Consider the following 54,258-nt stretch of genomic DNA (forward strand, 5'->3'; position numbering starts at 1 on the left):
GACGGTCTGACCTGCAAGGAGGCAGCCCAGGTACTTCATCTGCCGGAAGGGACCGTCAAGAGCCGGATGCGGCGCGCCAAACAAGTGCTTCGGGAGGAGCTGGCATGAACCCCCACCCAGTCGGGCCCCCTCCGGGCTGGCACGTGTCCCGGGAACTGCTGGAGACCTACGCGAACTCGACCCTCGACATGTCGGCGGCGCTGTCCGTGGAGACACATGTGGAGCGCTGCGCCGCCTGCCGCGCCCTTCTTCCGCCGCCCGCCGTCGACCCGCCGGACAGCTGGCTGCTCATCGAGCGGCGGGTACTGGCCCCCCGCCGTACCCGCACCGAGCGGGTCCTCGCGTCGGCGGGCGTGCCGGCCCCGCTCGCCCGGCTGGTCGTCGGCACCCCTTCCCTCAGCCGGGCCTGGGTGCTGGGGCTCGTCACCGTGCTCGCCCTCTCGCTCGCCGCCGCCCGGCTGCTGCACACCGGGCACATCGGGGTCTGGCTGTTCCTGGCCGTCGCACCGGTCCTTCCGGTGGCGGCCGTCGCGGGCACGTACGGGCCCCGGGTGGATCCGGCCTGCGAGGTGCTCGCGGCGACCCCACGTGCCGACGGGCGTCTGCAACTGGTGCGCGCCATCGCGGTCCTCGGCTGCGCCGCGGTGCCCACCGCCCTGGTGGGTCTGGCCCTGCCGGGGCCGTGGCTGCCGGCGGCCACGTGGCTGCTCCCGGGTCTCGGACTCAGCAGCCTGTGCCTGTGGCTGTCCGTACGCCTGACGCCGCTCTTCTCCGCCGCCTGGACGACAGCGGCGTGGGTCTTCGTCCTGACGCTGTGCGCCCTGTGGCCGCACGCCGGAGCGCTGGCCCCGTTCGGCGCGGCGGCGCAGGGCTGCTGGGCCGTCCTGGCCGTCACCGCGCTGGCGGCCTGGACCCGCACGATGCGGGCCACCCGCTGACCCGGACCCTGTGCCCCACCGTCCTCCCCCTCTCCCCTCCTTTTCGTTCCTCGATCCCTTGTCTGGAGCAGACATGTCCACCATCCGCGCAGAATGCCGCGAACTCGGCATCCGCTACGGCAGCCGCCGTGTCATCGACCGGGTCGATCTGGCACTGCGGGCCGGCGTCACCGGGCTGCTCGGCCCCAACGGCGCGGGCAAGACCAGCCTGTTGCGCTGCCTCGCCACCACCCAGGCACCGACCAGCGGATCCGTGCGCCTCTTCGGCCTGGACACCGCCGTAGCGCCGCAGCGCACACAGGCCAGACGACAGCTGGGCTACCTGCCCCAGGACCCCGGCTTCTACCCGCAGTTCACCGTCTACGAGCAGCTCGACTACATCGCCGTGCTCAAGGAGATCGACGAACCCGCAGCCCGCCACCGGCAGATCACGGACGTGCTGGACCAGGTCGGGCTGCGGGACCGGGCGGCCGACAAGGTCCGCAAGCTCTCCGGCGGCATGCGCCAGCGCCTGGGCCTGGCGCAGGCACTGCTCGGCGCGCCCGGTCTGCTCGTGCTGGACGAGCCCACCGTCGGCCTCGACCCGGAACAACGCATGCGGTTTCGTACCGTGGTCTCCCGCCACGGAGCGGCCGGTACGACGGTGCTGCTCTCCACCCACCAGACCGAGGACGTCGCGGCCCTGTGCGACCGGGTGCTGGTGCTCGTCCTCGGCAGCCTCGTCTTCGACGGCACGCCCCAGGAGCTCGCCGACCACGCCCGGGGCCGGGTCTGGCTGACCGAGGACCCGCCCGCAGGGTCGGAGATGGGCTGGCGCGGCCCCGACGGCCGGTACCGCCTGCTGGGCGAACGTCCACCGGTCGCCGCTGCCGAGGAGAGCGCCCCCACCATCGAGGACGGCTATCTGCTCCTGCTGCACACCCACGGCCGGCGGGCGGCCACGGCATGAGCACCGCCACCGCCCTCGCCCCCGCCGGTCCCGCCCGCAGGGCCGCCGCCCACCGCGCCCTCTCCACCACACGCACCCTGGCCCGGCTGGAGGTCCGGCACCTCCTCACCAATGCCTGGCTGTGGTGCGCACTCGCCGTGGGAGTGGCCGTCCCCGCTCTCATCACCTTGCGCACACCACAGCGCGCGGAATGGGCGTACGACACCCAACTCGCCGGCACCGGACTGCTGCTGCCCGCGCTCGCCCTCATGGCCACGGCCGGTCTGGCCGCGCAGCGCGAACGCCGCAACCACCTGCCCGAGACCCTTGCCGCGCTGCCCGCATCCGTCTCCGCACGCACTCTCGCGACCGCGTTCGCCCACATGGCCGTGGCCCTGGTCACCACACTGGTACCGCTGGCGGCCTTCCTGCTCTGGCGCCATCTGGTCGCGGCCCCGCAGGCCGGTGTGCCCGACGTGGCCGCCCTGTGGTGCGTACCGGCGGGGGCGCTCCTGCTGGTCGCCCTCGGCATCGCCCTCGGCTGCTTCTTCACCAGTCCGCTGGTCTTCCCGGCGAGCGTCTTCGTGCTGCTCGTCCTGCTGGCCAACCAGGCCACTCCTTTGTGGCCGCTGCCCCTCACCTCGCTGCTGAGCGGCACCACCGCCCTGTGGCCGGGCCTCTCCCGCCTCCTCTACCTGCTGGTGGCCGTGCTCCTCCTGCTCGTGCTCGCCCTTTCGCGGCACCGTCGCAGCGGTCCCCGTACCGCCACCGCGGCACTCGCGCTCCTCGGGCTGGTTCCCCTGGCGCTCACCGGCTCCGCCGCGGCACGCCGCCAGGCGGACGACCCGCATCGCACGTGCACCGCCCACCACGGCGTGACCTACTGCCACTTCGACGGCTTCGCCCCGTGGATCCCGCTGTGGGCTGCCGCCGCGGAACCCGTTCGCGGGGCGGTCCCCGGCCCGTTCCGCGCCGCCTTCCCCACGCTGACCCAGTACCGCACCACCCTCAACGGCACAGCGCCCGGAGCCATGGGCACCCAGTGGGCGACCGCCGACCGGCAGGTGTCGGACCGCGGGACACTCGCGGGGCGCCTCGCCGCCACCACCGTCGGCCTCGCGCCGGACTCCGCCTGCGATGCCACCGGTCAGGCCCGCACCGTACTCGCCCTCTACCTGACAGGCCACGCCGTACCGCTGCCCGAACGAGTCGTATGGGACCCGGACGAGGACCTCACGCTGCTGGGCCGTCTCACCTACACCCAAACCGAACTCGCCCTCGCCCGACAGGCCCTCGCCGCTCCGGGCACACCGGCCAGGGTCGCCGATCACTGGGCGGCGCTCGTCCGGCCGGACGCCACCACCGACGACGCGGCCAAGCTCCTCGGGCTCAACCCCACGGCCCCGCAACCGCCTTCCGGAAAGGCATGCGCATGATCGGCCCCCGCACCCGGACGGCAGCGCTGACCCGGCACATCGTCCGGGCCACCGCCTGGCGGCCGATGACCGCCACCGCCCTGCTCATTCCCGTGGTCGCCGCAGTGCTGCTCCTGATGTACGACGAACATCTGATGCCGCCTCAGATCACCGCGAACCTGCTCCGCGCCACGGCCGTCCTTCTCGCCACCGCGGCCGGCACTCTGCTCGCCGACCCCACGGTCGCCACCACAGCGGCCGTACCCAGCCCCCGCTTCCTGCGACAGACGATGCGCCTCGCCCTCGCGGTAACGCTGGTCGCGCTCGTCTGGGCACTCACCTCGTGGTTGCTGATCACCTTCACCCCTCCGCTGGATCCCGGGACCCTGTCCGGGCTTGCTCAGGAAGCACTCGCTCTCACCCTGATCACCCTCACCGGCACCGCTTGGCGGACCCGCCACCACAACGACCCCACGGCACCCCTCGTGGGTCTGGGCCTCACCCTGGTGTTCCTCACCGCGACCGCCCCACTGCGCGGGGACTGGTCCCTCTGGGCCACCCCGGGTACCGGGCACTGGGACGCGGTCCACGCCGGCTGGACCGTGCTCGCCGTGGCCGCGGCCCTGGTGCTCGCGCCCGCGCTCGGAGACACGTACGGCCGGGGGTTCCGGGGAGGCCGAGGCGGGAAGACGCCGCCGCGGGAGGGACTCGGCGGCGCTTGACGGTACTTCGGTGGCTTCGGTGCCCGGGTTTCGCAGGCGTGACGGTGTCTCGGTTGGAGTGAATGCTCGTTGAGGGCGTTTTCCCGACCGTGGGGAGCTTGGTTCTCACCGTCCCAGGGGCGATGCGGCGTGCGGTGGTGCGTCTACGCCGATGGAATGCAGGTGGTGGGCTTCGAACCGGAGCCGGGGGCCGGGGGCCGGGATCCGCGACCGAGAGGATCGACACCGCAGGTCGGGTCTCAGGGCCAACGTTCGTTGTCGGGGCGGCCGTTGCTACTCCAGATCCGGATCCTGGACCGACCTCCCCTGCTCCGCCTTCCGCGCACCCCAGCACGTTCACCCACCCCCACTTCACCTGAACTCGCCCACCACCTGGATCTCGCCGACGATGTGGGCGTTGAAGTCGTCCAGCTCCTCAGCCGGGACCCAGAGTTCAAGGATCGTCCGCCCACCGGCCTGCTGGACGGGATAGCGGCTCAGGAACTCCGTCTCGACCTCGAATCGGGTGACGAAGCCGGCACCGTCGTGCTTCACGTTCCAGTCGCGGGCGATCCTGATCGCGTAGTCCTCGTTGAGGACCGGATAGAAGATGGGCTGCTCGGGCAGCCGGGGCGGCCACGCACGCCAGTTCAGCGCGCGGACCAGGTCCAGCTCCTTGGGACCGGTGGGGCGCCAAAGGGTCGTCGTGGCTTGCTGGCTGGTCATGTGAAGGGCCCTCTGAACCTGGGAAGCCGCTGGTACGGCCGGACGGAAGACCGGACCCTACCGGCAAGGGGAACGCAGCAGCTACCCGGTTTCCGGATGGGGCAGCGCCTCGCGGGCTCGGCGAACCCCCGGTCGAGCGGCGGAGAGTCTCACCACGCCTTTGTTCAACGCTCTTCAATGAGGGTCCTTGGTCCCTGGCAACAGGACTTTCGCTCCGCGTTCGGGAAATGGTGCGAAATATAGGATCCGCATAAGTAGCGATCACTCACCATGCCCTGTCGGGAGACCCTTCCATGCCTCGGTTCAGCATCGTCGTACCCGCGTTCCGCGTGCAAGGCTACTTGCGCGACTGCTTGGACTCCGTTCTCTCCCAGGTCTTCACGGACTTCGAAGTCATCGCGGTCAATGACTGCTCGCCCGACGCCTGCGGACCCATTCTGGACGAATACGCCCTGCTGGACCCCCGGGTGCGGCCGGTGCACATGCCGCTGAACGTCGGACTGGGGCGAGCCCGGAACGCCGGCATGGCAGTGGCTCAGGGTGATTATCTACTCTTTCTGGACAGTGACGACACCCTGGGAACGGGTGCCCTGGCCGCCATTGACGAGCGTCTCCGTACAACAGAGGATCCCGAAATCCTCATCTTCGACTACGAACGCACCTACTGGTGGGGGGCCGCACACCGCAACGTCCTGGCCGAACTCCTCGAAGAGACGGGGCCAGAGGTATTCGAGCTCAGGGACCGGCCCGAACTCCTGGACCTGCTTCAGGTGGTGTGGAACAAGGCATACCGGCGGGACTTCGTCGAGACGCACGGGTTCCAGTTCCCCATCGGCTACTACGAGGACGCACCCTGGACGTACTGCTCATTGGCTACCGCCGGGAGCATCGCGGTGCTGGACCGAGTATGTCTGCAATACCGCCAGCGACGCCAGGGCGGCAATATTCTTCGTACAACGAGCCGCAGACACTTCGAAGTCTTCGACCAGTACCGGCGCATCTTCACCTATTTCGACGAGCGACCCGAACTGGACGAGTGGCGGCCGTACTTGTTCCGGAAGATGGTCGACCACTATCTGACCGTCCTCGCCAAGCGTGACCGGCTGCCCGAGGGCACACGCCGAGAGTTCTTCGGACGCGCGGCAGCCGACTACCGTGAGCGCTTGCCGGAGAACTTCGTCCTGCCCGACGGAACAAGAGCACTCCGCTACAAGGCTCTTGCCCGCAAGTCCTACACAGCGCTCACCGCGATCGACGACTCGGGGTCCGGCCGCCGGCGCACGCGAGTAGGGCTGCGGAAGGCCCGGCGGAAGGTCGGCCGGCGAACCCTGGCCACGTACTACCGCCTCCAGCGTGGACGCCCCCTCGACAATGACCTCGCTGTTTACGCCTGTTACTGGAACCGGCTCCCTGCCTGCAACCCTCTGGCCATTTATCAAAAGGCAAAAGAACTGGCCCCCAACGTGCATGGGGTGTGGGTGATCAAACCCCAGCAGGCCGAGCAGATGCCGGACGGTATCGATTACGTCGTGCTGAACTCCCCGCGCTACTGGGAAGTCATGGCCCGAGCCAAGTACTTCGTCAACAACGTCAATTTCCCCGACCACTACGTCAAGCGCCCCGGCCAGGTGCATCTGCAGACGCACCACGGAACACCGCTCAAACGAATGGGCATCGACCAGGCACGCTACCCCGCGGCCAACAAGGGAACGAGCATCAAGAAGCTCCTCTCCCGCGCCGATCGCTGGGACTACAGCCTCTCGGCGAACCAGCACAGCACGGAACAATGGGAACGTGTCTACCCCGCCAACTTCGAGCACCTGAACACCGGCTACCCCCGCAATGACATCTACTACACCGCCACCGCAAAGGACATCGCGGCCGCCCGCACTCGCCTGGGAATACCCCCCGGCAAGAAGGCCCTGCTCTACGCCCCGACGATGCGCGACTACCAAACCGGGTTCGTCCCACACGTCGATCTGGAGCGGCTGTCGCGCGAGTTGGGCAATGACTTCGTCGTGCTGGTACGCACCCATTACTTCTACCAGCAGAACTCCGCTCTGCAGGCGCTTCAGGACAACGGAACGCTGATCGACGTATCGGCCCATTCTTCGGTGGAAGAGCTGTGTCTGGCAGCCGACGCCCTGATCACCGACTATTCGTCGATCATGTTCGACTACGCCAATCTCGACCGACCGATCATCATCTACGCCGACGACTGGCACGTCTATGTGGAAACACGCGGTGTCACCTTCGACCTGCTGTCCGGACACCTGGGGGACTCCCCCGGCGCCCTCGCCACGACGCCGGACGAACTGATCTCCATCCTCCGCGAGGACTGCGGCGACAACCAGGAAACCGCGCGCCTCCGAGCGGCTTTCCGCCAACGCTTCTGCCAGTTCGACGACGGCAACGCCGCTGAGCGCGCGGTCCGCCGGCTCTTCCTCGGCCAGGACCGCGTACCGGAGATCGTCCCCTTGCCCGAACGCATTCCCGCGCCTGCTCCGCAGCCTCCGATGGAGGAGGAGCGGAACCGTGCCACGGCGGTCGGCTGAGGGCTGTATTTCGCGGCCCCAGGGAATTCGTCGGTGACGTTGGCGATGCTGATGGTTTTGCCGCGCGTGCGGACGGTTTCGTGGCCTTTCGGGGGGGCGGTCGCGGACCTCGCGCGCGCGTCGGGACGTTGCCGCAAGCGCGGCGGACACCACGACGTGGCCATCACTGTGCCGGGCGGCCTTGGCGCGCCACGCGAGAACCAGCGCCCGTACAGGGGTTGATGGCCGTGGCGGCGGCAGTGACCGAGTCGGGACCGGGGTCGGTTGCGCGGCGGCAGTGCCAGCAGTGACGGCACCCTGCGCTGCTACCCCTTCCCTCAGCACCGCTACCCACACAAGCGCAACAACGGGTCGCCGCCGACCCCGCACCGGGCCGACGGCGACCTGCGGAGTTGGGACCACCGCCCGCCCCGTGCAAATCCGATGGCACCGTTTGCCTTCCAGCGGCAAGACTGCACTGGTGAACACCCGGCCGCCCTCGCCCGATCCTCTGCCTCTGCCGTCTCCGGACCCGCGTGCCCGCACCCTTGTCGTCGACTATGCGGGCATGCACGCTCTGGTATCCGATCTGGCCCTGCCCAGTGGCGCACCGATGTACGTCATGAGCGCGTTGGAAACCTCCCGCGAGCTCATCCGGCACTCCTACTACCGGTACGAGTTCGCCACCGTCGCCGTCACGCATTCCCTCTTCGCCCTGGAGCACGTCCTCACCGAGCGACTTGCCACCAACGAACCGCTTCATGGCCTGATCGCGCGGGCAGCGAACGCCGAACTCATCCCGGCCGCAGTCGCCGCCGAACTCGACCGCGGCCGACTGCTGCGCGAGGGACTTGCGCAGGGCTCCAGGTCAAGTGCCGCCCTCTCCCCGCTCAGGGCCCTCGACCTGGTGCGGGCCGTCTTCGACGCCGTCTCCCTGCTCCTTCGCCCACCTTCCGCAGCAGAGACGACAGCCACCCACGCGAGTGGCCCACGCCCCGCAGGTGGACTCGTCCGGCTGTGGGAGGAACACCGACGCGCACCGTTCCCCGACGACTTTCGCGGCGTGGACCTCGACGGCGTGGACCTGGTCCTCCTGGACAGCGACACCGCCGGCCTCGTGCACAGGGAGTTGAACGGCGGACTCGACGACAGCGGCGTTGCCGGCCTCTGGGATTGCGTCACCGACCTCGAAAGGATCGAGCCCCTGATCAACGAAGAGTACTGCGCCTCCTACTTCACAAGCCTGCGGACCATGGCCCGTGCCGTGGCAGCGCGCCACACCCCCGCAGCCACCTGAGCCTGCCTCTGTCCTAACCGGCGAAAACTCGGGCTCACGGCTTCACTTCTCCTGGCCAAGGCCGGCTGCCAGGCCAAGGGGACGAATACCCAGTGAGTACGGCTGTCAAGGTCTCCCCTCCCAGCATGCCCCTATGCAGGGACCGCACAGGCTCGGAAACTCGTGGACATGTCAAAAGAAGAGCGTCCATGGAACCGGCGGCAGCCCGAGCAAGGTCCATTACCGAGGCCGCCGGAGACCAACCGCCTCGGACCACGTCCTGCCAGCAGCGTGGCAGGCTTCACCTTCTTGATCGTCATCACCGTCTGGACCTTGCTGGCCTGGCAGTGGACGGACAGAGGTTGTCACTTCCCGAAGGTCTACGTACTCGTTCTTTCCCACGGAACTCCGGATGACTTCCATCAGGAGGGCTGCAACGACGAGTTCGACGACACGTACCCCATCGATCTCAGCTGACCCAAGGGCGGTTCATGACAACCCTTCAGCCTACGGATGCACCATTCCGGGCGATGTCCCGCGCCTGCTCAGCGGGCAAATGATCTCGCAACCCGATTGTTTCCCTCTCGCCCGCAGTTCCACTACGCGCACGCTGACGGGCGCACGCCGCTGCACGACGGGGCTACGTCCCACCCTGGTCTGCAGGCCCGGTTCGGAGATTGGCTGGCTATTGGGCGGCCCCGGCCGTGTGGCGGCCGGTCGGCTCCCGGCGCTGACAAGTCGCTCCTCAGGGGAGAGTGCACGACGAACCCAGAACGCACCACACAAAGCAGATAGCAGGCACACCATGACAGTTCAGGACCATCGACCCTGGTGCGGGTGGTCAGTTTGGCGGTCTCCTGACGGTATGTCTCTTGTGCTGCATGCAATGACGATCAATGCTCTGCACCCAGCCGCGCTGGCCCAGTTCTGGTCCAACGCCCTCCCCCTTGCCGGGGAGCCGGAGGATTCAGGTGGCGGCACTGTGCGCGTTCCGCTGCCGGGGGCGCGGCCGGATCTGCTCTTCGCTCCAGCCGATACCGACAAGGCGGCTGCGGGCCGGATCCACTTCGACCTCACCTGGATCGGCGACCCCGTCGGCAGGCAGGCCGAAATGGTCCGGCTCATGGCCCTGGGAGCGGGTTTCGTGGAGGACTGCAAGGACGAGTCCTACACCTGGAGCGTGATGACGGACCCGGAAGGCAACCCCTTCTACCTGTGAACCTCTGATGCGCTGCGGGCACGGCACCGCAAGGCGTGACCGGCAGGGGCGAGAGGGGAACGAGGCGCCGCGCCAGAGCGGTTGAGCTGAAGGGCCCTGTCGGCCGCCCCCGCAACGTCGAGGCGAATCCTGGTGCCTGAGCGCCTACTTGTGGTTGCTGAGGAAGGCCGGGATGTCGGCTCGGGTCGGGTAGTCGGGCAGCGGTGCGGGCTTGTCCTGGAGGAATGCGCCGATGACGGCTGCTGCTCGTTGGTCGTTGCCATCCAGGCCGTTCCACATGTGGTGGCCGACGCCGGGCATGTACTGGGTTCGCCGGATGGCGGGATTGTCCGCGAGGACGGCTGTCTGCCACTGCCGGACCTGGGAGGAGCACTCGGCGATCATCAGCATCGCGGGTGTCCTGGAGCGCCGCAGTTGGGGAGCGAGGGAGGGTGCGTCCTTGATCGTTTGCTGGATACGGAGGCTGGCGGCGGCGCTGAAGGAGAAGTTGCGCGCCGTGTCCTCGACCGGGATGCGGTGTGCGTCGCGTGCGCAGTAGGCGGATGCGGTGTCGCTGCCGAGATCGGCGGCGGTGAAGGCGTTGTCGCCCTCCGCCTGTCCGACCAGCCCGTTGTCAGGGTCGAGCAGCCCGAGCCGCATGAGGCCGAACGCGACCGCATAGCGCGGGACGCGCGTGGAGCGGGGTCCGGTCATGGCCGGTGCGATGCCGCGGGCCGACGGCCGGCCATTTTGCCCCACGATCCGGGCGGCGGGCCCGTCCATCGGGCCTGGTTCGGCGATGACCGCCCGGCGCAGGTGGGCAGTCATGGCGGGGTCGGCCAGCGCGCGGGTGAGCACGACGGCGCCCGAGGAGAATCCCAGTACGTCGGCGCGGCCCTTGCCGAGCCTGCCGACGAAGGCACCGAGGTCGCGGACGGACCGGGTGATCGAGTACTGGTCCATGGGCAGCAGGTCACTGCGTCCGCCGCCCGCCTGCTCGTAGGCGTAGACGTCGTACCCCTGTCCCGCGAGTCGCCGCAGGAAGCGGTGGTCGAGGACCGAGATGCCGCGCACCGGGCCGCCGTTGAGGTAGACGAGCGGAACGCGATGGCGCGGGGTGTTGCCAGTGGGCGGGTAGTGGTAGACCGCGACCCGGCTGCCCGTGGACAGGCGCCAGTGTTCTGTGGCGACGAACGAAAGGGCGGGCGGGTAGCGGCGCGTGGTCGGGACGGTGGGAACGCACACCGTCAGCGTCAGGGCTGCTGCGACGGCCACCGGCAGGAATGCCACCAGCCGTCGCCTCCCGGAGTGGCGGCTCCCGGAGTGGCGGCTCCCCCGCCACAACGCCACGAGAACCGCGGCCCCCACAGTCGTGGACCATGCGACGAATCCCGATCCCGCACCGTCTGTGGCGACGATCAGCGCCAGGGATAAGGCGATGGATCCCACCACCGCGGCGATGGACACCAGAATGCGGCCCGCAAGGCGCGAGGGACGTATGGCGGATGGTGACATGGCGAGTTCTCCCTGTTTTGAAACACCGTTTTGAAACGATGTTATCAGCATGGGTAAACTGCTCCCCATGGGAAGGCCGAGAACGAACGACGCCGCCGTCAGAGAACGGCTCGTGGCATGCGCGACCGAGATGTTCGCGACCCGCCCCCAGGAGTCGGTCACCGTCCGCGCGCTTGCCGCCGCCGCGGAAACGTCGACGGCGGCGGTGTACACGTTGTTCCAGGGGAAGGAGGGGCTGATCCGCGAGGTGCGCGACCAGGCGGTCGCCGGGCTCTTCCAGGACCTGAAGGCCGTTCCTCGCTCGGAGGCCGCCCTGGGCGAGCTGTATGCGTTGGCCGCGGCGTACCGCCGCTGGGGACGCGAACACCGCCACCTGTACACGGTGTTGTTCGGAGGAGCACAGTCCTTCGTCCCGTCGGACCGGATCGGCGACCGGGACCCGGTACGACCGCTTGTCGCGGCGATCGACCGCGCCGTGGCGGACCGTACCCTCGCGGGCGACACCACGCTGATCGCCGTCTCGCTGTGGGTCGCCCTGCACGGGCTCGTGTCCCTCGAACTCACCGGGAGCCTCGACGGCACCGCGGCCGACACCGCGTTCCGCTCAACGATCGATGCCGTACTGCGTGGTTGGGCATCCCCCGCCGCCTTCCCCGGCCTTCGGCTCGAAGGCCCCACCCTGTGAAGCGGTTGCGGCGCAACCACATGAGCACAGGCGGCGCGGGGACGACCAGTCGATACGTACGCGCCACGGCAGGTCGCTGCGCGGCGCCGCGCGCGCCTCTTCCTGCCCCTCCCCCGACTGTCCCTCCGCCGACTTGAGCTTCAGAGCTTGCGTCGCGAGGAAACGGTCATGCTTCGATGCGCAGCCAGGTATCGCCCGTACGAAGCCAGATCGAGCCGTCGCGTCCCTGCCCGCAACGCAGCACAACCCGGCCCGGCACCCGAAGCCTGCGGTGGCTGGTGACAGTCCATTCGCTGCCGTGACACTCGGCGCGTGTGAGCTCGACGGTCCGCTTGTGGTGCTGCCGACGGGTGAAGACGGCGCGGTTGCCTCGGACGGCGAATCCGTCGGGTTGCGGGACCGGGCTGGCAAAGGTCGACACCTCCCCGGTGGCCGGGGTGATACGCGTCAGGTAGGTACCGGACGGGCCGGTAGAGCCGTACCACACGAGCCACACGTGTTCCTGCTCCGTCGCGGCGGTGCACCCTTCCAACGGTTGGCCGGGGAGCCGTCCGTCAGGGGACCACACAGCTTGGCCCTCCAGATTCCAGCCTGCGAGACCGCCTACCGACTCGGGGTGTCCGCCGTAGATGCCCTCGTCTCCGTAGGCCGTCCAGATGCCCCCGTGGATGTCGGTGACCAGGGCGGGGATGTCATCGCCGACGCAGAAATCCGCTTCAGGGGTGCCGGAGGAGGAGAACACCACCGCGTTGGACAGCCAGAGCTTCTCGGCCTCGCTCCGGAACGCACGGCCACTCACCAGGAGGAACCGGGAATCCGGGAGCAGGGCCAGGTGACTGGGCCGCATGCGGATGTCCTCCACCGGCAGCCGCCGCTCCTCCTGACCGATGACCGTGACCAGTTCACCCGTGAACGGGACCTCCGCCCGCCACCCGACCCACCCCCTCGGGTACCGGCCGCGATCGAGGTACCGCCGGTGCACCAGCATCACTGCGAGTTCACCAGCAGGTCCAACGGTCCACCACAAGGCGCGGAGCCCGCGTGCGGCGTCAGCGGCAGGAAGCCGCCACACCCGGTTCACCGCAGCATCGGAACGAGCGCTCAAGGGAGGGAGATTCACCGGCAGTCGCCTCTCGTACTCCGGGAGCCGAGCTGCCCGAAGAGCGCCACCCTACCGGCCTTGATCCAGTGCGCTCCGACGGGCAGGACGATCCACCGTCGATCCACCTTCGACGACGGGACAGAGCATCGGGCGCCCGCGAGCAGCGCCAGGTGCCGGGAGACGGGCCGGGCGACCACCCATCCCACCGGGTCCCTGACACACGTCAGTAAGCCCGAGCCCGGCATTAACCTGTAGAGGTCTTCGCCGCCCGTCTCACATACTGGCACGATGAGTCCGATCTCCGCACACCATCGGTTCCGGGACCCCCGGAGCACGCGGTACGACTTCCTCGCATCCGTCCTCGTGCGCTGCCCCACCTGCGACAAGGTCGCGCGCATCGTGGCCGGACCGGAGCCGGCCGGGGCGCACGGTCCGGGCCTCTCTGCGTCAAGGCGTCTCGTCTGCCGGAACTGCGGGACGTCGAGGGAGTCGAACCGCGGAAACACGATGTCGTACCGGGGTCCGTACGAGCCGGCCGTAGACCCGTACTTCGGCCTGCGGCTGTGGCTGCGGACCGAGACCCGGCACGGGTGGGTATGGGCCTACGACCTGGAACACCTGGACCTGATCAAACGATTCGTGCAGGCAACGCTGCGTGAAGGGATCCCCTGGCACGACAGCGGCCGGAGGATGACCGTGGTGGCCCGCCTGCCCGCATGGATGCAGCAGGCCAAGAACCGCGACGAGGTGCTGCGGGCCATCGCCCGCATCCATGCCTCACTGCTCCACAGCTGACCCAGGAACACCAGCAAGCGGCCCCCGACCGCAGCGCGGACACCGGTCGAACACGGCGTGGCAAGGCTGGCGCCGTGCCAGAGACCCGGGCTCCGCGCATGCTCTCTCCCAGGTCCAGGGCGTCTGTCGAAAGTGGATCTTGAGCTCTAGATGATCAAGTTCCTGTGGTTCTGGGTCCGGTTCGGCGTGCCGGGGTGGGACGCACTCGTTGACGACGGGCCCTGGAGCCTGGTCTACGACCTGGCCCGCCGATGCCAGGCAGCGCCGGAACCACCTTGACGTACGCCCTGCGAGTTCCGACGGGCGTGGGCTGTTTCGGCTAGCTATGGTCGTAAAAGCCCAAGACCGCCGATGCCACGGAAGGACGCCATGACCGAACACCTTCCCGTCAGCGGCGGGACGATTGCTTACGAGGTGAGCGGCTCAGGCCCGCTGGTGGTCCTCGCGCACGGTCTTGGTGACAGCCGTGCCGCCTATCGTGCGGTGACCGGGCCCCTGGTGGCTGCGGGGTATCGGGTCGCGGCAGTCGATCTGCGCGGCTGCGGCGAGTCCAGCGCCGACTGGGCGGACTGGAGCCGCACGGCCATCGCCGGTGACCTGCTCGCCACGATCCGTCGCCTGGGCGGCCCCGCCGTACTCGTCGGACACTCAATCGCGGGCGGTGCCGCGACCATCGCTGCCGCTCAGGAGCCCTCGCTCATCACCGCGCTGGTCGAGCTCGGCCCTTTCACTCGCAAACAGGAGGTCGGCCTCGGTGCCCTGCGCGTCACACGCGTACGACGGGGCATGCTGCGCCTCCTCGGCGCGGGCCTGCTCGGCAGCGAACGGCTGTGGCGCTCCTACCTCGATGTCGCCTACCCCGGTACGAAGCCCACCGACTGGGCCGAGCGGCTCGACCGCATCGACGCGATGCTGCGCGAGCCGGGCCGGATGAAGGCCATGCAAGGCATGATCCGCAGCGCACCGACCGACGCCGGCGAACAGCTCGCCGAGGTCCGCTGCCCGGTTCTGGTCGTGATGGGCTCCCTCGACCCCGACTGGGTCGACCCGCACGCCGAAGGCTTGGGGATCGTGGAGGCCCTGCCGCCGGGGCTGGGCCGCCTCGAAATGATCGAGGGCGCCGGACACTACCCGCACGACCAGTACCCCGAGCGGACGCTCTCGCTGATGCTCCCCTTCCTCCGGGAAAGCGCCGCTCCCGCTTAGCCGAAGGTTAAGCCTTGTCGGCACGGACTCGGCTGGGGCGGGTCCGTGGCCGCCCGGCACCCGGGCGGACGACGCGGACCCTTTCCAGGACAGGTTCAAACTGCGGGGAGTCACCGCGATGTCCGGCCGTGATCACGACGGACATCGGCTTCTGGCCCTGCTCGACGGCCAGGTGCAGCTTGGTGGTCAGACCGCCGCGCGAGCGCCCGAGACCGTGGCCGTCCGGTTCGACGGTGATCCCACCGGGCGGCTCGGCCTGGAGATCCCCCTTCTCCGCGCTCCGGCGGCGTACTGGTGGGCCCCGCAAACGGTGGAGTCAACGCTGAGGTCCCAGGTGAAGAGGTCCCTGGCGTCGGCCTGGACTTGCAGATCGCTGAAGAGTCGCTGCCGGGTGCCGTCCCGCTGCCAGCGCCGGAGCAGGTCGTACGACCTCGCCCAAGGCTGGCATCGCTCCGGCAAATCCCGCCCTGGGACACCGGTGCGGGTACGGAACCGTACGCCGTCGATCAGCTGCCGCACGGTCCGTATCGGCGGGCGCCCCTGCTTCTTACCTTGAGGCAGTAGCGGCACCCTAGTAGCCGGTTGTGCCGTCGAGCAGCTCGCGCAGGATGTCCAGGTGGCCGTTGTGGCGGGCCGTCTCCTCGGTGAGGTGGTGCAGGATCCAGCGCAGGTCGACGTGGAGGCCGTTGCGGATGGTTCCTTCGGCCCGCTTGTCCAGGTCGTTCTCGGCGACCAGTTCGCGGTAGCGGGCGCTCTGTTCGGCGTACTCGTCGAGCAGCTGCGAGAGCGGGAAGTCGACGGCGATCCGCATCTCGCCGTCGGGGTCCTCATCCGTCATGGGGGCCAGGTCCTCCTCACCGAGGAAGACCACCTGGAACCAGTAGTACTCGACCCAGCGGAGGTGGTTGATCACTCCGCTCATCGTCATCAGCGGCGAGCCCGGCAGGATCGCCTTGCGGGCGTTCTCCGCAGAGACGCCTTCGCACTTGGCGCGAGCGGTGCCACGTGCGTAGTCGAGAAACGTGGTGAGCTGGGTGCGCTCGTCCCACGCGGGCGGTGTGTCATCGATTCTTGTCATCGCGCGAAGCTTCCCTGATCACTGCCACCCTTGTCGAGGAATTTCAGGTCGGCCCCCCACCTGCGCCACCCAGTTCCCTGTCCGGCGGGTCGATACAGCGGTCCGTCTCCGGTGGTCCGCCCCGGCATGATCCGCCGGACAGATCTAGGGGGTGTCTGACAATTCCGGTCTGATTCAGCGAGATTCGGCTGAGCTGGCAATCAGGAGGTGCGCCGATCGGCTGGGGGGACTGGGCAGTGGCTACGAACGGCGGGCCAGTAGATGGGCGTCGAGGAAGCCCCGATCAGAGGCTGGATCGTGGAGCAGCCGGGCAAAGGAATCGAGCCCGGCATCGCCCAGCAGTTCGGCGAGGCGATCCACCGGCCAGCTGTAGGCGGGCGCCACCTTGTGGTCGAACCGGACCGGTTCTTGTCCGTCGGTCCCGAAGAAGGAGACCAGGAGCAGACCGTCCGGTGCCAGGACGCGTACCTGTTCGGCGAGCAGCTCCGGTAGCTCCCCCGGAGGGGTGTGAATCATTGAGTAGTGGGCCAGTACGCCGCCGAGCGCGCCATCCTCGATCGGCAGGGATTCCATCCGCGCCTCTTGGAAGCGCAGCGCCGGATGGGCCTGCCGGGCGTGGTCGACCATGCCGGGGGCAAGGTCTAGTCCGAAGGCGTCCAGGCCGAGTTCGTGCAGCATGGCTGTCAGATGTCCGGGCCCGCACCCGACGTCCGCTGTCCGCAGGTTGCCCGTCGCGCGCACCAGTTCGGCGAAGGTGCCGATCATGGCCCGGGAGAAAGGCTGTGTCTCCAGCCGGTTTGCGAACAGCGATGCGTACAGCTCGACGACACCGTCGTAGGCCGTCCTGGTCTCGTCCTGATGATTCGCCACGGGCAGGACTCTATAGCCGGTCTGATAATTGATCTTGTGGCAGGTCGAGGTGAGTTGACGGATGCGGCATGGAGGCGGATAGAGCCCCTTTTGCCTCAGGTGGACGGACGGGGCCGCCCGTGGCGTGATCACCGGCAGGTGGTCAACGGGGTGCTGTGGCGGCTGCGGACCGGGGCTCCGTGGCGGGATCCTCCCGACCGGTTCGGGCCGTGGCAGACCGTCTACGAGCGGTTCGCCCGCTCCGCTCGCAGGCGCGCCAGGCCCTCGGCCGCTCCCGAGGCGGACTGACCACCAAAGTCCATCTCGCCGTCGATGGCCGGGGCCTGCCCCTGTCGATTGTGCTCACGCCCGGCAACGTCAACGACGCGACGGCGTTCGGCCAGGTCCTCGACAGCATCCGCACCCCGCGCCTCGGCACCGGCCGCCCGCGCACGACACCGGACCGTGTGCTGGGTGACAAGGCGTATTCCAGCAGGGCCATCCGCCATCTGCTGAGGCGCCGGGGCATCGCTGCCACGATCCCCGAGCGCCGCGACCAGGCGGCGAACCGCCACCGACGCGGAGCCCTCGGCGGCCGGCCGCCGGCCTTCGACAAGGTCACCTACCGCGACCGCAACGTCGTCGAACGATGCTTCGCCCGCCTCAAGCAGTTCCGCGCGATCGCGACCCGGTTCGACAAGCTCGGCGACCGCTACCGTGCCGGAGTTGTCCTGGCTTCCTTGATCCTCTGGCTCCGCGAGTCCACGGGGTAATCATTTGTCAGACAGGCCATAGGACCTGTCGCTCCGGTCACGGGAGTCGGACCGGGCTGGGGCCGGCCGTCCCATGGCGGACCTTCGATGGCGGACCTTTCGATGGCTGATGCCGATTGCCGAGGTACGGGTGTGTCGGGTCCGTCCAAGAGTGGCCGCGAAACTGACCCACAGGGACGCAAGAGTCAGACGCCCAACCAGGGGCTCCCCGGCCGCACGGCCCTCCTCCGCAGCAGCTCATCCGCCCCGGCCCCGAAGGACATGGGGATTCGGAACATACGAGTTCGTAGGACTCTGCAATTGTCCGCGGCGGGACGTACCGTACGCAGGCAATAGCACTGGAGGGGAGATCATGGGCGACTGGTTTCAAACGATCGTCGACACCGAGGCCGCACCGGAAGAGGCGCAGGCTCTCGCAGGGAACATCCTCGATTGGCTGATTGCAGACGGTGTCGTCGCAGCGGAACGCACCGACTGCGTACTCGGCGCGGACGCCGGGCATCCGCCGGGGACGCGTTTCGCCGAAGCCGTCGAGGACCCCGATCCCGAGCTGGTCAATGTGTGGAGCAACGGCCTGCATGTCGCCGTAGGACGTACGGTCTTCGATGCCGGGCAGGGCGAACCCTCGGCCGTCACCTGTCCGCACTGCGCGGCGGAGACGTCCCTCGTGGACGAGTACTGGTCACCCATCGACGAGGCGTGGGACCGGTTCCGGGACGCGGTGGGTTCCTGGGCCGACGGGGACGACGAGCCCGTCGCATGCCCGTCCTGCACCCGCACAGCCCCCGTGCACACCTGGCTCTGGGCCGACGACTACTTCGCGTTCGGCCATCTCGGCTTCACCTTTTGGAACTGGCCGGTACTGCGCCCCGAGTTCGTCGCGGAGTTCTCACGCCGTCTCGGCGGCCACCGCACCGTACTGCTCGGCGGGAAGCTCTGACAGGGGGATGTTCCTGTCGTAGCTGACGGGCAGGCTCCACCGCTGCTCGCCCTTCCATTGTCAGTGCCCGGTGCCATAGTCCGCACATGACTAACGATCTTGAGCTGGACGACGTCGGCTGGGCGTCCCTGGACGACGGCGAGAACATCCCCGCCCTGTTGCGGGCCATGCGCTCGCCCGATCCCACGGCACGGCAGGCAGCACACACCGCGTACTTCCACGCGGTCAGCCACCAGGGCGACCTCTTCGACTGCACGACCGTCAGCCTGCCCTTCCTCTTCACCCTGGCCGACGACCCTACGACCCCGGACCGTGCCGAGGTCGTGGCCCTGTTGCTCGCCCTCGGGCGCTCGGCGGTCGAACGGGACGACGGCGGCCTCCGGTTCGGCGCGGACGGCAACATTGCGACGGCGTACGCGGACTGCGCGGCGATCATGCGCGCACACGCCGATGCTTTCGTCGCCTACTCGTCGGACCCGGACCCGCGGGTGCGACGGGAGGCCATGGAGGGGCTGGGGCTCTTCCTCGACGACCCCGAGCAGGCCACCGACGTCCTGCGCGACCGGCTCGGGGCCGCACAGGAGGCCGCGGAACAGTTCCTGGTCATCGAGACGATGGCAACCCTCGCCCTCCGGCTTCCCGCCGCGGAGGACACCGTCGCGGCCCGGCTCCGCGCCCTGGCCGACGACCCGACAGCGGACACAGCCATCCGGTTCGGCTCCCTCGTGCAGCAAGCACGTTGCAACCCCGAGGTCATCGGCGCCGAAACCGTAACCACGGCGATCGACCTGCTGCGCCGCCTCACCCCCGCGCCGTCACCGGAGCAGCCGAAGGGGCCCGGCGAAAGCGCCTGCGGGTCCGGGTCGGGAACCTGCCCGTGCGCAGTGGCCGAAAGGGCCGCGAAGGAACAGGCAGAGGCCGTGGCCCAAGGCACACCCCCTCACATAGCCGCCGCATTTGAGGACCTGGCCCAGCACGGCCGGGCCCACGCGGCCACCACCGCCCTGTTGCACACCTTCCACGAGGCACTTGGGTCCCGTGTGCCCGAGCGCACCGCCCTGCTCACCGAACAGCTCCGCAGCCCCCACGGCGGCACCCGGTACGACGCGATCGGCATGGCCGGGCGGCTGATCAGTTCCGCGCGGGGCGACCACTCGGCGCTCGTCCTGCTGGTGGCGGACCGCCTGAGCCCCGAGGACGCTTACACCTCCGCCGCGGCGGCCGCGTGCCTCGGAGGTCTGGGCACCGCTGCCGAACCGGCCCGCGAGGCCCTCGCCTCGTACGTCGGCACACACCGCGACGCACACGGACCTGACGTGTGGGCAGCGCCGCAGGCGCTGCTGCGCCGCGCCCACCAGGAGGCCGTCCTGGCGCTGGCACATCTCGGTGACCCACGTGCGCTGCCCTGCGTACTGGTGGGGCTGGACAGCGGTGTCGACGCCTGGCGGGCCGTGCAGGTCGCAGGCGGCATCGGCGAAGGTGCCGCACAGTTGGTCCCCCGCCTCGCGCGGTACCTCACCGGCGTCGACTTCTCGCAGGAGTGGCCAGTGACGAACCCGCACGCCCTGGCGTCCGCGCTCGGCCGACTGGGCCACCCGGGGGCCGTCCCCGCCCTGGTGCACGCGCTCACCGAGTCCGTACGTCACGAACAGTGGCGCACCGCCGTCTCGGCCATGGAGGCGCTCACCGCACTCGGCTCATCGGCAGCAGCCGCTCTCGGAGTGCTGCGGCCTCTGGCAGACGCGGAGGAACTCTCCGTGCGTACGGCCGCGACAGCGGCGCTGTGGGCACTCGAAGGCGACGCGGCGGACCTCGTCCCACGGCTGATCGAACTGCTCGACACCTACATGGCGACCGACGCGGCCGATGTGCTCGGCCGGATCGGGCCCTCAGCCGCACCCGCACTGCCGCGCCTGAGGGACATCACGGCCAGACGCCGCGAGTGGGTCCGCGTGCACGCCGCTGCCGCCCTGTGGGACGTCGGAGGAGAGAACGAGGCCGCTGTGGTCGTCGACGCCCTCCTGGCAGCGTGGGAGGAGAACGACTGCACCGCGACCTTCGTCCTGACCTGCCTGGACCGGATGGGTTCGGCGGCCGCACCCGCGCTCCCCCGCATCCACGACGAACTGTCCCGGCCCCACAACAACTCCTTCAGGAGCGCGTCCACCGATCGCGAACTGCGGCGACTGTGCCAGGCGCTCCTGAGCCGCTTGTCCTGACCGAGCAGACCCGCCCGGACGGGTGTCTCGCGTGGATCTGCGGGCGGGCCGTACGAAGGTGCCGACGACGTGGAGTCCGGCTCGGACGGCTGTGGCGGTCTTCTGGCAGCGGGTTGCCGACCGCACCGGCTCTTCAGCCGGTTGTCACAGCGTTCGACGGTGTCGCGTCGCTCGTAGGCCTCGCGGTCGGAGACGGACGGGCGCCCGCCGTGGCGGCACCCCTCTCCCCGCGTGCCTGAGCAACACGCGGTACAACGCACACCGGGCCGTGGTCCTCCGCGAACACCGCCGCGTCAAAGGCTGCAACGGGCTCCAGTGGGCGGGGATTTGAGTTCGAGGAGATATTCGCTGACGACGTCATCAACGCACTTGCTCCCGCCGAGCAGATAGGCACCGTGCTGCTTCCCGTCGACTGTGAGCAGGCTTCCGCCGAGAGCCCGTGCCAGCGCGATGCCGCCCTCGTGCGGTGTCACAGGGTCGCCGGTGACCGACACGACAAGCGTCTCGGGGAGGTCTTCGACGTCGGCGAGCCAGGGTTCGTCGCGCGTGGGCGGTGCCGGCCAAGCCTCGCATTCGTTGTGGTAGTTGCCGGCGGTGAACACGTCGAGGTCGAACATGGGGGCAACCTTCCCGATCTTGCGAGCGAGGGCGGTCTGTTCCTCCGGCGTCAGGCGGGGTGAGTCCATGCAGCGCACAGCGATGTTCTTGTCGAAGTCCATGCTGTAGGACCCGTCCGCCGTGCGGCCGTAGAAGGTGTCGCGCAGGGCGAGCATCTTGTCGGCGTTTCCTGCTTCGAGCGCGGTGAGGGCGGAGATGATGCCGGGCCAGTTCTTCTCTGCGTACAGTCCGCCACTGATGCCGAGATAGACGTCCCAGATGCTCAGCTTCCGGCCGTCGGTGGTCGGTGCTGGTGTCGCGATGATCGGCTTGACGATCTCGTGCAGGCGGGCGTTCGCGGCCGTGGGGTCGGGGCCGAGGACGCAGTCGGGCGATTTCGCGCAGTGTGCGGCGAGGTCGTCGAACCGTGCCTGCAGTCCGGTGAAGGAGGCGAGGCGTGACTCGCTCGCCGTCAGGTCGGGCGACACGGCCCCGTCGAGGACGATCGCGCGGACCTTGTCGGGGTAGGTCGCGGCGTACATGGCGCCGAGCTCCGTACCGTAGCTGTAGCCGAGGTAGGTCAGCCGGTCGTCGCCGAGCACCTGGCGCATGATGTCCATGTCGCGTACGACGTTGGTGGACCCGACATTCACGAGGTTCGCGGCACCGCCAGACCCGGTCTGGCAACGCTCTGCGAGTTCGGCCGCCTCCCCGGCGCTCGTGATGTCGTACACCGCGCCGAACCTCGGCACGTCGCCTGCGTCGTACTCCTTGTCGCTGTAGCAGTCGACGGCCGGGGTCGACGACCCGACCCCGCGAGGGTCGAAGCCGACGATGTCGAACCTTTCCGCGACGGGACTGCCCTGCCACAGTCGCAGGGTGGACGCGACGAGGCTGGTACCGGAACCTCCGGGCCCGCCCGGATTCACCAGGAGCGAGCCCTCGGGTTCGCCCGAAGCGGGGAGGCGCGTGAGCGCGATGTGTGCCCTCGCGCCCGACGGCTTGTCGTAGTCGAGGGGTACCTCGACCGAGGCGCACTGGAGCGCAGGGTCCGCGGACCGGTTGGTGTCCGTGGTGCTCGTCGTACCGTTCTCGCACTCGGCCCAGTTGAGATCTTGGCCGAGATAGGCGCCGAGATCCCTGCCGGAGTCAGGTGGAGGAGCGGCGGGGGCGTGTCCGGTGAGCAGGAGGAGGAAGGTCGCCGCGGCGGCGCCGAGCACGGTTTTGCGGTATCGGGATCGCGGATCTGAGCGCATGTGTTTCTCCTGTGTTGAGCTGCGGTCGTGCATGGGGGTGCTGTTGCGGTGGTTGAGGGAGTGTGCGAGGTCGGGGTGGTGAGGTGATGGCGGACGGGGCGGCAGCGTGGCTCGTCCGTCCGCGCGAAATCGACCGTGGTGGAGGGAACTGTGTTTCGCCCATGCCGTCAGGTCGGTGGGTGAGGGTCCGGGATGACTCGATCAGCTCAAGGTCGCTTGTGGGCAACGAACTTGAGTGGTTGAGGGGCGCGTTTCAGCAGATTCGCTGTCGGCACGGTGGCGGCGCGGGCAGAGGCAGAGAGGGTGCGTCCCGCCTCGGGGTACTGGTGGGAGGGCTGGGCGCGCCGGTGCTCGGGCGCGCGTACGTCGTACCGGTGGAGCGATACGTGTTCACACATGTGATCCACACCGGCCGTCGCCGTCGGCGCGTCAAGGCGACCGATCGAGAAACGTGTGTACTGCCGTGCGTAGGCGTGCGCGGCGCAGTGACAAGGAGGGGCGGAACGGAGGTACTGGTGAGCGCGGCTCCGGAGCCGGCTTCGCACGCTTTGCCGCATCGCCGTCGCGCCCGTGCAAGCCGTAAGGGTCCTTCCGCACCGCGCCGGCCCCCGGGGCTTTTCAGGTCGTTCATGTCTCCCCTGTCCGGGGTCGTGACGGGGCAGAGCACCGCCACGACACCTGGTTAGCATGTCCGTGCTAAATAAAGTAGCACGGGCATGCCAAAACGGGGACTAGGATGGGTGCATGCCCAAGAGAGCCAACCCAGACGTCCGCCGTGAACAGGTCGCCGACGCCGTGATCGAGGAGATCGCCGAGCACGGGATCCGCTCGGTGACCCTCGCCCGGATCTCCGCACGCACAGGCCTGGCCATCGGGAGCATCCGGCACTATTTCGGCGACACCGTCCGCGAAGTCATGCGCTTCACGCTGGGCGTCCTCATGCAGCGCGCCGCAGGCCGCGCCACGACCATGTCCGACGACCCGGTGGCGCGGATCGTGGATGTGATCGCATTCGCCGCTCCGACCAGTGAGCAGGAGCGCCGGGAGAACATCGCTCTCGTCGAATACCGTGTCATGGCTCGCACGGACGAGGAGCTGGCGACCGACATCGCTGCCACGTCCCTCGCAGGCGCGGGGGTGATCCGCTCGTTGCTGCGCGATGCGCTGGCCGACCGGACGATCGACGAGGACGCGCTGCGCCGCGAGGCGCTCCTGCTGTTCGCCCTGGTAGAGGGCTTTTCGTTGAGTTCGGCGCTGCTCTCCGCCCCGTTGCACGAGGCCGACATCCGTGCCGTCGTGACGGCGTCCCTGCAACGTCTGCGCGACGCACTCCCCCCTTCCGGGGAAGCCCTGGAGGAAGTGGGTGGAACTCCTGGGGCCAACGAGGAATCACGGGAACACCTCTGACGCGCTCGCGCTGGTACTCGGGAAGCGGAGCAACGTCGAGAGGCTCGCTCGGCCTGGGGGATTTGCCTGCGTCGTGGGCGTGCCGGGGCCGCCATCCGCGTACGGCACAACCTCTTCGCTCATCTGACCGGGCCGCCAATGCCCCATGGCCCCATGGCCTCATGGCCCCATGGCCTCATGGCCTCATGGCCTCATGGCCTCATGGCCTCATGGCCTCATGGCCTCATGCGACGCCGGTGAGCCAGTACCCCCTTCCGGCTCAACCCGCTCGTCCCGCAGGCCCCGCACCAGGGGCTTGTGCCCTGGAACGGCACCCCGGTCAGACCCGCCTCCTCGCCCTCGGCCGAAGCACTCCCTAACATCGCCAGCAGAGCCTTCACCCTTGGGAGCTTGGGAGCGCGGATGAACAGCGGTACTCGCCCGGAGCCTGGGCTTTCTCCCGAAAGGCTCGTCTTCTTCACGGACGCGCTCTTCGCGATCGCCATGACACTGCTCGCAGTCGAACTGGAACGCCCCCACGCGAAGGAGTTGGCGTCGGCTCGCGCATTGGGCCACTTCCTGGTGGAACAACGCGGCTCCTACCTGGCCTTCGTGCTGGCGTTCGTCCTGCTCTGGTCGGTGTGGCGCCGCCATCACAAACTGATGGACGAGGTCGTCGTGCTGTCGAAGTCCTTCGTGGGCTGGCACGCACCGTTCCTGCTGCTGGTCGCGTTCCTGCCGTTTCCGACAGCGGTCATGGGCACCTCCATCACCAACCCCTTGGCACAGACCCTGTTCGCCGGAACGATGGCCGCGATGCTCCTGTGCGAGGCCGTCATCAAGGAGATCGCCGCCGGCTCGGGCCTGATCGACGGAGACCCCGCACTCATCCGTCGCCACGCCAACGGGTCCTGGGCGGTGGGTGCGTGGTTCCTGCTCAGCGCCGGTCTCGCCTGGCTGGTCTCGTACGCCTTCGTCCTGTGGTTCGTCGCCCCGCTGGCGGCTACGTACGGTGGTGCGCTCATCTCCCGTCTGCGCGCCTCCCGCCCGGAACGACATGAACCGCCCGGGGCGCCAGCGCCTCGCGGATCGAAGAGGAAGGAATAGGAGGAACGAAGAGGAGGGGGAAGAAGAGGACGAGGAACAGGCAGGTACGCAGCGGCTGTTGCGGCCCGCTGCCTCGCCCGCGTCCTCGTGCTCCGCACCCCGGGCGGCAGCGCGGTCAGTACGCGGTTCTCGACCGGCGTCCGGCGGATCACGGCGATCCAGTTCGCTTACGCCAGACCTGATGTTCGGCGAGGTGCTGGCCGCGGGGCCGCGTCCTTTGGCAGCTGTCCGCCGTCACCTGGGCACTGCGGGTGCCCGACGTTGCAGTGGAACGCCGCCCTCGCTGCGTCCGTGCCGAAGGTTTGACGATTTGCGGTTCTGGGCCAGCCCCAGGACCGCCCGCGCCACCCGCACTGCCGCGTCAGGCACTTGGCGGAAGCTCGGGAAGTCGTTCACATCGACGACCACGGGGCCTTCGGGGCCCAGCAGCACGTCGATCCCGTACAGGTCCAGGCCGAACACCGACCCGACCTCGGCGGCTATGTCGGCGATCTCCTTCGACAGCGGAATGCCCCGTTCACGTACAGTGCGCTCGGGGTGCAGGGGGGAGTTGCGCTCCGTCGCGAACAGTTCGCCGCCGACCGCGTAGACCTTGATGTCGGTCCCCGAGTTCGGCACGTACGGCTGGGCGATGAGCATGCCCTCGCCCGCGAGCAGGGGGAGCTTCTCCTCCAGTTGTGCCGGCGAAAGGACCAGGTGCACGGCTCGTCCGGAGCTGCCGTCGGCAGGCTTGACGACGAGGGGGAAATCCGCGTCCGGGACCTCGCGGAGCAGTTCGGGTGAAGCCGCGGCGTACGTGCGCGGCAGTGGAAGCCCGCTGTGCGCGCCGATGGCGGCTGCCAGTGCCTTGTCCCGTACGCCGCGGATTGAACGGGCGTCATTGATCGTGGTCACCCCCGCGGCGGCCGCTGCTTCGAGCAGGACCAGTCCCGGCCCTCCCGAGACCGTTTTGAGGACCCAGGCATCGTGGATGCCGGCCTCCACTGCCCCGGTCATGCGAAGCAGCGAGCCACCTGGCCGTATGACGTCCACTTCGTGGCCCCAGGAGATCAGCTGCCGGATCACCTCGTTGGGCATGCCGTCGTGGCGGTAGCACTCCTCCAGCAGGAAGCAGAGCCTCATCGGGCGTCACCCGCTGTCTGCCGGGAGTCGACCGATCCGGCCGGGCGTGCTGGGGTGTCGGCCACGGCCGGCCCACGCGGGCCGGGAGCCTCGAATCCGACGACTGTTGCACGTTCCCTTGAGGAGCGATCGAACAGGACCAAGGACGTCAGCCCCAACTCGGCCAGGATGTCTGGCTGGTTGAGATTCACCAGCAGCTTCATCAGCCCTCGTTGGTGAACGGAGAAGACTCTCCGTGAGACGAAGCGCTGGCGGGCATGCTGTCCTGACAGCGCCTCCAGAGGGCCGACGTCGAGCATCACCATGTGCAGGGGCCGGGTGGCGTGTTGTGCGCGGCGGGCCAGCCATCGGCGCATCCAGACCCTGCTCCCACAGTCGTGGATGAGCAGGGGGCCGGTGCCTCGCATTTCACGGTCCGTCCACCGCATGTGCTGGAGACGGGCCCACGGCCGGTACACGGCGTAGGGAAGCCACGACGGCATCCGGGCCTCATAGGCGGTACGGGTTTTACGGGGATCAATGACCGTGGCGGCACGGGACCACCGGTGCAGGAGGGTGCTCTTCCCGCTGCCGGGAAGTCCCGCGACGACGACCGTCGCGTTGCGCGGGTAGGAGAGCCGTATGTCCGGCCCGGATGTCCCTCGGAAGTCGAGGATTCCCTGGGGGCTTATTCGGAACGGAAGCTCCCTCTCGTCGCCGCGGTTCGGTTCGTACGTCCCGGGCAGGGCGAGGCCGGTGGCCGGCAGGCCTGGAGACGTCGTACCGCCCGGTCGCATCCTCTGGGAGTGCCCGGTGCCGAGGGGCGTGCTCACAAGCACCCAAAGCGAGGGGTGACGACGGGACGGCCGAGTTCACTGCGGTACGGCACGCGGGAATACCACCGGTGGCGGCAGGTCGGCACAGAGCTACTCCCTCTCAGGACAGCCGAAGTGCTGTCGGTGGACAGCGATCCACCATGCGACTCCCCCGCACTGATCGGGGTCAGACGTCTGGTAACCACGACTGACACCCTTCTGAATCCTCAGCACGTTGGTGGCCGGTCCCCCTGTGGAGGTGAGCGCGGGTCGCCGATGGCGTCGCGAGCGCCAACCGTTGATTCTACGCGGCCGTAGAGCGAACAGTTCCATGCGCTGACCATGGTTTGCCCAAAAGATGCAGCGGGCGCACGAGTGATTCCCGTGGCCGAGGAAGGAGCTTGGGACGGTTTCGCGGGGCCGTACCGTTTTCGGGTGGGTGAGTGAGCGGGGCTCGATGGCTGCTGCTGCCGACGCCATGACCGGCATGCGCGCCGTATTCGCCCTCGTGGCACCGGGGCGAGCCTGATCGGCGGACTGTGCACATTGGCATAGCTGTTGCGGTCCGTCGACAGGGCCTAGTACGCCGAAGTCGCCGACCGGCCGGAGCCCGCGCCGCCGCCCTCACCACACCACACCACACCAGAGACACGGCCAAGCCCCGAGCCTCCGCCCTCCCGGCATGTCCGACTCGCAGGACACCGGAGCCTTGCAAGCGCCGAAAACGGATGGTCGGCAGGGCTCCCGCCCGGCCATCCTGCCCTCATGGGAGACAGAGCCAACGTCATCGTGCTCCGCGAGAACGGCACACACGAGCTGTACCGGACCGGCTGGGCGGTCGGAATCGACCTCGACCTGCTGTACGGGCCGGGTCCGGTTCTCGGCATGCTTCCGGAACTCCGCCAGGACGGCTGGTGGCTGGACGACAGCATGGCCCAGGGCGGGATACTGCTCGACCTCGGCCGGAAGGTGCTTCTGTTCTTCGCCTGGCAGGGACCCAGCACCGAACTCCGCCACCGTGCGGCCGTGTTCGCAATGATCCGAGCCGCGTGGCCGGGCTGGGAGGTCCGCTGGCTCTACGACGGCCCGGCCGAACTGCGCGAGTACATCGGGCTGGATCCCGAGTACGTCCGCTGCCGCGATGCGGCCCCGTCCGTGGCCCCGCTCCTCGCTCCTGACGACGAGGACCTGGCCGGGGCCGACCCGGGCGGTGTGCTGATCACAGCCGGCACCGACCACTGCCACGTCGCCTCGGACGCCTTCGACCACCCCGTCCGCGAGGGCGCCGCCCTGCTCCACCGCCTGTCGGACGCCCCTGGCCACGGTGTCTGCCGCCTCCACGTCAATTCCGGCATCCACCTCGACCCGCAACGCCGCCACCTGGGCTGGTGGTCCCTCTACTCCTCGCCACAGGCCTACGAAGTACCGGAGCTGTGGCCGGGCTGGACGGTGGAGTTCTGGCAGGACGACTGGGAACGGCACGTCAGAGCCAGCGACCACTTCTCTCCGGCGCCGTTCGACGCCGGAGGGGATGCAAGAGCCGCGGTGCTCACCGAGGCCGAGGAGCGACGGGCCCTCCGAGCACGCAACCGCGCACTGGCCACCCGCCTACGCACCGCACCCACTCGGTCCGAACCGGCGTGACCGCAATCGGTCTGATCTTGGACACACGAGTGCCAAAGCCTGTCCGGCAGTCAGTGACGGACCGGGATGCGGTGGACCGGAGGTGAGCCGTCGGTGGGGACGGAGCCGCGCATCGCCAGGACCTCGCCCGTGTCGGCGAATTCCCAGTGGGTCGCATGCTTCCTGTCCGTGGACGCCCACTCGACGCGGTCGACAGGGCGGCGCAACAGCTTCTCAAACCAGTCGGCACAGCGTTCCGCAAGCTCCTCGACCGTGCCGGAGGCCCGGAAGAAGCCGTGCTCGGGCGACTCGTGAAGGTTGAAGAGCTGGTCGCGGACCTTCCCGGCCAGCACGTGGGTGCCGTAGAAGTGCACGGCCCACTCGGCGAGCACCAGTCGACGCGCTTGGTCAAGAAGGCCGATATGGACGAGGAACGAGGACTCGCCTTCGGGCCGTCCGACCTGACTGGAGGCCCACTGCACCCGCCATTGAGCAGCCCGGGTTCGCAGAGCTGCCAGGAAGGCGAGTTCGGCCTCGCCGAAGTCCCAGGGCTCCTCGCCGTACTCCTCAGGGTCCTCGACCTCGAACCAGTTATGGACGTCCACGGGATGACTCTAGTGCCGCATCAGGCAACGTTTGTCCCGTAGTTGGTGAGAGGATCGCTCGGTGATCGGGAGGGGTTGAGTCTGAGTGCCTCTCTTCGTGGACCAATGGGGGTAGTGCTGATGTCTGGCGGGCCGTGGACCGGCGACGATCGAGGTCACAACGATGAGTGTCATGCGCGTTGGATGGCATCGTTGAACCGGTCCACCGGCGAGCCGGACTATCAGGACGACTGGTACGACTCCCAATGCGGCGGCTGCCGGTTCTGGGTCACGCTCAGTGGCGAAGTCGGGCGGGACTACGGGGCCTGCACCAGCTCCCTGTCGCCGTTCGATGGGCGGGTGCGCTTCGAGCACGACGGCTGCGACTGCTTTGCCGCCCGTGAGGATGCGTCGTTCGGATAGTGCCGGTCAGGCGACGTTGGCCCTGGCCACGACTTTGCGGAGCCGAAGGTCGGCGGTGTGCTTGTTCCGCCAGACATCCGATGCGGTTGATCTGTCAAGCGGTGTCGGGTGTCGTGGGGGTGGTGGGGAAGGCAATTGCCTCGTTGTAGTCGGTCCGGCCGGTGAGGCAGTGGTGGAGGCAGCCAAGCATGCGATTGAAGAGGTTTCTCTGAGCTGCGGTGTGCCGGTCGCCGACCTCTCTGCGACGGTCGTAGTGGACGCGGCCCCCGTTGCGGCCCTTGGACGGCCTCAGGCCCTGACTGCCTCGTTTCGTACCGAGGCCATGGCCAGGACGCCTGCGCGGCTCGAAGTCCCGCAACGGTCGTACGCGTTCAGGGTCGGTATACGGCGGCGGCGGACAGGCAGATGGCGGGGCCAGAGGCGGGTGGCGGGATTCCGGGGGGGGCGGGCGTCCGCGCCTGGGCGCAAGGTACCGCTCCCGTTCGCGGAGTCGTCCGACGTACGGCCTCCGTCACCAGCGACCGGGACGGGTCGGTGTGAGGTCCGGTCGTGGAGCCCGGCCGGTCCGGCCTCCGCCTTGCGCAACGCCCGGCCAAGAGACGACGCCCGACCCGCGAGCACGGCTGGAGCCCTGCTCCAGGCTGTCGCCGACAGGCACCGCGTCCCGCATCGGCAATCACTCACACGCCGGAAGGGTCGAACAGGGCGCTCAGCCGGTCCAGACTCCGGCGCCCGGACCGGCCCACCCCCACCGGCACCAACGCCGCCCGTCCCGGCACCCGCACGCCTCCGGTGAGCGCCACTCGCGTACCCTCGCCCTCTGCGACGGCAGCCACGCCCACCAGCAGGAACCTGCTCTGCAGCCAGCACCAGCCGGGGCGTTGGACACCCTCCAGGCGAGCCCGGAAGCCGTACTTGCTGCGGGCGACCGCCGTCACCTCCTCGCCGTCCCGCCGGGTCACCCGCACCCCCCGCATGTCCGGCAGGACGCTGCCCAACCCGCCCTCCAGATCGGCGAGGAGGGGCCACACCCGCTCGACGGGCGCCTCGATCAGCCGCTCGCTCACCTGGGCGCCGCGCACCCCCGCGGCGAGGACGTGCAGGCGGCGTACCGGGTCCAGGCCGTTGACCGGCCAGGGGATGTCGCTCTGTGCGTAGGTCATGACGTCCATGCCTTCCGGAAGGTGTCGCGGGCGCGCGAGAGCCGGGACTTGACGGTTCCCACGCGCAGGCCGAGCAGTTCTGCGGCGGAACGTTCGTCCAGGCCCTCGATGTCGCGCAGGACCAGGACCGCGCGGTGTTCGGCCGAGAGCCGGTTCAGGACATCGCGGATGTCGGAAGCCAGCTGGGGATCGCCACGGGCAGGCAGGTCGCTCAAGTCGGCCGTGACCGAACCGGCCGAGCGGCGGGCGACCCGGACGGCCTCGCGGACGGCGATCGAACGTACCCAGCCGTACAGCGCCGCTGGTTGCTTGAGCGTGCGCAGCGCGCGGAACACGGCGGTCAGCGCCTCCTGCGTCGCGTCCGGCCCCTGGTCGAGGGCGATGGGGGCGCAGATCCGGCCCACGTACGGGGTGAGCTCGTCCAGCAGGGCCGCCATCGCGAGGGTGTCGCCGCGCTGGGCCGCGCGGACTCGTTGGACAGTGGCTTCGTCAGGCACGGAGCGAGTCTTCCAGAGCCGCCGAAACAGCGGGCCGGGACTTCGCCACGCGCAGGGCCGCCGCGGCGAGGACGAGGCAGAGCGGTGTGTAGAGGGCCAGGTTCAGCCAGTAGAAGGCGGAGTCCCTTCGTGACCAGCCATAGGAGCCCGGCGAGACCACGGGCCGACAGCCCCGACAGCACGGCGAGCAGGCCGAGTTGCAGCAGGCGGGTACGGCGCCTGGCACGTATCAGGACGATCCCTGACGCGGCGAGCAGGAGCAGGGCGAGTGGGACGACCACCACGGGTGTGAACGGGGCTTCGAGCCCCAGGACCGCATCCGACAGGGACTTCTCGTCCGGCGCCGGCCAGGTGGAGCCGGTGGCCCAGAACAGGTGCAGGGCGGCGTCCATGGCCAGCACCGAGGCGATCAGTGTGGCTGCGCGGCGTGCGGTGTGGTCGGCGGTGGACATGGGGCCTCCAGGAGACGGGGATGCGAGTGGGACACCCTGCAGAGGAGGCGTACGGCGGAAACGTTCCCGGGCGCGCGGAAATTCTTCCGACCGTGCCCGTTCCTGGGCGCGCGGAAATTCTTCCGACCGTGCGGTGGCACGTACGTCGTCCAGGGCTCCCGAGGCGGCGCCTTCCGTCTGCTCGGCTCGTCCTTCATCGGCTCCGGCCTGCGCGACGTCGAGGCCCCCTGCCCAGCGCGTCATCCTGCGGTAGCGCCGGGACGCCCTGGGCCCCGCCCCAGCGCGACTGCATCGCCTGATTGCCTGTGCTGTGCGCCGAGGACACGCACCGCCCTGGCGCACGTCCTCGCCGCACAGGCCCGGCCCCCGGGAACGGCCTGCTTCTGGTCCGCCCGGTCACTGGCATCGCCCGTACGGATACTGCGCACCTGCGCCACCGACGTGGCCGCACGGATCGGCCACGACCGTGCCGTCGTCGTCCTCGACACCGCCCACGAAGGCTCGGCGCTGCGAGTCGCCACGATCCCGCGTGGCCAACGCGGGCGGCCGACGACACGAACCCCCCTCGGACTGCGCCGTCGCGGTACAAGCCCTTCGTCACCGACTCTGCGGCGCCGGCGTGTCGGTGTACCGCCTCGCCAACGTGGGCCGTCGGCCGCTCACCTCGCCCCGTACGAAGACCGACACGGCCTCCCTCGGCAAGAGCCACACCTGATCCACACCACATTCGGTTCGCACGAGCAGGGTGGACGTGCCCCTGAAGCAGTAGCAGAGTGTGGCCAGTACGGCTGCCGAGCGCGGCCCTCGGCAAGCGGCCGAGGTGGGTCCGGATCACGCCGTATCGGGGCAGGTCCATGGCACGTGGGGCAGTACTCCGGAACCGACAGCGGTCGTCCGTTTTTCCGGGGCAGGTCGCCCGGTAGTGCCATGTTCTTCGGCTCAGGAGGAAGACCATGATGCAGCGTCATTGCGAGGCCGGAACGGGTGGGGCGCGCGTCGCGAGACCTTGTGGTTGACCGGGTTGTCTCTGGCGGGGCGTGCCGGGGCGGTTCGCTTCTGAGAGCGCGAGACCTGGTCGGAAAGCGGGGTTGCTGGAGCGGGTCGGCGTCTCACCTGGTCCGCATGAGCCCCGGGCGTTTGGTCCTGGGGCGAAGTGGCCCGTGGCCGCGTGCACTTCCACAAGGAGTTGAGGCTGTACGACTGCTCAAGGCTGTCGTGCGACCCGGCCTGAGCAGCGCCGCTCTGGAGCCTCACAGGCTGATCACCGCACCACCGGCGGATTCACTCGGAGAGGATGACACCCGCATGGACACCGTCCCGCAGACGAGCGGTCCTTACCCGCAGCAGCATGAGTGGTGGCGGTACGGCAGCCGCCAAGGGGTCAGCATGTCCCTGCCGCAAGGCACGGAGCAGGAAAGCAGGATGGGTCGGCCGGGCCCGGGACAGTCGTACGGTCGGCAATTGCAGCAGGAGTCGGTGGTGTTCCCGAGCGCCGTCGACAGTCGGGCCCTTGTCAGGGCTGTCGCCACGAACTACTGGGACGTTCCGGCTCCGCTGCCCGGCCAGCCGTCAGTCATGTACCTGTTCGTCAACGGCAACTGGCACCAACTCCAGAACGTGAACCAGTCCCTCCGTAGCCAGATCCAGGAAGCATTCGCCCTGGGGCATCAGGTCGTCGTGGTCTACGACAACGAGACTGGCCTTCTCCTGGCCGTCGTGGTGAACAAGGTGTGACACCAGCACCCTCACAGCGGCACTGGGCGACAGGACGGGTACAGCGAATTTGGGTGCTCCCGGGGTGTGAGGTGAGGGGCGCGAGGACGCGGATGGCCAGCCCCGAGGAGGCCGAATACGGAGCAGCGTATTCCGGCCGAGCTGCCCACTCCCAGGAGAGAACCTGTCGCACTCGTCCGGCACGCTGCTCGCCATGAACGAGTACCTGGGCCTCCGATGCCAGTGCTGACCTGTGCCCCCCCCGGAAGCCGCACCGGGAAGCCTGTCGTCCTGGAGGCTCTCGCAGGAGGGGGACGAATTTCTCTCGACCTCTGTGGCGGAGGGGCCCGAGCACTGGATGGTCACCGTCTGCTCGCGCAACGGGCCCTGGTGGCACAACGCAGGCGAAACGGTCCAACTCGTTGCCGAACTCTGCGACGGCACACCGGAGCCATGGGTGCTTCCGACCATCAGGCCCGAGGTCACCGGCTGGGTCGATGCGCGGGACGCGCTGATCGACAGCGAGACATGACAGCGGAACAACGGAGCGCACAGCGGATGGCGGCGCAGGAGCGATGCACCTCGCTGTGTTGGTGGGATGCCCGGCGCACTGCTGCGATGAACTGTGGACTTCAGCAGGGCTGCTCAGCGCCTGTCCGGCGGATCACGCAGGTGGGGCAGGCACGGATGCATTGGCCGGGGAAAATCGCTGGACCGGCCTGAAAGGACCATGCGACCGTCCTGGCATGTCGAGCATGATCGAGTTTTCAGAGTCCTTCGGGCCGTTTGAGTCGTTTGAGTCCTTCGACGGGACCGCTGTCAGCTGGCGGCGGCTCGGCTCCGGGCAGCCGGTGGTCATGGTCCACGGTTCCGGCGGTGGCCTGCACTCCTGGCAGCCGGTGGCCGAAGTACTCCAGGACCGGTTCGAGCTGTGGTTGCCTGCCCGGCGAGGGTACGCGCCGAGCGGTCCGGGCCGATCCCCGAAGCGTTTCGCCGACGAGGTGGGGGACCTCAAGGCGCTGATCGAAAGGATCGGCCGTCCCGTGCACCTGGTCGGGATGTCCTACGGTGCCACCGTCGCCCTGCACGCCACGGCGTCCGGACTGCCGGTTCGCTCCTTGGTGTTGTGGGAGCCTCCGCTGTACGCGGCCGGCGAGGAACTGGCGCCCGTACTGGCCGAGTTCGAGGAGCTGACCGCGCGCGGCGAGCGGCGGCTGGCCGATCGGCTGCTGGCGGAGAAGGTGGCCCGCGTCCCGGCCGCGCTGCTGGACCTCATGGACGCGGGCGAGCCCGACGACACCGAACCCGCCGAGGTACCCGGCTGGTTCCGTGACCTTGAATCGATGGCCGCCGATTCGGTGGATGTCGAACGCTGGTCCGCTGTTTCCGTCCCGACTCTGCTGATGCGGGGTGCCGACACCTGGCAGCCGATGCCGGCGACGCTCGACAGGCTCGCGGCCGTGCTGCCCCACGTCACCTACACGACGTTCCCCGGCCAGATGCACTTCGCGCCGTCGGTTGTCCCCGAAGCCGTGGCAGCGGAGATCACTCGCTTCCTGCCACGTTCCTGAAGCCGCCCGGGTGCCGACCCGCTGCCTTGAGGACCGGGCTGGTTGACGGTGGTTCTACTGCTGCCCGACAGAGCACGCTGGAGGCCTTCCACCGCCTCGGCGCGACGGACAAAGGTGTCGAACGGTTCCCGATGGTGGCTTTCGGCGTCCCGCCGCAGGATCAACTTTCGCTATTTGAAGACCTGTTGATGCGTAGCGAGCCGGACGAGTGGTGACTCTGGGAGGAAGTGGGTGTCACCGGGGCGATCGATCAGGTCGGGCCGAAGGGGTAAAGGCCAGTAGCGTTCTGCCGCGAACCCGTTCGTGCCGCAGCTGATCGATCCGGCACCGTTCCGGACGTACAGGTACCGCTTCTCCCGGACCCGGTGCATCGCGCGGGCCTGGCACGAATAGGGTCTCGGCTGGTGCACCGGACCGCGACCGCCCCGTACCGCGTGTCGATGCCCCACATCGTCGGTGCGGGGCACAGCGGCACTTCGCTGCGGTGAGGTGTGCGCCCGATGGGGCCGGATCAGCGGGTGAGGCGGGAGTAGGGCTGGCGAACAGGGCCGTGTCGAAGTAGAAGCACTTCAGGTCGCGCAGGATGTCTTCGGCCTTGCGGGTCCGGTCGACGACCGTGGAGGTCAGGCCGGAGAAGCGGAAGGCGGCGTACGGGAGGAAGCCGCCTCCGTGGGAGAGGAGCACGCGCACGTTGCGGTACCGGTCCATGACACCGTTGAGCACCATGTTCAGAGCGGTGCGCGTGGCGTCGAGGACGTAGTCGGCAAGCGGGGCGGGAGTGCCGGGAAGGAGCTCCATCGGGGGTTGCGCGGGGTGGACTAAGACGTTCGCGGCGCGGCGGTCCAGTTCGGCCCACAGGGGCTCGAGGTCCGGGTCGCCGAGGTACTTGCCGTGGGCGTTGGACATCAGCACCACGCCGTCGGCGCCGAGGACGTCGAGCGCGTACACCGCCTCCGCGACCGCGGCGTCGATGTCGGGCAGCGGGATGCCGGCGAAGTGACCGAAGCGGTCGGGGTGGTCCTTGACGACCTCCGCACCGTACTCGTTGACGGCGCGGGCCAGGTCGCGGGCGACCGCGTCGTCGCCGAGGTGGACGCCGGGCGAGGTGACGGACATGACGCCGGTGGCGATGCCCTGCTGGCCCATCATCGCCAGCGCACTCGCGGGGCTCCAGGCCGGGATGGCCCAGCCCCCGGAGTTCAGGCCACGTGCAGCCAGGGTCTCGGCCCAGACCGGCGGAACGATGTGGTTGTGGACGTCTGTGCGTGCGGCGAAGTCCATGACTTCCAGCCCTAAAAGCTTAGCTTGCTAATGGCATCACTTAGTAAGCTAACAGTCATGCGAGAGACGAGCGACCACAGAGCGGGCGACATTGCGGACCCGAACGACGACGAGGCGGGCGTGAGGGAGCTGGCGCAGGCCGCTGACCGGCTGTTTTACGCCATGCGCCGCTCTCGTGCGGCCACCATGGGCCACTCCGGGGCCGGGCTGTCCATGGCACAGGCCACCCTTCTGGAGCCCCTCGCCGCCGACGTCAAGGGCGACGGGTTGCCGGTCGGAAAGCTCGCCGTCGCCGCCGAGGTGAGCGTTCCGACCGCCACTCGCATGCTCAAGCAGCTCGAAGGTGCGGGCCTGCTCACACGGGAACGCTCCCCGCACGACGAGCGCCAGGTCCTCATCCGTCTCACCACGGACGGCGCCGAACGACTCGCGGCGATGCGGACGGAACTGCGGGCGCGCCAGGCGGAGGCGCTGGCGCACTTCACGCCGCTGGAACGCCACGAACTCGCCGCGCAACTCCAGCGTCTCGCCGCCGTCATCGGCGACACGGTCCCCCAGCCCGGCGAGGGGGAGGCCGTCCGGCGGTGACACCCTGCGTGGGTCGCGGGTGCGGCCCCCTGCATGTGACCGTCACGCTGAGCCGCTCGCCGAGCCGGGAGCGGCGGGCCCGGTTCGATGCGCTGCGCGTACGGCGACCGACGGCCGGGGGCGGCGGGCGCTGAAGGCACGGCGCACTCCTGCACACCAGCCGGGCCCCTCGACAGAGTCGGCGCTCGGCACCCTGCCCACCAGCATTGCCACTCATCCGTGGCGTGGCGGGTCGCGGCGGCTACTCCCGTCGCCCGGTTCTTCGCAGCGTTCTCGTAGCCCTCGGTGACTTCTACGGGCCGCGCGTTCAGCGGGTCGAGGGCCGGCGGTTCATCGAGTCGAGTCGAGTGTCGACCAAGGAGGCCCACCGCGCAGTGCGCGCAGGAATTCCTCGCCGAAACGCCGCCCGTCCGGAAACTGGTCGCCACGCTCCCAACGCCACGCGGCAACCATCGCGAGAACGAGCTGGCGGCACTCCCCCAGGAGTTCCTGGTCCACGTTCGGGTAGTGCGCGCTGACCGCCTCAGGAACGTGTGCGAGGTCGAACTCGACGGGTCCGCGGCAGCACGTCTCAAGGTCGATGAACACCGGGCCGTTCCTCGTGCTGAGTACGTTGCCCGGATGCGGCTCGCCGTGGAGCAGTTGCTCCGCGGTGCCACGCTTCTCGACCGCCCGTCGCAGACTGGTGAGCCTGCCACGGAGAAAGGCGCGGTCTGCGTCGGCCAGTTCCGGCGAGCGGTCCGGGGCGGCGACCACGTCTTCCGCCTCCGTGATCCGGTCCGTGAACCTCGGGCTCGACACATCCACCTTGCGCATACCAGCGTGCAACTCCTCAAGTGCCTTGGCGTAGGCGGCTGGTGAGAATTGGGGCGTCACGGGCTCGTAGTAGGTCCACAGCGTCACCGCGAAGCCGTCCTGCGTATACACACGCGGGTCCGCCCGCGGCTCCAGGGGACAGACCGGGCATCCGGCTTCGGTGAGCCGCTGCGCGAGATCGACTTCGAACTGTGCGACCTCCTGTCCAACAAAGGCGACCCGGGCAAAGGTGCCGCACGGAGTCAGCCGCAGTGCCAGCTTGTTCGAGTTGTGGAGAACGATCGCGTCGTCTGCGGGCAGGCCGAGTGATGCGGCGACCGAAGTCGCCGCCGCGATCGCACGTGCGATGTCGGTCATCTCCACCCGCGAATCTTGGCACGATGAATGACAGGACCGTCAAGGGCGGCTCCGCCGCCGTGATCTCGCCGACCGGCCACCTGGAGATCATTTCAGTTGCCCTCGCGCCTCCCCGCAACGATCCTGGGCTTCGAGCAAGCAAGGGGGCCAAGGTGGGGCTGATGCTTTTCCCGAACCACGACGACGTGGCGAGCCCGGACGTCTCCTGGTCCTACACCGGCTTCAGCATGTTCAGGAAGTGGCTGGCACAGGCAGAGGGATTCACGCTCGCCGAAATGAACGGCTTCGGCGGAGATCGCCCGTGGTGCGGCGTCTCCACCACGCTGGCGCCACTGCTCAACCATCCGGACGATGACGGCCCCGACCTCTCACCCGCACAATGCGCGGCCATGCTGCCCCGGCTCGAAGCGATTCGCGATCAACATCAGCCTGACGACAGCGACGACGTCCTTCGTCGACGCATCGAAGACGTCAGGGAGCTGATCGCCGTCCTGCGGTTCTGCGTGGACAGGGACGTTTCCCTCGTCTTCGGCTAGCCACGAGAGCGGGGAACGACCTGGCGTCGGGGGAACGGCCCGTGGTCGCGAGACCGCCGTTACTTGATCTGCCGCCAGGTACCGCACCCGGTCGACCGGAACGTGCGGTCGCCCGCCCGGCTCCGCACTCTTCTCCTGCTGCACCGTCATCGATGCGCACATGTTCGCCACGTACGCCGAAGCCTTCGCATACCTCGGGGCGATCTTCCAGCCCTCATGGGCCGCCCGTCCGTCCAGATCACCGGCCGCACCCGCCGAGTACTGCCCCCGGCGGAACCACCTTGTGCTCCGCAGGCTCCTGCGTCCCCGCGCACCCCGCATCCAGTACCACCACGGCCGCCGTCACCGACGCCCTCACCCCCGCCCTCGCGCACACACGTCTCATGCGCCGCACAATGACACCCCCACCCCACTCGAATGTGAACCGCCGCGCAGTCTCGCGGCTCTCCAGAGGCGCCGCCATGTACGCACCCGACAGCGGCCCACGGACATTTCGTATCCCTGCCGGGCCGGCCCCCGGGGGCCGGCCCGGTCCCCGTTCAGCTGAGCCGGGTGGTGACGTACACCTCGATGGCGTCGCGCTGGAACGCGGCCAGGCCAGGTGCGATCGCCTCGTACGCGGCGTGCCAGGCGATGTTGTCCGCGCAGGAGCGCCCGATGGCGCGGTACTCCTGTGCCGTCACGGGCCGCAGTTCGGTCATGGCCCGGTACTGGGTGTCGATCTGGGCCTGCACGGGTGCGGCGTCGGCGGGGTGGCCGGCGGCCATCAGTTCGGCCAGCAGAATCATCTGCGCCGTGCGTTCACGCTGTCCGGCCTCGATGTCCTGCGGGGTCATCGCGGCGACCGTGCGGGCGACTACTTCGGCATGCTCGGGGAAGTCGCGCAGGGTCTCCTGGTACTGGGAGGGCTCAATGCCCTCGAACAGGTTCTCCGGTCGGTTGATGGTCACGGGACTGCCGTCCTTCCTGGACTGTTCCAGTTCGGCGATCGTGCGGGAGACGGTGCCGGCCAGGGCGTCGAGCCGGTCCCGCTCGGCGAGCAGCCGCCGGTGGTGGCCGCGCAGGGCGTCCACCTCGTCGACCTGCTCGGCCAGGATCCGTCCGACCTCGGAAAGCCCTACGCCCAGTGCCCGCAGTACGAGAATCTGCTGCAACCGCAGCAGCTGGTGCTCCTCGTAGTAGCGGTGGCCGTTGGCCCCGGTCCGGGCCGGCGGCAGCAGACCGACCTCGTCGTAGTGCCGCAGGGTCCGGGCGGTCACGCCCGACATCCGAGCGACCTCCGCGATGGGCCAGTCCATTGCTGTCTCCCTCACGATCGCGTCACCGGGCCGGTTTCTCCGGCCCTGTTCAGGACGGTAGAAGCTGCCGCAACGGCAACTGCAAGCCCTCACGCATGCACGCACCCGCATCGGTGCGGCGCGTCCGTTACTCGCGGAAGTAGTGCTTGCCGGTGCAGCCCTTCAGCGCTCCGTTGTTCCAGCCGCAGACCCGGAAGTAGGCCTTCCCGCCGCTCGGGGTCCTCTTCTGGATCGTCTTGGTGCCGCCGTTGTAGGCGTGGACCTTCTTGTACAGGGCGCCGTTGCTCTTGTAGACCCGCAGCTCCGACGAGTAGCCGTCGAAGTTCGCGTCGTCGAGGGTGAGGCTGTCCACATCCGCGCCGCTGGAGGTGTGGTCGTCCCAGATCACGTCGGCGTAGCGGTGGTTCTGGATGTACGCGTGCCAGGTGTAGCCGTCCGGAGTGTCGTTCGCCTTCGCCCTCGTCTGGGCGGTGCTGCCCGCCTCGGATCCGGAACTGTCGGCGAGCGCCGACGGCGCGCCGAGTACGCCTGCCGACAGCAGGGCTGCCGCGCCGGTAGCGACCAGCGTCCGCTTGATCTTGCCTGTCTGTGCCATGTGTTTTCCCCGTTGCTCGTTGCTGTTGACTGCTGCCGGCACAGGTGTTGGTGCTGTGGTGCCGGCGCTGGCATGAGCATGCTGCTGACAGGGAGACGGGATCCATGTGTTTCGGCCGAGTCCGAAAGACTCGGCGTGCAGGGCTTACGGGGTGGCCGTTTTGGTGAGTACCAGGGTCGGCGGTCCGTCCGGGTCGGGTTGGATGTCCACCACCAGCGGGCCTCTCGGGAGGATCTCCTTGCCGCCGACTGCCACCCGGGCATTTACGTAGAGCTGGATGTCGCTGATCTTGCCCCGGCCACCGTTCTTGGTCGTCAGGTAGGCGTAGCTCATGCCCGCGTCGACGGACGTGCCGTTGTCAACGAACTCCCATCGGCCACTGAAGTCGAGCGGGTCCGTACCTCCGCTCCCCATGGCTTCACCTGCCGAGATGTCAGAGGCGGTGAACGTCCCGTCGGAATCGAGCCGGATCTCCGCGCCCGTCTTGTCGCTCCGGTACACGCCGGGCAGCTCGTCGGCGTCGATCGGGGCCGCGCACCCCGACGTGAGTACCGCAGAAGCGGCCAATGCGGCGACGAGCCACCGCCCGCCCATCCCCTTGATGATCACAGACCCAACATATCGGCATCGCTCACAGCAGTGTCGTCCTGGTGGACAAGCTCATGCAGGGCCCAACGAGAGACGTGTGTCGAGTTTCCCGGCGAGAGAACGGCTGGCGCCATGACGCCCATGCCCAGTTGAGGAGTTGGGCGCCCGGCGGGGCACAGGAGTCGCGCAGCGGTCGTTCCCGTGTGTGCATTCAGCGCCGGTCCTCACCCGGTCCGTACGACGGGGACAGGCGGGCGGCGCGGGGACCTTGACGGTCTTCCCGGGCGGCCCGCCCGCCTCGGAACCCTCAGCCCACGAAGCACGCCGAGACGTAGCCGACCACGCCCGTGCGCTTGTTCTGGACGAGTTGCCAGGCGACGGTGTTGCTGCCGTCCGGGCACTGGACGCGCGGACCTGAGTCCGCCTGGTACCAGTACGCGCAGTCGCCCTGGTTGGCCCAGCCGACGTGGCTGCCGCCGGGCTTGTTGCGCATGTGGATGCTGGTGCCCTTGAAGTCGGTGTGGGGGCCGCCGATCTCGCAACCGGCACGGACCTGGGCGGCGGCCGGGGCTGTGGGGGACGCTGCGGCGGCGTTCCCGGTGGTGAACGGAGCCAGGAGCAGCGCGGAGCCCGCGACCGCCAGGGCGGCTGTCCTCTTTGTTCGTTTCATCATGAACGCAAGGATTCCCAACCGGGACGGACCCGACAAGACCGCCTGGCCGACATCCACCTGTCCGGGCAAGGGATTCGCCTGATCCGGGGAATTGCCTCAGGGTGGGGCATCAGTCGCGTGACATCGGAGAATCCGGTGCGGCTGCCCGCACGGACAGGGTGCCAGCACCCACGCGCACCCACGGCACAATTCGATCCAGCCGTGACCGGTCGAGCTCAGCACCCTCGGTCCGTCCTCCGCGCAAGCCGGGCAGCCGGGCAGCTCCGCACCGTCCAGAATCGCGTTCTGCCGCCGGACGTACGCGGGCAGGCGCAGCGACGGGTGACGGGAGGGGTCTTGGTACCAGACCCGGTCCGGGCCGTCCCAACTGGTGCGCAGCCACCACGGTCGCGGGTTCGGTGCGGCCCGTCGCCCGGCCCGCTTCTCCGCCCGGCGCTGTGCGGCGTACTCCTGCGCCCGCGCGAGCCACAGCACCCTTGCCTCGTGCAGTTCCTCCACCGCCCGCACCAACGCGTCCGGGTCCGACTCCAGCCGCGCAGTGATCGCGGCGATGCGCGTGAGGTGGTGGTACGTCGCCCGGAAGCCGTACGGCGCGAAGAGGACGAGGCAGGTCCGCAGCGCGCTGTGGCGGCGGTGGAGCGGGAGGCGGGTGTCGTGCACGCGTGCTCGGTGGGTCGGGAAGCTGGTCATGGTGCGGGCGCCAGGTCCAGTGCCCGCGCCAGGGCGGCGGTGACGGCGGCGGGTGCGGGCAGGTGTTGTTCGGCCCAGGTTCCGGCAAGGTTGAGGAAGTCCTCCAAGTCCTGCTGGGCGCCTTCGACGAGCGTGCGTACGTGGTCCACCGGCAACTGGATCACCGGGCTGCCGTCCGCCCCGTCCGCCCCGTCCATCCCGTCCGTCCCGTAAGCGTCGAAGGTCAGCCGGACGACGTCGCCGACGCGTTCGGCCATCGAGGACGGGTCGTGCCCGAAGGAGGCGGAGCCGTCGCCGTCGAGCATCTCCAGCCAGTCCCGCCAGGTCTCCAGGCCGTTGCAGCAGCCAGGCTCGACGAAGACGGTGGCCGTGGTGGTGTCGAGCACCCGGAACCCTCCGGCTGCGAACAGGTCGGGCATGGTGAGCAGCCCGTGCAGGAAGACGCCGAGGGGGTCGGTCGGGCGCGGCCCGTGTTCCTCCTCCGGCTCGAAGTCGTTGCAGCGGGCGATCCGCATCACCGCCGTGCCGACCTCCTCCGGAGTCAGCTGCCCGTTCAGCACGAGGTAGCCCCATGACTCGTACGGGACGACCGGCCAGAGCGCGAAGTCGTCGGCAGCGAGGATCTCCAGAACGGGTTGCATCACCATCACAGGGGGATGATGCCGGACCCCCCTCCGGCACCGCCACGGCTTTCCGGTGCGGCGTCGGGCTTGGAGCAGGTCTGCTAGCTGGGAAGTTTCGGGGTGTCCGCGTCGGCTCCGGTGCCGTCCTTCGGCGCGGTCGTCGAGTCGGGCAGGAGGAGGCGGAACGCGCAGCCTTCGCCGGGGCGGTTGTCCAGCAAGGACCTACGTCTCGCCCCTAGTCAGGGATGCCCGGCATGCCCCAATGGGCGCCTCTCTCCTGGACATCCGCTCTCGGGCACGCCCTCCGCCACGCCGCGACTGCCGGGGGACTGCCGGGGCGCCCGTAGAGGATCCGCTTCCCTTGCAGGCGCAGGCGCAGCTTCGCCGAGTCGACGACGTTGTCGCGGACGATGAGCACCCGGGCCACGTGGTGCGGGTCGTGTTCGGACATCCGCCCGCCGGCCTGCCGGAGGCAGAGCCTGGCACGGCCGTCGGCCTCGCCGCCGACGATCCGCACCTCGACAAGGCGCCGCCGGTCCCACAGCCGGTACGAGATCTCCGCGAGCACATAGACCGCAGCCGCACAGGCCGCCCACGTACCGTCGGAGTACCCCCACAGCACCAGGACGAACAGACCGGCACCACCGGCCGTCACCGCCGTTCGCCGCAGCGTCGCAGCGGTCCGCGTTCCTCTGTCCGCCGCTTCCCAGAGCAGATCCTTGCCGCTGATGACCATTCCGTCATCATGAGTTCCACCCGGCGCCGTGAGAAGCCTCGGAACCAGGGTGGGTCGCGCTGCGAGCCGGTGCCACGGGTGAGTCCGGACTCGGCGGTTGCGAGCGTCCTTGGCCGGCACGTCGAGAACTTGCTCAGCGATCGACCGTCCGGCGCGCGTCCGTCGGCCAGGGCCGTCCCTAGCTGGACATCGCCAGCCCCAGCAGCAGCGCCCACAGCAAGGGCAGCAGGACCCACCCCAGCGCGAGCGAGGCCATCACGATGCGGAACGTCCGCAGGGACCGGCGGTGCGGCAGCAGCCAGGTGAGGGCGAAGAGGACCAGGGCCGTGTAGATGACGAATCCGTACTGGTCCATGCCGTCGTTGGCCTGGATCAGGCCGAATTCCACCCCGAGGATCGGAAGACCGAGCACCGACACCACAAGAGGTGCCTTCCACCAGGTCTTGTGGAGGGCGGGCAGCTCTTGGTTCTGCGTCGTCGTCATGCACCCCACCCCATCAGCATCCGTCGCCCGGGGCATCCGTAGGCGTACTCATCCGATCTGGGCCGATCCGCCCGACTCCTGCCGTACGCGACCAGCCCCCGCCGCGCCGGATGCGTCACGGTCCGCCAGACCCGCCAATCGCGCTGGTGACCTCGCGCGATACGCTGGCATCCCATGGAAATCAGCTCCGCTCCGTGGTCCTTCGCCCTCGTCGTAGGGCTTCTCACTCTGACTCCCGGTCTCGATACGGCGCTGATCCTGCGCACGTCCGCCCTCGGCCGGCGCAGGAGGGCGTGGGGTGTTGTCCTCGGAATCCAGACCGGCACTCTGGTGTGGGGTGTGTTCACCTCCCTGGGGGTCACCGCGCTGCTCACCGCCTCGCATCTCGCCTACACCGCGTTGCGCTGGATCGGCGCCGCCTACCTCGTCTGGATGGGGTTCCGGATGCTCCGGGACACCTTCCGGGGGCTGCCCACGGCGGACGCGGACGAGTCCGAGCCGGCAGATGGAGCGGACTCCGTCGGCGGCGGCTGGCGGCAGGGGACCCTCACCAACCTGCTGAACCCGAAGATGGGCGCCTTCTATGTCGCCGTCCTGCCCCAGTTCATCCCCGCGGGCGCCGACCACCTCACCATGGGCGTACTGCTCACCGCGGTGCACATCCTGATCGGTCTGTTCTGGTCCGCCGTCCTCATCGGCTTCGCCCGCGTCCTGCGGGGATGGCTCCGCAAGCCGCACGCCCGCCGGCTTCTCGACAGGATCACCGGCACCGTCATCGGGATCTTCGGCGTCAGGCTGGCGCTGAACCAGTGAAGCGCTCAAGCACGGAAGCGCCGTCCGTCCGGACGTCGCGGTCCGGCGAGCGGCTCAGCGCCGGTTGTGACGGCGGGCGGCCTCGGCAGCGGCCACCGTGCCGCCGAAGTCGTGAGCGAAGCCGTGCGCGAGGAGGTGCGCGAAGCTGTGCGCGAGGAGTTCTGCGAGGAGGTCCGCCGGGCAAGACGCGGCGCGCGCCGCCCTGTGCCGCCACGCTGCGCCGGACCGACGGCGTGCACGCGGTCGCCGCACCCTCCGGCCCCGCGTGGCACAAGGACGGCTCCACGCTGCTCACGGTGATCCCGCGGCGACGAGGGCGGCTCCCGGGCGGGTGAGGACACGATCGCCCGCGTCGTCGAGCAGGTGCCGGACGGGGTGCTGGTCGGCGGGAACGTCACCCAGCAGCTCGACTACGCCGACGTCACCTACACCGCGTTCCCCTGGATGCCGGCCGCGCTGTCCCTGGTGACGTACGTGATGCTGGCCCGCGCGTTCCGCTCGCTGCTGCTCCCGCTCAAGGCGATCGTCCTCAACCTGCTGTCCCTGGGCGCGGTGCTCGGCGCGATGGTGGTTCTGTGGCAGTGGGGCTGGGGCACGGAGGCGCTGCTCGGCATCCGGCCGGACGGCTCCATCGGGACCTTCGTACCCGTGACGATCTTCGCGTTCCTGTACGGGCTGTCCATGGACTACGAGGTGTTCATCCTCGCCAGGATGCGCGAGGAGTACGACCGTACGGGCTCGACCCGGGCGGCCGTGGTCAACGGCATCGGACGTACCGGACGGCTCGTCACCTGCGCCGCGCTGATCCTCTTCTGCTCCTTCGCCTCCATGGCATCGGGCGGCGAACTGGACGTCTCGATCTTCGCCTCCGGCATCGCGCTGGGCATCCTCCTGGACGCCACGCTGGTCCGGGGTCTCCTGGTCCCGGCGGCCGTCGCGACGATGGGCAAGTGGAACTGGTGGCTGCCGACCGCCGCCGCACGGCTCCTGCGGGTGGCGCCTTCACCGATGCGGGCGGAAACGCGGTGGGACGGGGCGGCGGACGCGGCCGGGGGCGGGGAAGGCACTGGGGGCGCGGCCGGGGAAGGGGGCGGGGACGCGTGGGAGGCGCGGCCCGGTCCCGGCGGTCCGACGACTCCGGCCGGACCGAAACTCCCGAAACCGTCCGCCCCTGCCCAAGGCCCAGGACGCGCGGTTCGTGAACGATGACGAGTCGGTCCCTACGTCAAACGCCCCGGGCTGTGTCGCCCTCGTCAGGTCGCACCTGCGTCAGGTCTCACCTGCCTGCCTTCGCAAGGTACGAGAACGCCCCGGGAGTGGCCGACCTCCAGGAACTCGCCCGCGCCCAGCAGCCGCCCTCCGCGGCAGCGGCGGCCCCGCGCCGGGCCCGACCGAAACCCATTGCATCTTTGTGAACCCCCGTGAAAACAGGGCGCATTCCCATGGCTACTTCAGGAAACCGCATCTAGCCTCTGCCGTCGGCGCGCGACCACATGCGTAAGGCATGCATACGTACGGCGAGGAGCCCGATGTCCCGGAGAACACTCAGCAGCACCCTTGTCCTGATCATGAGCGCGGCGGCGGTTCTCGTCGCCGGTCCGGCGTACGCGGACGAGATTCCCAAGGCGCCCGGCCACCGGCTGGTCAAGCAGTACGAGGGCGCGCCCGCGGTCGCATCGCCCGTTCCCGGCACGCCGCCGGCGCAGCACCCCTTCCTCGCCGCCAACGGGCGCAGCGGCATGCACGGCGACGCCTGGGGAAGCGGCACCTCCCCGTGGTCCGGGCCGCTGGGCAAGCAGCCCGCGGTGAGCAGCGCGAAGATGGCCGCGCTCGGCGGCGAGTGCGCGACCGTCACCTTCGACAAGGGCGGACGCATCGTCACCGTCTGCGGCACCTTCACCGGGTTCCTGGTGAAGCTCCTCGATCCGAAGTCCCTTGCCACGCTTGCCGAGTACAAGCTGCCGCAGCGCTCCTCGACCGTCGAGGCCATCACCACGCTCGACTTCTCCAAGATCTTCAAGGACACCTCGGGCGGCGCCTACTCCTACCTCGACAACGAGGACCGCCTGGTGCTCGCGGACTCCCGGCAGCACATCCTGCGCCTCGCGCACGAGCAGGCGGCCGACGGAAGCTGGAGTTTCCGGGTCACCGACGACTGGGACCTCACCGGGCAGGTCCCGCACGACTGCGTGAGCTGGACCAACCTGTTCCCCAGCGGTGAGTGCGACCCGGTCACCTCGGTGATGCCGGACTGGTCCGGCCGCGTCTGGTGGGTGACGCGGCAGGGTCGTGTCGGCACCGTCGATCCCGGGTCCGGCGCGATCCGCTCGATCCGGCTGGACGGGGAGGAGATCCAGAACTCCTTCTCGGTCGCGGACGACGGCGTGTCCATCGTGACCGACCACGCCCTCTACAGCTTCCGTACGGCGGCCGACGGCACGCCGCGCGCCGTCTGGCGCCAGACCTACGACCGCGGCACCGGCACCAAGCCCGGTTCCGTGAACCAGGGTTCGGGCACCACGCCCGACCTGTTCGGCAGCAACGGCAAGAAGTACGTCGCCATCACCGACAACGCCGACGACCGGATGAACGTCCTGGTCTACCGGCGCGAGGACGGCATCCCCGACAGCGACCGGCTCGTCTGCAAGGTGCCGGTCTTCAAGTCGGGTGCGTCCACCACCGACAACTCCCTCATCAGCTGGGGCAACAGCCTCGTCGTCGAGAACAACTACGGCTACGAGAACATCACTTCGCTCACCTTCGGCCGTACGGTCGTGGGCGGCGTCAGCCGCATCGACGTACGGGAGGACGGCAGCGGCTGCGACCTCGCCTGGGAGAGCGACATCCACTCCCCCTCGACCGTGCCCAAACTGTCGACCGCGAACGGGCTGCTCTACTTCTACGAGAAGGACCGCAACAGCCTGGGCGTCGACGCCTGGTACCTGACCGCTGTCGACTTCCGCACCGGCGAACGCAAGTGGAAGCAGCTCACCGGTACGGGCATCGGCTACGACAACAACTGGGCCCCGATCACCATCGGCCCCGACGGCACGGCGTACGCGGGGACCTTCAACGGCTTGATCGTCGTACGCGACACCGCCCAGTGAGCCGAGCAGGCGAGCCGGGTCCTGGATGCACCGTTGAACGCGCCGCGCGGGGCACCCGGGGCGAGCGGTCCGCGTCGTCGGTGGTGCGTGTGGGCAACGGCTGAGTGACGCGGAGAGCGGGACGGGGGCGGTCGGACTACGGGCCGCCCCCGTCCCGACCACCACCGTGGGGTCGGCTGACGCTCAAGCCCGTACGACGGAGAGCAGCAGCGGCGTACGGACACCGAGGTGGGCGGCGCAGTCGGCGATGGTCGCAGCCAGCCACCCGACCGCGTCGCAGGACCACGCGGCGAGATCGCCCCGCAGAGTGATGCCGTGCCGAGGTGGCCCGTTCCAGAAATCGTCGGCGAACGGTGGGGGCATGATGTCCTTGCCGACGCTTGCCATTTCGCCGTACTGGAAGACGTCCTGCGGCAGGTGGCCGAGGTCGTGGTGGAGCTGTCGTGCGACCGAGGAAATCGAAGGGTTGCTTCCGCTGTTGACGCCGATCTCTACCGGCACCCGGGCCCGCGGGTCGCACGCGCTGAACCAGTCGCAGGTCTCCAGGGCGGGGACGGGTGCGTTGCTTGGACGTGATGCGGGGTCGAGTCCTTGAAGAGGGAGCAGGACTTGCACCGCGGACAGTTGTGCCGTGCCGATGCGTGCGGTGGTGTCCTCGGCGCACCGTAGGAACGGCTGCACGGGCAGAGGCCGGTCACCCACCGGCGTACTGCACTCGACCTGGAACCGGGCGAAGGGTTCGGTGGCAGCCGGGTGGGTGCTCACGTCGGCGCTGTTCATGGCCCACAGACCCGGCGCATTGGCCGCGCGTTCGTCCTCCGCGGCACTCGACCGTTCGTCGAGCCAGCCCATGGCGACCGACCGCTGGTGGAACAGCTGGTAGGCATCGTGCTCGGATTCGGGGTCGCGCCAGGAGTGCGGGACCAGCTCGCCATGAAGGGCGACGAACATGGGCCCCGCCGTACGGTAACCCGCGGGATCGATTCCTGGCTGGATGACGGCCCGCTGCTCGGACAACTCAGCCCCTCCGTTCTGCCGTGACTTCCACCCTGAACTCCTTGGTGGGCGACCACGCCGAGCTGCCGCCAAGTGTGATCCGTGGAGTACTGGTGGATGTGCTTGCTCAGCTTGGCAGGGTTGTTGAACAGCTCCCTCCTTCCACAGCCGTGTTCGGACTCGTCGATCCCTGTTGTCGAGTGTGTGTGGGGGGGGGTGTTCCGCCGCATACCGGTGTACACGGAAGTCCGCCGACTCGCGGGAGCGACGCGCTCCCGTGTGCTCTCCAGGCGCACCGGCCCATGAGGGCAAGGCCGCTGCGGGCGCCGCGATCAGTGGCCCTCCGCCAGACTCCACCCACGCGGCCTGCGTCTCCCCTCCCCCGGACGTCGACACTCCGCTCCACCTCCCTTCAGGCGATCCGCACCCGGGCCCCTGAACGCCGTGGCATGACAGGGCCCGCAGGCCGTGCTGCCCCGACGCCGGGCCGGATTGGCTCTTGGCCCGTCGCCTGAGGTAAAACACTTCAGCGATCGAACAAGATCGCGAACTCATTCGGTCATCGGGGGATTGACATGCGGTCAACTCAACGCATCATCAGCAGTTTTGCGGTCGTCGTCGCGCTCGGGGCGGTCGCCGCGTGCGGTCCGAAGGACACCGCCGCCGACGGTGCGGCGCCCGCGGGCTCCACCGCCAGCGCCACCGCCACCGCCCAGCCGTCGGGGAAGCCGTCCGCCGACGAGGGCTCCTCGGGCGAGCCTGCCAACGACTGCGGGAATGCGCCCGTGCTGCCGGCCGGCCACAAGATGGTGGCGATCACCGCGCCGCCGTCGAAGGGCTCGATGACCGCGCAGGACACCCGGCCGACCTGCACGCCCAACGACTGGATCTACCAGGGCCAGGGCGAGGCGAAGTACTACCTGTTCGCACCGAAGGTGAAGGCCGAGCTGTCCGCCGGTCCCGGCTCCACGAAGACGGTTCCCGTCGGGGAGCTGTGGGCGCACGCCGGTGACTGCTTGACGAACCAGGCCACGGTGAAGTCGCCGTACAGCTGCTCGGGGAACATCTACGACATCACGCTGGACGGCGAGGGCAACGTGACGACCATCAAGGAGGTCTGGCACTCGTAGCCCTCCCCCGTCGCAGGAGGGCGGGCCGCGGGTGATGACGCCGCGGGCAGCAGCCGGCCTGTCGGGCGGCTGCTGCCCGGGGTTTTGGCCCGACGGCGAGGTCCCGGCTCGATTCCGTGCCGCCGCAGGGTGGGACACGGGCCGGGTGACCGATGATTTTTCCGTGCCGTGGTGGTCTGTACTCCGACTACCGACTCGCGGGAGGCTGACGCCATGCGGAAACTGACCTTTGCCATGAACCTGAGCCTGGACGGTTACATCACCGCACCCGGCGACGACCTCGGCTGGAGCGTGCCGAGCGACGAGCTGTTCCAGTGGTGGTCCGACCGGGTGGCGTCGACGGAGCTGGCGCTGTACGGGCGCAGGCTGTGGGAGACGATGAGCTCCCACTGGCCGACCGCCGACAAGGAGCCGGGTGCCACACCGGCGACGATCGAGTACGCCAACCGCTGGCGGGACATGCCGAAGGTGGTGTTCTCCTCCACGGCCAGGACCGTCGACTGGAACACCCGCCTGGTCACCGGCGACGCGGTCACCGAGATCGGCAGGCTCAAGGCGGAGGACGGCGGCCCCATGGACATCGGCGGTGCCACCCTCGCCGCGGCGGCCATGCGGGCCGGGCTGATCGACGAGTACGTGCTCGTCACCCATCCGGTCCTGGTGGGCGGCGGAACACCGTTCTTCACGGCCCTGGACAAGTGGGTGGACCTGACCCTGGTGGAGACCCGGAAGTTCCCCGACGGCCTGCTCCTGACCAGGTACGAGACCAAGCGCTGAGCCCGCGCGTACCCGGCAGAAGGTGCCCGGCAGAATGCGGTCATGAGCACCTTGCAGTGGTACCGGTCCATGCTGTGCGAGGAGTACGGCGACGAACTCACCTCGCGCGTCCTCGACGATCCCGCATTCGCCGGTTTCGTCGGCGAGGTGCACGCGCTGGAGGGCGGTGAGTTGGAGGGAGTGGCCTGCGAAGTCGCGTACCACGCGGTGGACCACCTGTACGAGCATCCGGAGGACTCCGCGAACGACGCCTACGCCGAACTGAGACGGCGCATGCGGGGATGAACTTCGCGTCCCGGCATCCGGTGCGCACCAGGCACCCGAACCGAGGACCCGGCGCGGGGAGATGCCGAAGTCGTGGCGGGTACGGCGCTTGCAGCGGTGAGCCCGCGGCTTCGCAGGGGCCGCACCCGCCACGGGTGGGGCCCCTGCGGCTGCCCCGGTGGGGTGTGTCAGCGGCACAGCAGCGCGGCACGCAGGTCGAGTTTGTGGTCGAGGCGGGTCAGGTCGCGGCCGGTGAGGGCCTGTACGCGGTCGATCCGGTAGTGGACGGTGTTGACGTGCACGTGCAGGGCCTCCGCGGTGCGGGTCCAGGAGCAGTTGTGGGCGAGGAAGACCTCCAGGGTTTCCAGCAGCGTGCGGTGTGAGTCCGACGGGTTGTCGGCGAGCGGGCCGAGCGTCCTGGCGCTGAAGCCGCTTCGTACGCGGGCGGGGAGGCCGGTGAGCAGGGAGTCGAGGGCGTCGAAGTCCTCGGCCAGGGCGACGCCGCCGGACGTGGGTGAACGGTGGCGCGCCGCCGCGAGCGCGTAGCGCGCTTCGAGGAGTGCGGCGTGCAGGGACGCCGGTTCCGTGACGGGGGCGCTGACACCGGCGTACAGGGGTGTGCCGGGGCGGCAACCGTGCAGCAGGGGCCAGGGTTCGTCGAGCGGGAAGCCTGCTTCGGCGTGGGGGTGGACTACGGCCACGGCTTCTTCGGCGCCGGTGGTGCCGAGCGCGAACGCCACCGCGGGGAGGTGTCGCAGCGCCTCCCGGAGCGCTGCCTCGACCCCGTTGCCGGGGCCGCGTCCGCCTGCCGCCGCGGTGACCACCCGCCACGGTCCCTCGGCCAGTGGCGCGCGGGAGGCGAGGGCGTGTGCCGCTGCCGCCGTGTCGGATGCCTCGATGGAGTTGATGATTTCCTGTGTGCTGCGGCGCTGGTCCGCGTGCCGGAGGTCGTGGTGTTCGCGGTACCGGCCGAAGACCTCGGCCAGCTCGTGCAGTGCCCGGGGCGGGATGCCGCCGGAGTGCGGGACGTGGAGGTGCCAGGCGTCGTACGCCGTGGAGCGGGCCTGTATCCGCAGGCTTTCGCCGGCCGGGCCGCGCAGGTCCTCCGCGGCCCGTGCCGCGGGCAGTTCGGGGGCCCGCGTGGTGCGGGCGAGGGTGCGGCCCGTGCTGGTGAGCAGGTAGGCGGGCGGCGTGCCGAAGGGGGCGAGCCCCAGTTCGAGCAGTTCGGCCGCGTCCGTTCCGCGGTCCGCGAGCCGGGCCAGGCCGGTGCGGACGTGTTCGGGCAGGGCGAAGTGGTCGGCCGGGCGGCGGCTGAGGTCGCTCCACCGGTGCCGGTAGACGATGTCGGTGATGGCCCGGAAGTTGGTGTGCGCCGGTACGGACAGCAGGGCGAGGCCGTGCGTGCGGCAGGCGTGGACAACATCGGCGGGAACGGATCCGTGGGTCTCCTCGCCCGCGAGCAGGGCAGCGGCACCGGAGTGCGCCAGGGCGGAGACGAATCGGTTCGCCCTGCTCTCGCCGTCCGCCGCGCTCCACCACACCAGCCCGCTGAGCACGATCTCGCCGGGCTGGACGAAGCGGGCGGGGTCCTCCAGGTCGGTGGCGGTCACCCCGCTGACCGTCCGGTTGAGCAGGTTCGCGCCACCCCAGACCAGGGCGAGATCGAGCCCCTTCATCTGGAGGAGGTCTCCGACGTGCATGCGCTGACTCCTTGTGCGGGCACCGGACCCTGACTCCGGCTTCTCACATCCACCAGGTGAATACGGGCAGGGGCATCGTAGGTGCCAGGCCGGGGCAGGGGAATGCGTCCTGGTGGATCCACCAGGGCGGGCGGGGTGCGGGGGCGGCTTTTCCGTGTGGTGGACCAGTCGTTTTCGGCCGTGGGCCCCGCTTAACTGAGGCAGGCAACCAACGGGCATACGGCGGTGGGGACATGGATCTGAACACGGTGCTGGACGTACGGGACGCACGCCGTCACGAGCCCTGGCGGCCGGGCGACGCCTGGCTCGGCGGCGGCACGTACCTCTTCTCCGAACCCCAGCCGCACCTGCTGCGGCTGGTCGACCTGAGCCGCATGGGCTGGGAGCCGGTCCGGGTGCGGCCCGACGGCTCCCTGGAGATCGCGGCGACCTGCACGATCACGCAGCTCTCCCGGTTCGGACGCACGCTGGGCGCACCCGCGGCCCCGCTGTTCGAGCAGTGCTGCCGGGCCTTCCTCGCCTCCTTCAAGATCTGGAACATGGCGACCGTCGGCGGGAACCTCTGCAACGCCCTGCCCGCCGGCCCGATGATCTCCCTCACCGCGGCCCTCGACGGCGACTGCCTGCTGCTGGCACAGGACGGCTCGCTCCGGCGGGTGCGTGCCGCCGACTTCGTGACCGGGGCCGGTCGGAAGGTCCTCGCGGAGGGCGAGTTGCTGCGTTCGGTGACGATTCCCGCGCGTTCCCTGCGCTGCCGCACCGCCTTCCGGCAGGCCTCGCTCTACGGTCTGGGACGCTCCGGGGCGCTCGTCATCGGGACCCTGGACCCGCTGGACGGTTCGCTGGCCGTGACTCTCACGGCCGCGACCACCCGCCCGTTCCGGCTCTGGTTCGCCCTGCCGCCGGACCGGAAGCGCCTGCGGGCGGCGATCGAGTCGGCCGTCGGTGCGGCGGACTGGTTCGACGACATCCACGGGCTGCCGGACTGGAGACGGCACATGGCCCTCCACCTCGCCGAGCAGATCCGCCGCGAACTCACC

Annotated in this window: 56 protein-coding genes and 2 pseudogenes (2 of these 58 only partly in view); 31 read left to right on the top strand and 27 right to left on the bottom strand. The window is 69.3% G+C overall.

Translation table 11 applies throughout. The features are described 5' to 3' along the window. The 5 genes from ACFYVL_RS01275 to ACFYVL_RS01295 all read left to right on the top strand — a co-directional run. Nucleotides 1–108 carry the end of an RNA polymerase sigma factor gene (locus ACFYVL_RS01275; RefSeq protein WP_389240491.1) on the top strand. It extends 522 nt beyond the left edge of the window, so the window shows 108 of its 630 coding nt (coding positions 523–630); its start codon lies beyond the left edge, outside the window; the stop codon is at nucleotides 106–108. After that, entirely contained in the window at nucleotides 105–938 is an 834-nt protein-coding gene (locus tag ACFYVL_RS01280; RefSeq protein WP_389240492.1) for a zf-HC2 domain-containing protein, read from the top strand. Before ACFYVL_RS01275 ends, ACFYVL_RS01280 begins: the two co-directional genes overlap by 4 nt. Nucleotides 939–1,011: 73 nt before the next feature. Further along, entirely contained in the window at nucleotides 1,012–1,887 is an 876-nt protein-coding gene (locus tag ACFYVL_RS01285; protein ID WP_389240494.1) for an ABC transporter ATP-binding protein, read from the top strand. Further along, on the top strand, nucleotides 1,884–3,302 hold the full coding sequence (locus ACFYVL_RS01290; protein WP_389240496.1) for a hypothetical protein: 1,419 nt from the start codon (nucleotides 1,884–1,886) through the stop codon (nucleotides 3,300–3,302). Before ACFYVL_RS01285 ends, ACFYVL_RS01290 begins: the two co-directional genes overlap by 4 nt. Further along, nucleotides 3,299–4,003 (top strand): hypothetical protein, encoded by a 705-nt coding sequence (locus ACFYVL_RS01295; protein ID WP_389240498.1) that lies wholly within the window; start codon nucleotides 3,299–3,301, stop codon nucleotides 4,001–4,003. The genes ACFYVL_RS01290 and ACFYVL_RS01295 overlap by 4 nt, the downstream gene beginning before the upstream one ends. A gap of 351 nt (nucleotides 4,004–4,354) precedes the next feature. Here the strand turns inward: ACFYVL_RS01295 and ACFYVL_RS01300 are convergent, their stop codons facing one another. Next, nucleotides 4,355–4,708, bottom strand: a complete 354-nt coding sequence (locus tag ACFYVL_RS01300; protein WP_389240499.1) for a hypothetical protein — start codon at nucleotides 4,706–4,708, stop codon at nucleotides 4,355–4,357. 293 nt (nucleotides 4,709–5,001) lie between these two features. Between ACFYVL_RS01300 and ACFYVL_RS01305 the strand changes: the two genes are divergently transcribed. From ACFYVL_RS01305 to ACFYVL_RS01320, 4 genes are all read left to right on the top strand, one after another. After that, nucleotides 5,002–7,263, top strand: coding sequence for a CDP-glycerol glycerophosphotransferase family protein (locus ACFYVL_RS01305; RefSeq protein WP_389240501.1), 2,262 nt, complete (start codon nucleotides 5,002–5,004; stop codon nucleotides 7,261–7,263). 547 nt (nucleotides 7,264–7,810) lie between these two features. After that, nucleotides 7,811–8,539, top strand: coding sequence for a hypothetical protein (locus tag ACFYVL_RS01310; RefSeq protein ID WP_389240503.1), 729 nt, complete (start codon nucleotides 7,811–7,813; stop codon nucleotides 8,537–8,539). Nucleotides 8,540–8,707: 168 nt separating this feature from the next. Next, on the top strand, nucleotides 8,708–8,995 hold the full coding sequence (locus ACFYVL_RS01315; protein WP_389240505.1) for a hypothetical protein: 288 nt from the start codon (nucleotides 8,708–8,710) through the stop codon (nucleotides 8,993–8,995). Between the two features lie 409 nt (nucleotides 8,996–9,404). After that, nucleotides 9,405–9,737, top strand: coding sequence for a VOC family protein (locus ACFYVL_RS01320; RefSeq protein ID WP_389240507.1), 333 nt, complete (start codon nucleotides 9,405–9,407; stop codon nucleotides 9,735–9,737). 144 nt (nucleotides 9,738–9,881) lie between these two features. Here the strand turns inward: ACFYVL_RS01320 and ACFYVL_RS01325 are convergent, their stop codons facing one another. Then, nucleotides 9,882–11,006, bottom strand: coding sequence for an alpha/beta fold hydrolase (locus ACFYVL_RS01325; RefSeq protein WP_389240509.1), 1,125 nt, complete (start codon nucleotides 11,004–11,006; stop codon nucleotides 9,882–9,884). 292 nt (nucleotides 11,007–11,298) lie between these two features. Between ACFYVL_RS01325 and ACFYVL_RS01330 the strand changes: the two genes are divergently transcribed. After that, nucleotides 11,299–11,916, top strand: a complete 618-nt coding sequence (locus ACFYVL_RS01330; RefSeq protein ID WP_389240511.1) for a TetR/AcrR family transcriptional regulator — start codon at nucleotides 11,299–11,301, stop codon at nucleotides 11,914–11,916. Between the two features lie 166 nt (nucleotides 11,917–12,082). Here the strand turns inward: ACFYVL_RS01330 and ACFYVL_RS01335 are convergent, their stop codons facing one another. After that, nucleotides 12,083–12,778 (bottom strand): hypothetical protein, encoded by a 696-nt coding sequence (locus ACFYVL_RS01335; protein ID WP_389240513.1) that lies wholly within the window; start codon nucleotides 12,776–12,778, stop codon nucleotides 12,083–12,085. Between the two features lie 528 nt (nucleotides 12,779–13,306). Between ACFYVL_RS01335 and ACFYVL_RS01340 the strand changes: the two genes are divergently transcribed. The 3 genes from ACFYVL_RS01340 to ACFYVL_RS01350 all read left to right on the top strand — a co-directional run bounded on the left by ACFYVL_RS01340 (nucleotide 13,307) and on the right by ACFYVL_RS01350 (nucleotide 15,019). Further along, nucleotides 13,307–13,813, top strand: a complete 507-nt coding sequence (locus ACFYVL_RS01340; RefSeq protein WP_389240515.1) for a hypothetical protein — start codon at nucleotides 13,307–13,309, stop codon at nucleotides 13,811–13,813. A gap of 150 nt (nucleotides 13,814–13,963) precedes the next feature. Beyond that, a complete protein-coding gene (locus ACFYVL_RS01345; RefSeq protein WP_389240517.1) occupies nucleotides 13,964–14,092 on the top strand; it encodes a hypothetical protein in 129 nt (42 codons plus the stop codon). A 90-nt stretch (nucleotides 14,093–14,182) separates the two neighbouring features. Next, nucleotides 14,183–15,019 (top strand): alpha/beta fold hydrolase, encoded by an 837-nt coding sequence (locus tag ACFYVL_RS01350; protein WP_389240518.1) that lies wholly within the window; start codon nucleotides 14,183–14,185, stop codon nucleotides 15,017–15,019. Nucleotides 15,020–15,026: 7 nt separating this feature from the next. Here ACFYVL_RS01350 and ACFYVL_RS01355 read toward each other — a convergent pair whose 3' ends face one another. The 4 genes from ACFYVL_RS01355 to ACFYVL_RS01370 all read right to left on the bottom strand — a co-directional run bounded on the left by ACFYVL_RS01355 (nucleotide 15,027) and on the right by ACFYVL_RS01370 (nucleotide 16,967). After that, a complete protein-coding gene (locus tag ACFYVL_RS01355) occupies nucleotides 15,027–15,257 on the bottom strand; it encodes a transposase (RefSeq protein ID WP_389241292.1) in 231 nt (76 codons plus the stop codon). Further along, nucleotides 15,206–15,589, bottom strand: a complete 384-nt coding sequence (locus tag ACFYVL_RS01360; protein ID WP_389240520.1) for a transposase — start codon at nucleotides 15,587–15,589, stop codon at nucleotides 15,206–15,208. The genes ACFYVL_RS01355 and ACFYVL_RS01360 overlap by 52 nt, the downstream gene beginning before the upstream one ends. A gap of 1 nt (nucleotide 15,590) precedes the next feature. Further along, nucleotides 15,591–16,097: a DinB family protein gene (locus tag ACFYVL_RS01365; protein WP_389240522.1), complete on the bottom strand. Its 507-nt coding sequence runs from the start codon at nucleotides 16,095–16,097 to the stop codon at nucleotides 15,591–15,593. Nucleotides 16,098–16,337: 240 nt separating this feature from the next. Beyond that, complete coding sequence (locus ACFYVL_RS01370; protein ID WP_389240524.1) at nucleotides 16,338–16,967, bottom strand: class I SAM-dependent methyltransferase; 630 nt, start codon at nucleotides 16,965–16,967, stop codon at nucleotides 16,338–16,340. Here ACFYVL_RS01370 and ACFYVL_RS01375 point away from each other — a divergent pair. From ACFYVL_RS01375 to ACFYVL_RS01385, 3 genes and pseudogenes are all read left to right on the top strand, one after another. After that, nucleotides 16,956–17,741: pseudogene (locus ACFYVL_RS01375) on the top strand (IS5 family transposase). The gene ACFYVL_RS01370 and the pseudogene ACFYVL_RS01375 overlap by 12 nt on opposite strands. A 330-nt stretch (nucleotides 17,742–18,071) precedes the next feature. Further along, nucleotides 18,072–18,659, top strand: a complete 588-nt coding sequence (locus ACFYVL_RS01380; RefSeq protein ID WP_389240526.1) for a hypothetical protein — start codon at nucleotides 18,072–18,074, stop codon at nucleotides 18,657–18,659. Between the two features lie 86 nt (nucleotides 18,660–18,745). Next, nucleotides 18,746–20,878, top strand: a complete 2,133-nt coding sequence (locus ACFYVL_RS01385; protein WP_389240528.1) for a HEAT repeat domain-containing protein — start codon at nucleotides 18,746–18,748, stop codon at nucleotides 20,876–20,878. Nucleotides 20,879–21,171: 293 nt separating this feature from the next. On the opposite strand, the gene ACFYVL_RS01390 is transcribed toward ACFYVL_RS01385, so the two are convergent. Then, nucleotides 21,172–22,695 (bottom strand): alpha/beta hydrolase, encoded by a 1,524-nt coding sequence (locus ACFYVL_RS01390; RefSeq protein WP_389240530.1) that lies wholly within the window; start codon nucleotides 22,693–22,695, stop codon nucleotides 21,172–21,174. A gap of 780 nt (nucleotides 22,696–23,475) precedes the next feature. Between ACFYVL_RS01390 and ACFYVL_RS01395 the strand changes: the two genes are divergently transcribed. Further along, nucleotides 23,476–24,138, top strand: a complete 663-nt coding sequence (locus ACFYVL_RS01395) for a TetR/AcrR family transcriptional regulator (protein ID WP_389240532.1) — start codon at nucleotides 23,476–23,478, stop codon at nucleotides 24,136–24,138. Nucleotides 24,139–24,540: 402 nt separating this feature from the next. Then, on the top strand, nucleotides 24,541–25,224 hold the full coding sequence (locus ACFYVL_RS01400) for a TMEM175 family protein (RefSeq protein WP_389240534.1): 684 nt from the start codon (nucleotides 24,541–24,543) through the stop codon (nucleotides 25,222–25,224). Nucleotides 25,225–25,458: 234 nt separating this feature from the next. Here the strand turns inward: ACFYVL_RS01400 and ACFYVL_RS01405 are convergent, their stop codons facing one another. Together ACFYVL_RS01405 and ACFYVL_RS01410 are read right to left on the bottom strand one after the other, a co-directional pair. Next, nucleotides 25,459–26,346: a RimK family alpha-L-glutamate ligase gene (locus ACFYVL_RS01405; protein ID WP_389240536.1), complete on the bottom strand. Its 888-nt coding sequence runs from the start codon at nucleotides 26,344–26,346 to the stop codon at nucleotides 25,459–25,461. After that, nucleotides 26,343–27,122: an AAA family ATPase gene (locus ACFYVL_RS01410; protein WP_389241293.1), complete on the bottom strand. Its 780-nt coding sequence runs from the start codon at nucleotides 27,120–27,122 to the stop codon at nucleotides 26,343–26,345. The genes ACFYVL_RS01405 and ACFYVL_RS01410 overlap by 4 nt, the downstream gene beginning before the upstream one ends. 783 nt (nucleotides 27,123–27,905) lie before the next feature. Here ACFYVL_RS01410 and ACFYVL_RS01415 point away from each other — a divergent pair. Next, the gene (locus tag ACFYVL_RS01415) at nucleotides 27,906–28,784 is read left to right on the top strand and encodes a hypothetical protein (RefSeq protein ID WP_389240538.1); all 879 of its coding nucleotides are present in this window, start codon (nucleotides 27,906–27,908) and stop codon (nucleotides 28,782–28,784) included. Nucleotides 28,785–28,834: 50 nt separating this feature from the next. On the opposite strand, the gene ACFYVL_RS01420 is transcribed toward ACFYVL_RS01415, so the two are convergent. Beyond that, a complete protein-coding gene (locus ACFYVL_RS01420) occupies nucleotides 28,835–29,368 on the bottom strand; it encodes a hypothetical protein (protein WP_389240539.1) in 534 nt (177 codons plus the stop codon). 120 nt (nucleotides 29,369–29,488) lie between these two features. Between ACFYVL_RS01420 and ACFYVL_RS01425 the strand changes: the two genes are divergently transcribed. Further along, nucleotides 29,489–29,770: a DUF3027 domain-containing protein gene (locus tag ACFYVL_RS01425; RefSeq protein ID WP_389241294.1), complete on the top strand. Its 282-nt coding sequence runs from the start codon at nucleotides 29,489–29,491 to the stop codon at nucleotides 29,768–29,770. Nucleotides 29,771–29,864: 94 nt separating this feature from the next. Here ACFYVL_RS01425 and ACFYVL_RS01430 read toward each other — a convergent pair. From ACFYVL_RS01430 to ACFYVL_RS01445, 4 genes and pseudogenes are all read right to left on the bottom strand, one after another. Continuing rightward, nucleotides 29,865–30,038 (bottom strand): annotated as a pseudogene (locus ACFYVL_RS01430) (IS110 family transposase); the annotation flags it as partial. A 412-nt stretch (nucleotides 30,039–30,450) separates the two neighbouring features. Continuing rightward, the gene (locus ACFYVL_RS01435; protein WP_389240541.1) at nucleotides 30,451–30,933 is read right to left on the bottom strand and encodes a hypothetical protein; all 483 of its coding nucleotides are present in this window, start codon (nucleotides 30,931–30,933) and stop codon (nucleotides 30,451–30,453) included. Beyond that, complete coding sequence (locus tag ACFYVL_RS01440; RefSeq protein WP_389240543.1) at nucleotides 30,930–31,370, bottom strand: RNA polymerase sigma factor; 441 nt, start codon at nucleotides 31,368–31,370, stop codon at nucleotides 30,930–30,932. Before ACFYVL_RS01440 ends, ACFYVL_RS01435 begins: the two co-directional genes overlap by 4 nt. Then, on the bottom strand, nucleotides 31,274–32,125 hold the full coding sequence (locus tag ACFYVL_RS01445) for a DUF3995 domain-containing protein (RefSeq protein WP_389240545.1): 852 nt from the start codon (nucleotides 32,123–32,125) through the stop codon (nucleotides 31,274–31,276). Before ACFYVL_RS01445 ends, ACFYVL_RS01440 begins: the two co-directional genes overlap by 97 nt. 1,062 nt (nucleotides 32,126–33,187) lie before the next feature. On the opposite strand from ACFYVL_RS01445, the gene ACFYVL_RS01450 reads away from it, so the two are divergent. After that, nucleotides 33,188–33,616: a hypothetical protein gene (locus ACFYVL_RS01450; protein WP_389240547.1), complete on the top strand. Its 429-nt coding sequence runs from the start codon at nucleotides 33,188–33,190 to the stop codon at nucleotides 33,614–33,616. A gap of 734 nt (nucleotides 33,617–34,350) precedes the next feature. Then, complete coding sequence (locus ACFYVL_RS01455; RefSeq protein ID WP_389240549.1) at nucleotides 34,351–35,166, top strand: alpha/beta fold hydrolase; 816 nt, start codon at nucleotides 34,351–34,353, stop codon at nucleotides 35,164–35,166. A gap of 234 nt (nucleotides 35,167–35,400) precedes the next feature. On the opposite strand, the gene ACFYVL_RS01460 is transcribed toward ACFYVL_RS01455, so the two are convergent. After that, nucleotides 35,401–36,447, bottom strand: coding sequence for an amidohydrolase family protein (locus ACFYVL_RS01460; protein ID WP_389240551.1), 1,047 nt, complete (start codon nucleotides 36,445–36,447; stop codon nucleotides 35,401–35,403). Nucleotides 36,448–36,504: 57 nt separating this feature from the next. Here ACFYVL_RS01460 and ACFYVL_RS01465 point away from each other — a divergent pair, with 57 nt between their 5' ends. Continuing rightward, entirely contained in the window at nucleotides 36,505–37,035 is a 531-nt protein-coding gene (locus ACFYVL_RS01465) for a MarR family winged helix-turn-helix transcriptional regulator (protein ID WP_389240553.1), read from the top strand. A 330-nt stretch (nucleotides 37,036–37,365) separates the two neighbouring features. Here the strand turns inward: ACFYVL_RS01465 and ACFYVL_RS01470 are convergent, their stop codons facing one another. Continuing rightward, nucleotides 37,366–38,208: a phosphotransferase enzyme family protein gene (locus ACFYVL_RS01470; protein ID WP_389241295.1), complete on the bottom strand. Its 843-nt coding sequence runs from the start codon at nucleotides 38,206–38,208 to the stop codon at nucleotides 37,366–37,368. A 23-nt stretch (nucleotides 38,209–38,231) separates the two neighbouring features. Between ACFYVL_RS01470 and ACFYVL_RS01475 the strand changes: the two genes are divergently transcribed. Then, the gene (locus tag ACFYVL_RS01475) at nucleotides 38,232–38,744 is read left to right on the top strand and encodes a hypothetical protein (protein ID WP_389240555.1); all 513 of its coding nucleotides are present in this window, start codon (nucleotides 38,232–38,234) and stop codon (nucleotides 38,742–38,744) included. A gap of 539 nt (nucleotides 38,745–39,283) precedes the next feature. Here the strand turns inward: ACFYVL_RS01475 and ACFYVL_RS01480 are convergent. The 8 genes from ACFYVL_RS01480 to ACFYVL_RS01515 all read right to left on the bottom strand — a co-directional run bounded on the left by ACFYVL_RS01480 (nucleotide 39,284) and on the right by ACFYVL_RS01515 (nucleotide 44,431). Further along, complete coding sequence (locus tag ACFYVL_RS01480) at nucleotides 39,284–40,042, bottom strand: MerR family transcriptional regulator (RefSeq protein WP_389240557.1); 759 nt, start codon at nucleotides 40,040–40,042, stop codon at nucleotides 39,284–39,286. Between the two features lie 127 nt (nucleotides 40,043–40,169). Next, nucleotides 40,170–40,637: a hypothetical protein gene (locus ACFYVL_RS01485; RefSeq protein WP_389240559.1), complete on the bottom strand. Its 468-nt coding sequence runs from the start codon at nucleotides 40,635–40,637 to the stop codon at nucleotides 40,170–40,172. A 144-nt stretch (nucleotides 40,638–40,781) separates the two neighbouring features. Next, a complete protein-coding gene (locus tag ACFYVL_RS01490; RefSeq protein ID WP_389240561.1) occupies nucleotides 40,782–41,246 on the bottom strand; it encodes a hypothetical protein in 465 nt (154 codons plus the stop codon). Between the two features lie 286 nt (nucleotides 41,247–41,532). Continuing rightward, nucleotides 41,533–41,898, bottom strand: coding sequence for a hypothetical protein (locus tag ACFYVL_RS01495; protein ID WP_389240563.1), 366 nt, complete (start codon nucleotides 41,896–41,898; stop codon nucleotides 41,533–41,535). A 96-nt stretch (nucleotides 41,899–41,994) separates the two neighbouring features. Beyond that, the gene (locus ACFYVL_RS01500) at nucleotides 41,995–42,558 is read right to left on the bottom strand and encodes a hypothetical protein (RefSeq protein WP_389240564.1); all 564 of its coding nucleotides are present in this window, start codon (nucleotides 42,556–42,558) and stop codon (nucleotides 41,995–41,997) included. A 26-nt stretch (nucleotides 42,559–42,584) separates the two neighbouring features. Then, nucleotides 42,585–43,235: a hypothetical protein gene (locus ACFYVL_RS01505; RefSeq protein ID WP_389240566.1), complete on the bottom strand. Its 651-nt coding sequence runs from the start codon at nucleotides 43,233–43,235 to the stop codon at nucleotides 42,585–42,587. Between the two features lie 211 nt (nucleotides 43,236–43,446). Beyond that, entirely contained in the window at nucleotides 43,447–43,947 is a 501-nt protein-coding gene (locus ACFYVL_RS01510; RefSeq protein WP_389240568.1) for a hypothetical protein, read from the bottom strand. A gap of 178 nt (nucleotides 43,948–44,125) precedes the next feature. After that, entirely contained in the window at nucleotides 44,126–44,431 is a 306-nt protein-coding gene (locus tag ACFYVL_RS01515; RefSeq protein WP_389240570.1) for a hypothetical protein, read from the bottom strand. A gap of 174 nt (nucleotides 44,432–44,605) precedes the next feature. Between ACFYVL_RS01515 and ACFYVL_RS01520 the strand changes: the two genes are divergently transcribed. From ACFYVL_RS01520 to ACFYVL_RS01530, 3 genes are all read left to right on the top strand, one after another. Further along, entirely contained in the window at nucleotides 44,606–45,244 is a 639-nt protein-coding gene (locus ACFYVL_RS01520) for a LysE family translocator (protein ID WP_389240572.1), read from the top strand. A gap of 363 nt (nucleotides 45,245–45,607) precedes the next feature. Next, entirely contained in the window at nucleotides 45,608–46,453 is an 846-nt protein-coding gene (locus ACFYVL_RS01525) for an MMPL family transporter (RefSeq protein WP_389240574.1), read from the top strand. 320 nt (nucleotides 46,454–46,773) lie between these two features. Further along, on the top strand, nucleotides 46,774–48,351 hold the full coding sequence (locus tag ACFYVL_RS01530) for a hypothetical protein (protein ID WP_389240576.1): 1,578 nt from the start codon (nucleotides 46,774–46,776) through the stop codon (nucleotides 48,349–48,351). A gap of 183 nt (nucleotides 48,352–48,534) precedes the next feature. On the opposite strand, the gene ACFYVL_RS01535 is transcribed toward ACFYVL_RS01530, so the two are convergent. Next, the gene (locus ACFYVL_RS01535) at nucleotides 48,535–49,302 is read right to left on the bottom strand and encodes a hypothetical protein (RefSeq protein WP_389240578.1); all 768 of its coding nucleotides are present in this window, start codon (nucleotides 49,300–49,302) and stop codon (nucleotides 48,535–48,537) included. Between the two features lie 620 nt (nucleotides 49,303–49,922). On the opposite strand from ACFYVL_RS01535, the gene ACFYVL_RS01540 reads away from it, so the two are divergent. The 3 genes from ACFYVL_RS01540 (at nucleotide 49,923) to ACFYVL_RS01550 (ending at nucleotide 51,539) form a co-directional block, all read left to right on the top strand. Continuing rightward, nucleotides 49,923–50,477 (top strand): hypothetical protein, encoded by a 555-nt coding sequence (locus ACFYVL_RS01540; RefSeq protein ID WP_389240579.1) that lies wholly within the window; start codon nucleotides 49,923–49,925, stop codon nucleotides 50,475–50,477. A gap of 213 nt (nucleotides 50,478–50,690) precedes the next feature. Then, entirely contained in the window at nucleotides 50,691–51,254 is a 564-nt protein-coding gene (locus ACFYVL_RS01545; protein WP_389240581.1) for a dihydrofolate reductase family protein, read from the top strand. Between the two features lie 42 nt (nucleotides 51,255–51,296). Next, nucleotides 51,297–51,539, top strand: a complete 243-nt coding sequence (locus tag ACFYVL_RS01550) for a hypothetical protein (protein WP_389240582.1) — start codon at nucleotides 51,297–51,299, stop codon at nucleotides 51,537–51,539. Between the two features lie 167 nt (nucleotides 51,540–51,706). On the opposite strand, the gene ACFYVL_RS01555 is transcribed toward ACFYVL_RS01550, so the two are convergent. Then, nucleotides 51,707–53,218, bottom strand: a complete 1,512-nt coding sequence (locus tag ACFYVL_RS01555; protein WP_389240584.1) for a PucR family transcriptional regulator — start codon at nucleotides 53,216–53,218, stop codon at nucleotides 51,707–51,709. Nucleotides 53,219–53,451: 233 nt separating this feature from the next. Between ACFYVL_RS01555 and ACFYVL_RS01560 the strand changes: the two genes are divergently transcribed. Then, nucleotides 53,452–54,258: the 5' portion of an FAD binding domain-containing protein gene (locus tag ACFYVL_RS01560; RefSeq protein WP_389240586.1), read on the top strand. It continues 18 nt past the right edge of the window; the window shows 807 of its 825 coding nt (coding positions 1–807); its start codon is at nucleotides 53,452–53,454; its stop codon lies off the right edge, out of view.

The organism is Streptomyces sp. NPDC004111 (assembly GCF_042874215.1).
Lineage (GTDB): Bacteria > Actinomycetota > Actinomycetes > Streptomycetales > Streptomycetaceae > Streptomyces.

What these genes read in the sequence shown, in the direction of transcription:
- ACFYVL_RS01280 (WP_389240492.1), top strand. Translation starts at nt 105, where the DNA reads ATGAACCCCCACCCAGTCGGGCCCCCTCCGGGCTGGCACGTGTCCCGG.
- ACFYVL_RS01285 (WP_389240494.1), top strand. Translation starts at nt 1,012, where the DNA reads ATGTCCACCATCCGCGCAGAATGCCGCGAACTCGGCATCCGCTACGGC.
- ACFYVL_RS01290 (WP_389240496.1), top strand. Translation starts at nt 1,884, where the DNA reads ATGAGCACCGCCACCGCCCTCGCCCCCGCCGGTCCCGCCCGCAGGGCC.
- ACFYVL_RS01295 (WP_389240498.1), top strand. Translation starts at nt 3,299, where the DNA reads ATGATCGGCCCCCGCACCCGGACGGCAGCGCTGACCCGGCACATCGTC.
- ACFYVL_RS01300 (WP_389240499.1), bottom strand. Translation starts at nt 4,708, where the DNA reads ATGACCAGCCAGCAAGCCACGACGACCCTTTGGCGCCCCACCGGTCCC.
- ACFYVL_RS01305 (WP_389240501.1), top strand. Translation starts at nt 5,002, where the DNA reads ATGCCTCGGTTCAGCATCGTCGTACCCGCGTTCCGCGTGCAAGGCTAC.
- ACFYVL_RS01310 (WP_389240503.1), top strand. Translation starts at nt 7,811, where the DNA reads ATGCACGCTCTGGTATCCGATCTGGCCCTGCCCAGTGGCGCACCGATG.
- ACFYVL_RS01315 (WP_389240505.1), top strand. Translation starts at nt 8,708, where the DNA reads ATGTCAAAAGAAGAGCGTCCATGGAACCGGCGGCAGCCCGAGCAAGGT.
- ACFYVL_RS01320 (WP_389240507.1), top strand. Translation starts at nt 9,405, where the DNA reads ATGACGATCAATGCTCTGCACCCAGCCGCGCTGGCCCAGTTCTGGTCC.
- ACFYVL_RS01330 (WP_389240511.1), top strand. Translation starts at nt 11,299, where the DNA reads ATGGGAAGGCCGAGAACGAACGACGCCGCCGTCAGAGAACGGCTCGTG.
- ACFYVL_RS01340 (WP_389240515.1), top strand. Translation starts at nt 13,307, where the DNA reads ATGAGTCCGATCTCCGCACACCATCGGTTCCGGGACCCCCGGAGCACG.
- ACFYVL_RS01345 (WP_389240517.1), top strand. Translation starts at nt 13,964, where the DNA reads ATGATCAAGTTCCTGTGGTTCTGGGTCCGGTTCGGCGTGCCGGGGTGG.
- ACFYVL_RS01350 (WP_389240518.1), top strand. Translation starts at nt 14,183, where the DNA reads ATGACCGAACACCTTCCCGTCAGCGGCGGGACGATTGCTTACGAGGTG.
- ACFYVL_RS01365 (WP_389240522.1), bottom strand. Translation starts at nt 16,097, where the DNA reads ATGACAAGAATCGATGACACACCGCCCGCGTGGGACGAGCGCACCCAG.
- ACFYVL_RS01380 (WP_389240526.1), top strand. Translation starts at nt 18,072, where the DNA reads ATGGGCGACTGGTTTCAAACGATCGTCGACACCGAGGCCGCACCGGAA.
- ACFYVL_RS01385 (WP_389240528.1), top strand. Translation starts at nt 18,746, where the DNA reads ATGACTAACGATCTTGAGCTGGACGACGTCGGCTGGGCGTCCCTGGAC.
- ACFYVL_RS01395 (WP_389240532.1), top strand. Translation starts at nt 23,476, where the DNA reads ATGCCCAAGAGAGCCAACCCAGACGTCCGCCGTGAACAGGTCGCCGAC.
- ACFYVL_RS01400 (WP_389240534.1), top strand. Translation starts at nt 24,541, where the DNA reads ATGAACAGCGGTACTCGCCCGGAGCCTGGGCTTTCTCCCGAAAGGCTC.
- ACFYVL_RS01405 (WP_389240536.1), bottom strand. Translation starts at nt 26,346, where the DNA reads ATGAGGCTCTGCTTCCTGCTGGAGGAGTGCTACCGCCACGACGGCATG.
- ACFYVL_RS01410 (WP_389241293.1), bottom strand. Translation starts at nt 27,122, where the DNA reads ATGCGACCGGGCGGTACGACGTCTCCAGGCCTGCCGGCCACCGGCCTC.
- ACFYVL_RS01415 (WP_389240538.1), top strand. Translation starts at nt 27,906, where the DNA reads ATGGGAGACAGAGCCAACGTCATCGTGCTCCGCGAGAACGGCACACAC.
- ACFYVL_RS01425 (WP_389241294.1), top strand. Translation starts at nt 29,489, where the DNA reads ATGTCTGGCGGGCCGTGGACCGGCGACGATCGAGGTCACAACGATGAG.
- ACFYVL_RS01435 (WP_389240541.1), bottom strand. Translation starts at nt 30,933, where the DNA reads ATGACCTACGCACAGAGCGACATCCCCTGGCCGGTCAACGGCCTGGAC.
- ACFYVL_RS01440 (WP_389240543.1), bottom strand. Translation starts at nt 31,370, where the DNA reads ATGGCGGCCCTGCTGGACGAGCTCACCCCGTACGTGGGCCGGATCTGC.
- ACFYVL_RS01445 (WP_389240545.1), bottom strand. Translation starts at nt 32,125, where the DNA reads ATGACGCGCTGGGCAGGGGGCCTCGACGTCGCGCAGGCCGGAGCCGAT.
- ACFYVL_RS01450 (WP_389240547.1), top strand. Translation starts at nt 33,188, where the DNA reads ATGGACACCGTCCCGCAGACGAGCGGTCCTTACCCGCAGCAGCATGAG.
- ACFYVL_RS01455 (WP_389240549.1), top strand. Translation starts at nt 34,351, where the DNA reads ATGATCGAGTTTTCAGAGTCCTTCGGGCCGTTTGAGTCGTTTGAGTCC.
- ACFYVL_RS01460 (WP_389240551.1), bottom strand. Translation starts at nt 36,447, where the DNA reads ATGGACTTCGCCGCACGCACAGACGTCCACAACCACATCGTTCCGCCG.
- ACFYVL_RS01465 (WP_389240553.1), top strand. Translation starts at nt 36,505, where the DNA reads ATGCGAGAGACGAGCGACCACAGAGCGGGCGACATTGCGGACCCGAAC.
- ACFYVL_RS01470 (WP_389241295.1), bottom strand. Translation starts at nt 38,208, where the DNA reads ATGACCGACATCGCACGTGCGATCGCGGCGGCGACTTCGGTCGCCGCA.
- ACFYVL_RS01475 (WP_389240555.1), top strand. Translation starts at nt 38,232, where the DNA reads ATGAATGACAGGACCGTCAAGGGCGGCTCCGCCGCCGTGATCTCGCCG.
- ACFYVL_RS01480 (WP_389240557.1), bottom strand. Translation starts at nt 40,042, where the DNA reads ATGGACTGGCCCATCGCGGAGGTCGCTCGGATGTCGGGCGTGACCGCC.
- ACFYVL_RS01485 (WP_389240559.1), bottom strand. Translation starts at nt 40,637, where the DNA reads ATGGCACAGACAGGCAAGATCAAGCGGACGCTGGTCGCTACCGGCGCG.
- ACFYVL_RS01495 (WP_389240563.1), bottom strand. Translation starts at nt 41,898, where the DNA reads ATGATGAAACGAACAAAGAGGACAGCCGCCCTGGCGGTCGCGGGCTCC.
- ACFYVL_RS01505 (WP_389240566.1), bottom strand. Translation starts at nt 43,235, where the DNA reads ATGGTGATGCAACCCGTTCTGGAGATCCTCGCTGCCGACGACTTCGCG.
- ACFYVL_RS01510 (WP_389240568.1), bottom strand. Translation starts at nt 43,947, where the DNA reads ATGGTCATCAGCGGCAAGGATCTGCTCTGGGAAGCGGCGGACAGAGGA.
- ACFYVL_RS01515 (WP_389240570.1), bottom strand. Translation starts at nt 44,431, where the DNA reads ATGACGACGACGCAGAACCAAGAGCTGCCCGCCCTCCACAAGACCTGG.
- ACFYVL_RS01520 (WP_389240572.1), top strand. Translation starts at nt 44,606, where the DNA reads ATGGAAATCAGCTCCGCTCCGTGGTCCTTCGCCCTCGTCGTAGGGCTT.
- ACFYVL_RS01530 (WP_389240576.1), top strand. Translation starts at nt 46,774, where the DNA reads ATGTCCCGGAGAACACTCAGCAGCACCCTTGTCCTGATCATGAGCGCG.
- ACFYVL_RS01535 (WP_389240578.1), bottom strand. Translation starts at nt 49,302, where the DNA reads ATGTTCGTCGCCCTTCATGGCGAGCTGGTCCCGCACTCCTGGCGCGAC.
- ACFYVL_RS01540 (WP_389240579.1), top strand. Translation starts at nt 49,923, where the DNA reads ATGCGGTCAACTCAACGCATCATCAGCAGTTTTGCGGTCGTCGTCGCG.
- ACFYVL_RS01545 (WP_389240581.1), top strand. Translation starts at nt 50,691, where the DNA reads ATGCGGAAACTGACCTTTGCCATGAACCTGAGCCTGGACGGTTACATC.
- ACFYVL_RS01550 (WP_389240582.1), top strand. Translation starts at nt 51,297, where the DNA reads ATGAGCACCTTGCAGTGGTACCGGTCCATGCTGTGCGAGGAGTACGGC.
- ACFYVL_RS01555 (WP_389240584.1), bottom strand. Translation starts at nt 53,218, where the DNA reads ATGCACGTCGGAGACCTCCTCCAGATGAAGGGGCTCGATCTCGCCCTG.